The 57,671-nt window shown below is 70.1% G+C and carries 46 protein-coding genes and 1 pseudogene (2 of these 47 only partly in view); 16 read left to right on the forward strand and 31 right to left on the reverse strand.

The window, feature by feature from the left end; translation table 11 throughout:
• Positions 1-151, reverse strand: the 5' end (the start) of a protein-coding gene (locus H9I49_RS07275) for a hypothetical protein (protein ID WP_188029713.1). 299 nt of this gene lie to the left of the window's left edge; only the first 151 of its 450 coding nucleotides appear in the window; it begins with the start codon at positions 149-151; the stop codon falls past the left edge of the window.
• Positions 152-292: 141 nt separating this feature from the next.
• Between H9I49_RS07275 and H9I49_RS07280 the strand changes: the two genes are divergently transcribed.
• Complete coding sequence (locus tag H9I49_RS07280) at positions 293-1,516, forward strand: sensor histidine kinase (protein ID WP_188029714.1); 1,224 nt, start codon at positions 293-295, stop codon at positions 1,514-1,516.
• A 56-nt stretch (positions 1,517-1,572) separates the two neighbouring features.
• A pseudogene (locus tag H9I49_RS07285) lies at positions 1,573-2,228 on the forward strand (response regulator).
• Between the two features lie 63 nt (positions 2,229-2,291).
• On the opposite strand, the gene H9I49_RS07290 reads toward H9I49_RS07285, so the two are convergent.
• The 4 genes from H9I49_RS07290 to H9I49_RS07305 all read right to left on the reverse strand — a co-directional run bounded on the left by H9I49_RS07290 (position 2,292) and on the right by H9I49_RS07305 (position 6,511).
• Positions 2,292-3,308, reverse strand: a complete 1,017-nt coding sequence (locus H9I49_RS07290; RefSeq protein WP_188029715.1) for an aldo/keto reductase — start codon at positions 3,306-3,308, stop codon at positions 2,292-2,294.
• 54 nt (positions 3,309-3,362) lie between these two features.
• Entirely contained in the window at positions 3,363-3,758 is a 396-nt protein-coding gene (locus tag H9I49_RS07295; protein WP_188029716.1) for a MerR family transcriptional regulator, read from the reverse strand.
• Between the two features lie 466 nt (positions 3,759-4,224).
• Positions 4,225-5,478 carry an FUSC family protein gene (locus tag H9I49_RS07300; protein WP_188029717.1) on the reverse strand — a complete coding sequence of 418 codons (1,254 nt, stop codon included), beginning with the start codon at positions 5,476-5,478 and terminating at the stop codon, positions 4,225-4,227.
• A 22-nt stretch (positions 5,479-5,500) separates the two neighbouring features.
• Positions 5,501-6,511, reverse strand: coding sequence for a YihY/virulence factor BrkB family protein (locus tag H9I49_RS07305; RefSeq protein WP_188029718.1), 1,011 nt, complete (start codon positions 6,509-6,511; stop codon positions 5,501-5,503).
• Between the two features lie 152 nt (positions 6,512-6,663).
• On the opposite strand from H9I49_RS07305, the gene H9I49_RS23415 reads away from it, so the two are divergent.
• On the forward strand, positions 6,664-8,376 hold the full coding sequence (locus H9I49_RS23415; RefSeq protein ID WP_223128451.1) for a serine/threonine-protein kinase: 1,713 nt from the start codon (positions 6,664-6,666) through the stop codon (positions 8,374-8,376).
• 139 nt (positions 8,377-8,515) lie between these two features.
• On the opposite strand, the gene H9I49_RS07315 is transcribed toward H9I49_RS23415, so the two are convergent.
• The 5 genes from H9I49_RS07315 to H9I49_RS07335 all read right to left on the reverse strand — a co-directional run bounded on the left by H9I49_RS07315 (position 8,516) and on the right by H9I49_RS07335 (position 15,202).
• On the reverse strand, positions 8,516-8,698 hold the full coding sequence (locus H9I49_RS07315; protein ID WP_188029719.1) for a hypothetical protein: 183 nt from the start codon (positions 8,696-8,698) through the stop codon (positions 8,516-8,518).
• 170 nt (positions 8,699-8,868) lie between these two features.
• Positions 8,869-9,351, reverse strand: a complete 483-nt coding sequence (locus H9I49_RS07320) for a (2Fe-2S)-binding protein (protein ID WP_188029720.1) — start codon at positions 9,349-9,351, stop codon at positions 8,869-8,871.
• A gap of 9 nt (positions 9,352-9,360) precedes the next feature.
• Entirely contained in the window at positions 9,361-11,709 is a 2,349-nt protein-coding gene (locus tag H9I49_RS07325; protein WP_188029721.1) for a molybdopterin cofactor-binding domain-containing protein, read from the reverse strand.
• 187 nt (positions 11,710-11,896) lie between these two features.
• Positions 11,897-14,302, reverse strand: coding sequence for a phosphoenolpyruvate synthase (gene ppsA / locus H9I49_RS07330; RefSeq protein WP_370587467.1), 2,406 nt, complete (start codon positions 14,300-14,302; stop codon positions 11,897-11,899).
• A 54-nt stretch (positions 14,303-14,356) separates the two neighbouring features.
• Complete coding sequence (locus H9I49_RS07335) at positions 14,357-15,202, reverse strand: pyruvate, water dikinase regulatory protein (protein ID WP_188029723.1); 846 nt, start codon at positions 15,200-15,202, stop codon at positions 14,357-14,359.
• A gap of 435 nt (positions 15,203-15,637) precedes the next feature.
• Here H9I49_RS07335 and H9I49_RS07340 point away from each other — a divergent pair, with 435 nt between their 5' ends.
• Positions 15,638-16,006: a hypothetical protein gene (locus H9I49_RS07340; RefSeq protein WP_188029724.1), complete on the forward strand. Its 369-nt coding sequence runs from the start codon at positions 15,638-15,640 to the stop codon at positions 16,004-16,006.
• On the opposite strand, the gene H9I49_RS07345 is transcribed toward H9I49_RS07340, so the two are convergent.
• Positions 15,976-17,136: an acyl-CoA desaturase gene (locus tag H9I49_RS07345; RefSeq protein WP_188029725.1), complete on the reverse strand. Its 1,161-nt coding sequence runs from the start codon at positions 17,134-17,136 to the stop codon at positions 15,976-15,978. The two genes, H9I49_RS07340 and H9I49_RS07345, sit on opposite strands and share 31 nt — an antisense overlap.
• Before the next feature lie 51 nt (positions 17,137-17,187).
• Positions 17,188-18,318: a ferredoxin reductase gene (locus H9I49_RS07350; protein WP_188029726.1), complete on the reverse strand. Its 1,131-nt coding sequence runs from the start codon at positions 18,316-18,318 to the stop codon at positions 17,188-17,190.
• Between the two features lie 86 nt (positions 18,319-18,404).
• Between H9I49_RS07350 and H9I49_RS07355 the strand changes: the two genes are divergently transcribed.
• Positions 18,405-19,625: a CdaR family transcriptional regulator gene (locus H9I49_RS07355; RefSeq protein WP_188029727.1), complete on the forward strand. Its 1,221-nt coding sequence runs from the start codon at positions 18,405-18,407 to the stop codon at positions 19,623-19,625.
• A 33-nt stretch (positions 19,626-19,658) separates the two neighbouring features.
• Here the strand turns inward: H9I49_RS07355 and fdhD are convergent, their stop codons facing one another.
• The 8 genes from fdhD to betA all read right to left on the reverse strand — a co-directional run bounded on the left by fdhD (position 19,659) and on the right by betA (position 30,411).
• Complete coding sequence (fdhD, locus tag H9I49_RS07360; RefSeq protein ID WP_188029728.1) at positions 19,659-20,543, reverse strand: formate dehydrogenase accessory sulfurtransferase FdhD; 885 nt, start codon at positions 20,541-20,543, stop codon at positions 19,659-19,661.
• Positions 20,540-22,873 carry an FdhF/YdeP family oxidoreductase gene (locus tag H9I49_RS07365; RefSeq protein WP_370587468.1) on the reverse strand — a complete coding sequence of 778 codons (2,334 nt, stop codon included), beginning with the start codon at positions 22,871-22,873 and terminating at the stop codon, positions 20,540-20,542. The genes fdhD and H9I49_RS07365 overlap by 4 nt, the downstream gene beginning before the upstream one ends.
• Before the next feature lie 153 nt (positions 22,874-23,026).
• Positions 23,027-24,667, reverse strand: a complete 1,641-nt coding sequence (locus H9I49_RS07370) for a BCCT family transporter (RefSeq protein ID WP_188029729.1) — start codon at positions 24,665-24,667, stop codon at positions 23,027-23,029.
• Positions 24,668-24,870: 203 nt separating this feature from the next.
• Positions 24,871-25,728 (reverse strand): bifunctional methylenetetrahydrofolate dehydrogenase/methenyltetrahydrofolate cyclohydrolase, encoded by an 858-nt coding sequence (locus H9I49_RS07375; RefSeq protein ID WP_188029730.1) that lies wholly within the window; start codon positions 25,726-25,728, stop codon positions 24,871-24,873.
• Positions 25,729-25,799: 71 nt separating this feature from the next.
• Entirely contained in the window at positions 25,800-26,942 is a 1,143-nt protein-coding gene (locus H9I49_RS07380; protein WP_188029731.1) for an aromatic ring-hydroxylating dioxygenase subunit alpha, read from the reverse strand.
• A gap of 118 nt (positions 26,943-27,060) precedes the next feature.
• Positions 27,061-28,233 carry an NAD(P)/FAD-dependent oxidoreductase gene (locus tag H9I49_RS07385; protein WP_188029732.1) on the reverse strand — a complete coding sequence of 391 codons (1,173 nt, stop codon included), beginning with the start codon at positions 28,231-28,233 and terminating at the stop codon, positions 27,061-27,063.
• A complete protein-coding gene (locus H9I49_RS07390; RefSeq protein ID WP_188029733.1) occupies positions 28,230-28,595 on the reverse strand; it encodes a bifunctional 3-phenylpropionate/cinnamic acid dioxygenase ferredoxin subunit in 366 nt (121 codons plus the stop codon). The genes H9I49_RS07385 and H9I49_RS07390 overlap by 4 nt, the downstream gene beginning before the upstream one ends.
• Positions 28,596-28,746: 151 nt before the next feature.
• The gene (betA, locus tag H9I49_RS07395; RefSeq protein WP_188029734.1) at positions 28,747-30,411 is read right to left on the reverse strand and encodes a choline dehydrogenase; all 1,665 of its coding nucleotides are present in this window, start codon (positions 30,409-30,411) and stop codon (positions 28,747-28,749) included.
• 176 nt (positions 30,412-30,587) lie between these two features.
• Here betA and H9I49_RS07400 point away from each other — a divergent pair, with 176 nt between their 5' ends.
• A complete protein-coding gene (locus tag H9I49_RS07400; RefSeq protein WP_255523774.1) occupies positions 30,588-31,415 on the forward strand; it encodes an IclR family transcriptional regulator in 828 nt (275 codons plus the stop codon).
• Between the two features lie 69 nt (positions 31,416-31,484).
• On the opposite strand, the gene H9I49_RS07405 is transcribed toward H9I49_RS07400, so the two are convergent.
• The 6 genes from H9I49_RS07405 to H9I49_RS07430 form a co-directional block, all read right to left on the reverse strand.
• Positions 31,485-32,855: an L-serine ammonia-lyase gene (locus H9I49_RS07405; RefSeq protein WP_188029735.1), complete on the reverse strand. Its 1,371-nt coding sequence runs from the start codon at positions 32,853-32,855 to the stop codon at positions 31,485-31,487.
• Positions 32,856-32,860: 5 nt separating this feature from the next.
• A complete protein-coding gene (locus H9I49_RS07410; RefSeq protein ID WP_188029736.1) occupies positions 32,861-35,299 on the reverse strand; it encodes an FAD-dependent oxidoreductase in 2,439 nt (812 codons plus the stop codon).
• 249 nt (positions 35,300-35,548) lie between these two features.
• Complete coding sequence (locus H9I49_RS07415; RefSeq protein WP_188029737.1) at positions 35,549-36,550, reverse strand: ABC transporter substrate-binding protein; 1,002 nt, start codon at positions 36,548-36,550, stop codon at positions 35,549-35,551.
• 83 nt (positions 36,551-36,633) lie between these two features.
• A complete protein-coding gene (locus H9I49_RS07420) occupies positions 36,634-38,619 on the reverse strand; it encodes a proline/glycine betaine ABC transporter permease (protein WP_188029738.1) in 1,986 nt (661 codons plus the stop codon).
• Positions 38,616-39,704, reverse strand: a complete 1,089-nt coding sequence (locus H9I49_RS07425; protein ID WP_188029739.1) for a glycine betaine/L-proline ABC transporter ATP-binding protein — start codon at positions 39,702-39,704, stop codon at positions 38,616-38,618. The genes H9I49_RS07420 and H9I49_RS07425 overlap by 4 nt, the downstream gene beginning before the upstream one ends.
• 59 nt (positions 39,705-39,763) lie before the next feature.
• Positions 39,764-41,233: an aldehyde dehydrogenase family protein gene (locus tag H9I49_RS07430; protein ID WP_188029740.1), complete on the reverse strand. Its 1,470-nt coding sequence runs from the start codon at positions 41,231-41,233 to the stop codon at positions 39,764-39,766.
• A gap of 300 nt (positions 41,234-41,533) precedes the next feature.
• Between H9I49_RS07430 and purU the strand changes: the two genes are divergently transcribed.
• Genes purU through H9I49_RS07450 form a run of 4 tightly spaced genes read left to right on the forward strand, consistent with a single transcriptional unit; the run spans position 41,534 to position 45,405 of the window.
• Positions 41,534-42,400 carry a formyltetrahydrofolate deformylase gene (gene purU / locus H9I49_RS07435; RefSeq protein ID WP_188029741.1) on the forward strand — a complete coding sequence of 289 codons (867 nt, stop codon included), beginning with the start codon at positions 41,534-41,536 and terminating at the stop codon, positions 42,398-42,400.
• A gap of 58 nt (positions 42,401-42,458) precedes the next feature.
• Positions 42,459-43,544, forward strand: coding sequence for an S-(hydroxymethyl)mycothiol dehydrogenase (locus H9I49_RS07440; RefSeq protein ID WP_188029742.1), 1,086 nt, complete (start codon positions 42,459-42,461; stop codon positions 43,542-43,544).
• Entirely contained in the window at positions 43,541-44,173 is a 633-nt protein-coding gene (locus H9I49_RS07445; protein ID WP_188029743.1) for an MBL fold metallo-hydrolase, read from the forward strand. Before H9I49_RS07440 ends, H9I49_RS07445 begins: the two co-directional genes overlap by 4 nt.
• Positions 44,152-45,405, forward strand: a complete 1,254-nt coding sequence (locus H9I49_RS07450; protein WP_188029744.1) for a cysteine desulfurase family protein — start codon at positions 44,152-44,154, stop codon at positions 45,403-45,405. Before H9I49_RS07445 ends, H9I49_RS07450 begins: the two co-directional genes overlap by 22 nt.
• A 3-nt stretch (positions 45,406-45,408) precedes the next feature.
• On the opposite strand, the gene H9I49_RS07455 is transcribed toward H9I49_RS07450, so the two are convergent.
• The gene (locus H9I49_RS07455) at positions 45,409-46,083 is read right to left on the reverse strand and encodes a GntR family transcriptional regulator (RefSeq protein WP_188029745.1); all 675 of its coding nucleotides are present in this window, start codon (positions 46,081-46,083) and stop codon (positions 45,409-45,411) included.
• A 157-nt stretch (positions 46,084-46,240) separates the two neighbouring features.
• On the opposite strand from H9I49_RS07455, the gene glyA reads away from it, so the two are divergent.
• From glyA to H9I49_RS07485, 6 genes are read left to right on the forward strand one after another with little or no spacing between them, the layout of a single operon-like run.
• Positions 46,241-47,602 (forward strand): serine hydroxymethyltransferase, encoded by a 1,362-nt coding sequence (gene glyA, locus H9I49_RS07460; protein ID WP_188029746.1) that lies wholly within the window; start codon positions 46,241-46,243, stop codon positions 47,600-47,602.
• Positions 47,599-48,819, forward strand: coding sequence for a sarcosine oxidase subunit beta family protein (locus H9I49_RS07465; RefSeq protein WP_188029747.1), 1,221 nt, complete (start codon positions 47,599-47,601; stop codon positions 48,817-48,819). The genes glyA and H9I49_RS07465 overlap by 4 nt, the downstream gene beginning before the upstream one ends.
• A 19-nt stretch (positions 48,820-48,838) precedes the next feature.
• A complete protein-coding gene (locus H9I49_RS07470; RefSeq protein ID WP_188029748.1) occupies positions 48,839-49,150 on the forward strand; it encodes a sarcosine oxidase subunit delta in 312 nt (103 codons plus the stop codon).
• 2 nt (positions 49,151-49,152) lie between these two features.
• A complete protein-coding gene (locus H9I49_RS07475) occupies positions 49,153-52,194 on the forward strand; it encodes an FAD-dependent oxidoreductase (protein WP_188030410.1) in 3,042 nt (1,013 codons plus the stop codon).
• Complete coding sequence (locus H9I49_RS07480) at positions 52,187-52,894, forward strand: sarcosine oxidase subunit gamma (protein ID WP_188029749.1); 708 nt, start codon at positions 52,187-52,189, stop codon at positions 52,892-52,894. The genes H9I49_RS07475 and H9I49_RS07480 overlap by 8 nt, the downstream gene beginning before the upstream one ends.
• On the forward strand, positions 52,894-54,291 hold the full coding sequence (locus H9I49_RS07485) for an L-serine ammonia-lyase (protein WP_188029750.1): 1,398 nt from the start codon (positions 52,894-52,896) through the stop codon (positions 54,289-54,291). The genes H9I49_RS07480 and H9I49_RS07485 overlap by 1 nt, the downstream gene beginning before the upstream one ends.
• A gap of 292 nt (positions 54,292-54,583) precedes the next feature.
• Here the strand turns inward: H9I49_RS07485 and H9I49_RS07490 are convergent, their stop codons facing one another.
• The 4 genes from H9I49_RS07490 to H9I49_RS23775 all read right to left on the reverse strand — a co-directional run.
• Positions 54,584-54,868 (reverse strand): hypothetical protein, encoded by a 285-nt coding sequence (locus H9I49_RS07490; protein WP_223128452.1) that lies wholly within the window; start codon positions 54,866-54,868, stop codon positions 54,584-54,586.
• Positions 54,869-55,045: 177 nt separating this feature from the next.
• On the reverse strand, positions 55,046-57,064 hold the full coding sequence (locus H9I49_RS07495) for a phosphocholine-specific phospholipase C (protein ID WP_188029751.1): 2,019 nt from the start codon (positions 57,062-57,064) through the stop codon (positions 55,046-55,048).
• A gap of 55 nt (positions 57,065-57,119) precedes the next feature.
• On the reverse strand, positions 57,120-57,629 hold the full coding sequence (locus tag H9I49_RS23770) for a glycerophosphodiester phosphodiesterase (RefSeq protein ID WP_370587469.1): 510 nt from the start codon (positions 57,627-57,629) through the stop codon (positions 57,120-57,122).
• A protein-coding gene (locus H9I49_RS23775; RefSeq protein ID WP_255523776.1) for a glycerophosphodiester phosphodiesterase family protein crosses the window boundary here: on the reverse strand, positions 57,578-57,671 show its 3' end. It continues 545 nt past the right edge of the window; the window shows 94 of its 639 coding nt (coding positions 546-639); the start codon falls outside the window, past its right edge; it ends in the stop codon at positions 57,578-57,580. The genes H9I49_RS23770 and H9I49_RS23775 overlap by 52 nt, the downstream gene beginning before the upstream one ends.

Genomic DNA, 57,671 nt, shown 5'->3' on the forward strand with positions numbered 1-57,671 from the left:
AGCCCTCGAGGAACCGTCCGGCGAGCACCGGTTGCGCGACGAGCAGAGCGGCGTAGGGCACGAGGACGATACGCAACGGCCACAGCAGGACGCGTCGAGGCTGGGAGGGAGCGGCGCCGGGCGCCGGGCGGAGCTGCGTGGGAGCGGACACGGTTCGACCGTACGAACGGAGACGCAGCCGCCGCGTCCGTCAGGGCGCTACGGCGACTACGTCGCTGGTCGTATGCCGCTCGGCTCGCTCTGCGTCACGGCGCTGACTCCGCCCGCGGCCGCGTCGTCATACGCTCGGTCCGTGACGACGAGGGCGCGGTGGGCGAGCGGCGCGGACCGGGACCCCATGGCCACCGGGGGCTGGGGCCCGAGCGCGCAGGTGACGGACGGCGTACTGGCGGCATTCACCTTCGTCGCGGTGGCCATCCCCATGGCGACGAACCACCCCGGCAGGGAGGACCGGCCGGTCGACGCGATCTCCTGGCTCCTCCCCGTCATCCTGTCCGCCGCCATGGTCCTGCGACGGCGGTGGCCTGTGCGGGTCCTCATCGCCTCGAGCGCGGTCATCCTCGGCTACTACGCCCTGCACTACCCGCCGGTGGGCCTCGAGCTGCCGCTGGCCCCGGCGTTCTACACCGTGGCCGAGGCGGGTCGCCTCTGGTGGGGGGTCGGCATCGGCGTCGTGCTCCAGGCCGTCGCGTTCAGCGCGCGGATCATGCAGGGCCAGGACGAGCGGGTCCTCTTCGGCTTCGAGCTGTCGCCGGCGATCGCGATCACCGCGGCGGCGCTCGCCCTCGGTGACTCGGCGCGCAACCGACGACGCCAACGGGCCGAGCGCGCCCGGGGCGAGGCGGCGGCGGCCACGGAGCACGAGCTCGAGGCGAAGCGACGGGTCGAGCAGGAGCGCGTCCACCTGGCTCGCGAGCTGCACGACGTGCTCGCGCACACCGTCTCCGTCATCGGCCTGCAGGCCGGGGTCGCCGCGGAGGCCATCGAGGACGACGACCGGGTCGCCGCAGCGCGGGCCGTCGAGTCGATCCGCGGCACGAGCCATGAGGCGATGCGGGACCTGCGTGCGGCCCTGGGCCTCCTTCGTGGCGAGGCCCGCGCCGGCGAGGACGACGGCCGGGCCCCGGTCGGCTCGGTGGGGCACCTCGAGCCGCTCGCCGACACCGCGCGCGCCACGGGTCTGGACGTACGCCTCGACCTCTCGACCGACCTTCCGCCGCTCACGGCCGCGGTGGACGCGACCGTCTACCGGGTCGTGCAGGAGTCACTGACCAACGTGCTGCGCCACTCGGGCGCCGAGCACGTGGTCGTGCGCCTCGCCCGCGGCGACGGCTACCTCGACATCACGGTCACGGACGACGGTGGTGGGGTGGCCGACGGGTCCGAGGACGGTGCAGTGAACGGCGGCCACGGCATCCGGGGGATGCGCGAGCGGGTCGCGCTGGTCGGGGGCCGGCTCGAGGCGGGCCCTGTGCCGAGCGGTGGCTTCGCCGTCCGTGTCAGGCTGCCACTGTGAGCGAGATCGACCGAGCGGGCCGCCACGGTGACGAGGCTGCGGAGACGACCGCGCCGATCCGCGTCGCCGTCGTCGATGACCAGCCCCTCGTGCGCGAGGGGCCGCGGGCACTGCTCGAACGCGCCGGAGACATCCAGGTCGTCGGGGAGGCCGGCGACGGCCGCGAGGGGATCGCGCTCGTCCGTCGGACGCGTCCGCGCGTGGTGCTCATGGACGTGCGCATGCCCGGGATCGACGGCATCACCGCCACCTCGACGATCCTGGACGACCCGGACCTCGTCCGGACGGCCGTCGTCGTCCTGACGACGTTCGACACCGATCGCCATGTGTTCGACGCCATCCGGGCCGGTGCTGCCGGGTTCCTGCTCAAGGACACGAGCCCCGATGCCCTGCGCGATGCCGTGCGGGTCGTGGCGCGGGGAGAGGCGCTCCTCTCCCCGCCGTGACCGCACGGGTCATGGCCGCTGCCCGCACCGGGGTCGCCTCGCCCGAGGCCCTCGCGCAGATCGAGGGCCTCACCGAACGGGAGCGCGAGGTCCTCGCCACCGTCGGGCGTGGCCTGAGCAACGACGAGATCGCGGCGCTGCTGTTCATCAGCCCGGCCACGGCGCGGACCCACGTGGGCCGGCTCCTGACGAAGACGTCGGCGCGTGACCGCGCGGGTCTCGTCGCGCTCGCCTACGAGGCAGGACTCGTCCGGCCGGGTGGGTGACGGAGGCTGCCACCCGATCGCGACGGATCGAGCAGCAGCCACCGCACCGCATCAGCGCGAGGTTCAGGCGTCGATGCTCGACATGTCGCCGTACCGCTCCCCCGCGACCGCCCCGCGCGGCACGGCCACCTCGATGGCGGCGAGGTCGTCGGCCGTCAGCTCGACCGAGACGGCGGCGACGTTCTCCTCGAGATAGGGCACGCGCTTGGTGCCCGGGATGGGCGCGATGTCGTCGCCCTGGGCGAGCACCCAGGCGAGCGCGAGCTGACCGGCTGTCGCGCCCTTGGTCTTGGCGATCTCGCGCAGCCGTGCGACGAGGGCGAGGTTGGACTCGAGGGCGTCGCCCTGGAAGCGCGGGAAGTACGCCGTTCGGCGCGAGTCCGCCGACTCCAGGTCGTCGGACCTGGTGATGGCGCCCGTGAGGATGCCACGCCCCAGTGGCGAGTACGGCACGAGCCCGATGCCCAGTTCGCGCAGGGTCGGCAGGATCTCGTCCTCGACGTCGCGCGTGAAGAGCGAGTACTCGGTCTGGAGGGCGGTGATCGGGTGGACGGCGTGGGCCCTGCGGATCGTCTCGGGCGAGGCCTCGGAGAGGCCCAGGTGGCGCACCTTGCCCGCCTCGACGAGCTCGGCCATGGCGCCGACGGTCTCCTCGATCGGGACCGTCTTGTCGACGCGGTGCTGGTAGTAGAGGTCGATGTGGTCGACGCCCAGCCGCCGGAGCGACGCCTCGGCGGCAGACCGCACGTACTCGGGCCGGCCGTTGATGCCCAGACGAGTGCCGTCGGCCGCGCGTTCGTTGCCGAACTTCGTGGCCAGCACGACGCCGTCGCGTCGATCGGCGACGGCCCGGCCCACGAGCTTCTCGTTGGTGAAGGGCCCGTACATGTCGGCCGTGTCGAGGAAGGTGACGCCGAGGTCGAGGGCTCGGTGGATGGTGGCGATACCTTGGGCCTCGTCGCCGGTGCCGTAGAACTCCGACATCCCCATGCAGCCGAGCCCGATGCTCGACACGGTCAGCGGGGAGGCGACACCGAGCGTGCGGCGCCCGAGGCTGGTGGTCGTTTCGTTCGTGGTCATGACTCGAGTCAAGACCTTTGAGCGCGCTCGAAGTCAAGCGGTGCGCCGGCGGTCTCAGGGACTGGCGACCTCGAGCCTGGACTGGTAGATGCCGATCTTGTTGTCGATCGCACCGAGGTGCTCGGTGACCTCGGCGAGCTGGGCGAGTACTCGAGCCCGGTGCGTCTGCAGCAGCTCCAGGCGTGCGAGCTCGTTGCCGTCACCGCGACGGCACAGGGCGGCGTACGCCTTGACCTCACGGATCGGCATACCGGTGGCGCGCAGCCGGGTCAGCATCGCGACCCACGTGAGGTCACGCTCGGTGTAGACCCGGTGGCCCGAGCTCGTGCGACCGACGTCGCGGAGCATCAGGCCGTCGCGCTCGTAGTAGCGCAGGGTGTGGGTGCTCAGGCCGGTGCGCTCGGCGGCCTCGGCGATGGACAGGCCTGTGGTGGGTGCGATGACGGTCACCGACCCATGCTCGCCCCTCGAGTGCGCTCGAAGTCAAGCGAACTCAAAGCGAGGTCGAGCGAGGCCCAGCCAGGCCCGGCTGGGTCAGACCGGTGGAAGGCTGCCGTGCTGTCGGCCGTCGCCGACGCTCCGGCAGACGGACACCCGCAGGTACCTCTGGCGGCGTCGACCCAGGGCGCACCGGTCGCCCGGGTGGAGCCGCCGGTGCTGTGCCGCGGGCCAGGTCCAGCAGGCCCACTGCCCTGCGGTCTGCAGGCGTGTGCAGGAGTCGGGGGTCACCCGCGACGCCCGTCACGAGAGGCCGGGAGCGGGCGGTGCCAGTGTGCTGCGGTGGGCACGGTGACTTCTCCTCTCGCCGGGGTGATCGGCTGCCGTGAGACCTTGACGTACTCACGCACCCGGACACCCGCGCTGAACGCGGACCTTGCGGCCGCGTACCCGGACAACGACGGCTCGCGCCCTGAGGTCACGGTAGCGCGCCTCCCGAGCCCTTTGTGGGGGTTTGGCCACGACGGTCACCACCCAGGTGACGCAGGCCCTTCCACATCCGTGGTGACGGCGGCGGTGGTCGGAGGGGTCCGCTGTCGGTCGGGACGACGGCGGACTGCCGTGACGCCCGCAGGTCGTTGACCGCGCGCATCGACTCACTGATGAGCGCGCCGTAGACCGGCCAGCTGTCGGGATCCTCCAGCGGCGTGCTCCGTACCTCCTCACGCAGCTCGGTGAGGACAGCCAGCGCGCGATCCGTGGCCTGAGTGAACGCAGCGCTCTCCGCCTCCTCGTGACGACCGAACTGCTCGACCGCCACCGCCATCGAGCTCAGCGCCTCGGCGTACCGCGCGAGGAAGGTCGTCGAGGGGGCCGGCTGCTGCTGCTCCGCGTCCCCGGCGTCGACGAGGGTCCGTGCGATACCGGTGACCTGCCAGAGGACGCGGCGCAGCGCGGTCACCGTGTGCTCGTACCCCTCCCAGTCGATGTCGGCCGGGCGGAGGTTCTCGCGCGGGTTGAAGCGCGTGCTCTCGCGACCCGTCTTGATGTCGTCGATGACGAACGGCGCCTTGTCGGCCACCTCGGTCCCCCGGCGGTACCACCCCCGCGCCACGTCGTGGTCCCACTCGTCCGGCAGGCCGCGCGCCATCTCCTCCAGCAGGTCGTGGACCTGACGCGCCAGAGCCGTGACCCGCTGCCGTGGCCGGGTGAGGTGCAGTGGCGCCAGGACGACGGCGTTCGTCGCAACCCCGATGACGCCGCCGGCGACGGTCTCCACGATCGTCAGGTAGGTGAACTCCTCGTTCGTGCCCTTCGCGGTGATGAGCGAGAGGAGCACCATCGCAGGCACCTGGATCCCGTGGTCACCGAGCCTGGACCAGCGCCCGATGACGAGTGCCACGAGCACGACGCCGAACATCGTCCACCACGTGATCCCGACGACGGTCGCCACGGCCCACGCGACGCTCAGGCCGAGCACGACGGCGGCGATGCGCTGCGCGCTCGCCGACAGCGACCGCACCATCGTCCGGTCGACGACGAGCAGGGCCGCCATCGGGGCGTAGAACGGGACCGGACTGTCGAGGACCTGGACGGCGAACTGCCAGGCGATCACGGTCGCTGCGGCGGCCTTGAGCAGGAGCAGGAGAGCGTCCCGCTCCGGCCCCGGCTCGCGCAGCGCCGTGCGCAGGGCGCGCAGCCGCGTCATCGCGTCCTCGCGCCACCTGCTCACGGTCGGCTGCTCGCGCCGACCATCAGCTCGAGCGCCGCTTCGCAGCCTCGGCGACGGCGTGCCGGTCCGCCTCGTCCATGGCGCGCGTGTCACGCGGCTCCGCGAACGGCTCGAGGTCCTCTGGCACACCCTCGGCGATGGCCCGACTGCGGTCCAGCTCGGCGTTGACCTCGGCACCGAGCAGGATCGCGATGTTCGTCAGCCAGAGCCACACGAGGAAGATGACGACACCGGCGAGCGATCCGTACGTCTTGTCGTACGACGAGAACTTGGCGACGTAGAGGGCGAAGAGTCCGGAGACGACGAGCCACAGGAGGACGGCGATGATCCCACCCGGGCTGACCCACTTGATGCCTCCCTGACGCGCGTTCGGGCTCGCCCAGAAGAACACCGCGAAGAGCACCGAGACGATGACGAGGAGCACGGGCCACTTGGCGATCCCCCAGGCGAGCACGGCGGCGTCGCCAGCGCCCACGAGGTCACCGATCTGTTCGGCGACGGGTCCGCTCACGATGACGATGACCGCGCTCAGGACCATGACGAGAACCGCCAGGACGGTGACGCCGAGGCGGATCGGCACCGTCTTCCACAACGGCCGGCCCTCCGGGATGTCGTAGATGACGTTGGAGGCGCGCATGAAGGCCGAGACGTACCCTGACGCCGACCAGATTGCCACGAGCAGACCGAGCACGGCGCCGAGTCCGGCGGTCGTCCGGTTGGCCTGCGCCTGAGCGATGAGGGTGCGCACGAACTCCGCACTCGAGCCCGGCGCGATGGCCCGCACCTGGTCCACCACCTGGGCCGTCAGGTCCGGCCCGAGCAGCCCGAGCAGAGCCACGAGCACGACGAGAGCCGGGGCCAGGGACAGCAGGCCGTAGTAGGTCAGCGAGGCAGCGAGGTCGGTGAGGTTGTCGCGCTTGAACTCGGTGCGGGCTCTCTTCACGGCAGCGAGCAGTGACGAGCGGGGCAGGTCGGTCGGGCTGTCGGGACCGGCGTCGTCGTCCCGTGAGGGGTCGGGAGATTTCTGTGCCATACCTGTCGCATACCCCGTACCGCCCGGTCGCAGCGCTCGCTCCGGCGTTGCTGCCCACGGGACGTCGCCTCCGGCTGCGATGGCACGATGGTCAGCGCCCGACGGGCCGCTCTGGGTATGTGGCCGGGTGATGTGACAGGAGGATGCTGACGATGGCCGTCGACCAGCCGGATCTCGTGGGCGGACGCTATCGCCTCATGAACCGCATCGGGTCCGGAGGAATGGGCCAGGTCTGGCTGGCGTGGGACGAGCGGCTGAGCCGTGCCGTGGCGCTCAAACAGCTGCACGCCCCCGTCGGCCTGCCCGAAGACGAGGCCCGTTCGGCGCACGCCCGCGCAATGCGGGAGGCACGCATCACGGCACGGTTGCACCACGCGAACGCCGTGCCCGTCTTCGACGTGGTGGACGACGACGGCCGTCCGTGCCTCGTCATGCAGTACCTGCCGTCGCGCAGCCTGCATGACGTGATCTCCGACCGAGGCAGGCTCCCGGCCCGCGAGGTCGCCCGCCTGGGCAGCGAGGTGGCGTCGGCCCTCGCCGCCGCCCACGAAGCCGGCATCGTCCACCGCGACGTCAAGCCGGGCAACATCCTGCTCACCGAGGACGGGTCCGCGCGGATCACCGACTTCGGCATCTCGCACGCCCTCGGCGACGCCTCCCTGACCTCCACCGGCATGGTGACCGGCACCCCGGCGTACCTCGCGCCCGAGGTCGCACGGGGCGAGGCATCGAGCCCGGCTTCCGACGTGTTCTCGCTCGGCGCCACCCTGTACACCGCGACCGAGGGGGCACCTCCCTTCGGCACGGCTGACAACGCCATGGCGCTGCTCCACCGCGTCGCCTCCGGCGTGATCACGCCGCCGGCCGACAGCCCCTTGGCCGCGCTCCTCGCGAGGATGCTGGCGCCCACGCCCGAGGAGCGGCCCGCCATGGCCCAGGTCTCTCGTGACCTGGCCATCGTCGCGGCGGGGCCGGTCGTCCAGGAAGGGATGGGCCGCGCCGAGGGCCCACCGGACCCGGTGCGTACGCGCGTGCTGCCGGTCGTGGGCTCCGCCTCGGCCGCGCCCGCTGGGTCGGCGGCGGCCGCGCCCGCTGAGTCGGCGGCGGCCGAACAGCCGGGCGAGGCTGTGGACAGGGCGGTTCCGCCCACCGAGCGAGACGGCCCTGACAAGGCGGAAGGGACGGCATACGGTACCGCGCCTACTGCCCTGCCTGCCGCCGGGCCGGTGGACCACGACGCGACCAAGGTCGTCCGTCGGCGGTCCCGGACACTGCTCGTGGCTCTGGTGATCCTGCTGCTCGTGGGGCTCGGTGCCATCGTGTGGGCCCTGCAGGGCGACCGCGACGGCCCGGGCGTTGCCACGAAGGCCGGCCGCTCGGCGAATCCGTCTGCCAGCCCCCCTGCCGGCCCCTCGTCGACCCAGCCGCGTGAGACGCCGAGCCGGAGCAGCGCCACGCCCAAGACCTCGACCACCGGTGCGCCGTCACCGAGCACGTCCAGGGCTGAAGCGTCTGGGACGAGCACCGCTCCCAGCGGTACCCGCCCCGCCGAGCTCGCCCGGGCGGTACGCGACTACTACGCGTTGCTGCCCGGCGACACCGACGCGGGCTGGAGACGGCTCACCGCCCGCTACCGGTCGACGACCGCCGGCAACCGCGAGACGTACGAGGCGTTCTGGGGATCCGTCGACTCGGTGGAGGTCCGTGGCGCCGAGGGCAGCGCGCCCGACGACGTCATGGCGACGATCAGGTACGCGTTCCAGGACGGACGCCGCTTCGAGGAACGGACCTCGTTCCAGCTCGTTGACGACGGCGGCGTGCTCAAGATCGATCGGTCATCGGTGCTGAGCAGCCGGCAGCTCTGACGCCCGCTGCCTGCCCGCCCGCACGCCCCCACGGAGCCCCCGCCCGACCACGTTCGGGTGGCCGTGCCCAGAGTTCGTGGGCGGGGCGCCGTGACGGGCGGGTGCTCCGGATGGGTTCAGTCGGTGACGGGGAGACCCGTCACTGGCAGCGCCACATGAGAGATGAACGTCCGGCATGGCGCTCTCGGTTCCGCGGGGCGCCGACCGGCGCGGTGACACTCGTCGTGCAGACCTCGGCCAGCCGCTCGAGCATCGCGGCCCGCTCGCTGCCGGTCATGACCGTCATGGTGGTGTCGTCGTCGCCCAGAACCGCTGTGCTCATGGTCGTTCTCCCTGTTCGGTCCGGCTGGCGCTCGGATGGCGCCGTGCCCCACAGGTGTAGGTGTACCAGTCCCCTTCGCGAAATACATCCCTAATGCCCGCTTTTGTACAAGGAAGTTTCAAGAACTGTGCAAGTAATCGTCTGGAGGTCTTGCAGAAGGGGCCCCTCGGCTACGGTGACATGCGCTCGGCCCCGTCCCGCACCGCCTCCCGGATGCGGTTGTACGTGCCACAGCGGCACACGTTGCGGATGCGGTCGAGGTCGTCGTCGGTGACCTGTCGGCCCTCGGCCCGCACCCGCCTGACCAGCGCCACGGCGGCCATGATCTGGCCGGGCTGGCAGTAGCCGCACTGGGCCACGTCACGATCGAGCCAGGCCTGCTGCATCGGGTGCAGGTCCTCGTCGACGGTGTCGGAGAGGCCCTCGATCGTCGTGATCTCGTCGTCGGGCCGGATGTCGCCGACCCGGACGGCACAGGGGTTGAACGCCTTGCCGTTGAGGTGGGAGGTGCAGGCCTTGCAGACGTTGATGCCGCACCCGTACTTCGGGCCGGTGATGCCGAGGACGTCACGAAGGACCCAGAGCAGCCGGACGTCGTCGGCGACGTCGACGGTGACGGGCCGGCCGTTCACGCGGAAGGTGTGCTGTGCCATGGGTGCTCCTCAGGTGGTGTGCGACAGGCCGTCGGTGGGCGGGGCCGGCACCGGGGGGACGAAGGCCTTGGGGGTGAACGAGACCGTGCCGTGGTTGATCGGGAAGCGGGTCGGCACACTGCCTGTCGCGCGCGCGTAGGCACAGGCCGTCGCGGCGACCGATGCGGCGACACCCGCCTCCCCTGCGCCGCCCGGCAGCTCGGCGTCGGACGGCATGACGATGCACTGGAAGGCCTGCGGCACGTTCCACTGGCGCGTGTAGAAGTAGTTGTCCCAGCTGGCCTCGAGAAAGTGGCCGTCCTGCAGGTGGTTGCTGCTCGTCAGGGCGAGCGCGATGCCGTCGGCGACGCCCCCCATCATCTGCGCCTCCAGGCCCCGGGGGTTGACGACCAGGCCGGCGTCCACGGCGATGACTGCCTTGGTGACCCGTGGACCGGTGACAGCGTCCCGCACCGTCCGGTTCACGGTCTCGGGCCGGCAGTCGATCTCGACGAGGACGGCCGTCGCGCCCTTGTACTCGGAGTGGACCGCGACGCCCTGTGCCGTGCCTGGCACCATCGGCCGGCCCCAGGCGCCGGCTTCGGCGACCGCACGCAGGCAGGCCCTGACCCTGTCGTTGCGCAGGAACGCCAGCCGGAAGGCGTACGGGTCCCTGCGAAGGCGCCTCGCGAGCTCGTCGATGAACAGCTCGTTGGCGCAGGCGACGTCCGGCGAGTAGATGTTGCGCATGCTGCCGGTGTTGAAGCCCATGTCGACCTCGGTGAGCAACTGGGTCACGACGCCGAAGTCGTAGGGCAGCTCCTGGGTCAGCGTGAAGATCGACTCTGCGAGCCCGAGGTTGCCCAGGCCCGCGGGCAGCTCGGAGGCCATCGCGCTGAGCCGCTCGCCGAGACCGTGGGAGAAGTCGGTGCGAATGCTCGTGTGCCGCTGCTCGAAGGTCAGCACCTCGCCGCCGAGCACCGTCGCGCGGATGCGCGAGGTCGCCATCGGGTGGGTGCGACCCTGCCGGGGCTCGTCGGCGCGGTGCCACATGAGCTTGACCGGCTTGCCCATGGCTCTGGAGACCTTCGCGGCCTCGATGGCGGCGTCGCCGAAGAGCTTGTGCCCGAACGACCCTCCGCCGGTCACCACGTTGACCGTCACCGCGTCGACGGGCAAACCAACCGCCTTGGCGATGTTGCGCTGCGCGACGATCGGTGCCTTGAGACCGGCCCACACCGTCGCCCGGTCGTCGCGCACGTCGGCGATGGCGCAGTTGGGCTCGAGGGCCGCACTGCTGCGGAACATGAACTCGAAACGCAGGTCGATGGTCTGCGCCAGGAGCGGGAACCGAGGCACGGTCATCGGCAGCTCGGCGGCCTCGAGCCGGCGCAACACGGAGTCGTCCGACTCTCCCTCGACCGTCCCGGCGTTCCAGGTGACCCGCAGCGCGCGGATGGCATCGATGCACTGGCCGAACGTCTCGGCCCGCACCGCCACACCGGTGTCGACGAGAGCGACGTCGGTGACGCCGGGCAGGGCCTGCACCGCGGAGAGGTTGTCGACCGCCCGCGGCGACCCGTTGAGCGTCGGCGGTCGGCACACCATGGTCGGCAACGCGTCGGGGACCTCGAGGTCCATCGTGAACCTCTTACGTCCCGTGACGGCTTCCAGCGCGTCGACACGGCTGCGGGGCGTTCCGATCACGCCGTAGGAGTCGCGGGGCGTGAGGTCGACGTCGACGGCCGAGGTCGTGGATCGCGCGGCAAGGGTCGCGAGCTGGCCGTAGGTTCGAGCCGCGCCGTCAGGGGCCCTCACGACGCCGCCGTCGGCGACGAGGGACGAGACCGAGGCGCCGAGCAGCGTCGCCGCCGCCTCGAGCAGGGCCCGTTTCGCAACGGCGGCAGCGACCCTGATCGGGGTGAACATCGACTGCATCGTGTTGGATCCGCCGGTGAGCTGGTTGAAGACGAGCTCCGGGCGAGCGGGCGCCAGCGTCACGCGCACCTTCTCGAGCGGGGTCGACAGCTCCTCGGCGATGATCATGGCCGCGGCCGTCGTGATGCCCTGACCGACTTCCATGCGCGGCATCTCGAAGTGGGCGACACCGTCGTCGTCGACGGTGATCGTGATGAGCTGCGAGGTAGGCAGCGCCGCATGCGTCTGTAGGTCGCCGAGGTCGTAGAGCTCGGGCACCTGATGAGGGCTCGGAACCGCTGCCGAGGCCGGCGTCGCGGCACAGATCTCGGCGGCGACCGTGAGTGTGGCTCCCCCGACGACGAAGCCGATGAACCTCCTGCGCGACACCCCCACCGGCGGTGAGCCGTCCTCTGCTGCCGTGCCTTGCTCGGTGGGCTGATGACCGGGGGTCGTCGTCATCGACAGGTGTCCCTTCGCCGAAGGATCACGTGCGACGGAAGTCCCGAAGCCGGGACGGGTCACACGTGTCGGCTCGTCTCGGGCAGGAGCCGGAGACGAGACCGGGTTGCCCGGCCCAACGACCGATGCACCTGCGGGGTCACGGGGACCGCCTCAGCTGCGCCGATCCCCGCGCCCTTCTGCCGGGTCAGGCGGTCCCGACGGACTGCGGGGCATGCTTGGCGAGGCGCAGCCAGGTCTCGACGACGGTGTCGGGGTTGAGCGACATCGACTCGATGCCCTGCTCGAGGAGCCATTCGGCCAGGTCGGGGTGGTCGCTGGGTCCCTGGCCGCAGATGCCGACGTACTTGCCCCGCTCGCGGCAGGCCTTGATGGCCATGGCGAGCATCTTCTTGACCGCCGGGTCGCGCTCGTCGAAGGACCCGGCCACGAGCGAGGAGTCGCGGTCGAGCCCGAGCGTCAGCTGCGTCATGTCGTTGGAGCCGATGGAGAAGCCGTCGAAGTGGTCGAGGAACTCGTCGGCGTTGACCGCGTTGGACGGCACCTCGCACATCATGACGACCTGCAGGTCGTTCTCGCCGCGGCGCAGCCCGTGCTGCGCGAGCAGGTCGATGACGCCCTCCGCCTCGGCGACGGTCCGCACGAACGGGATCATGATCTTGACGTTGGTCAGGCCCATCTCGTCGCGCACGTACTTCAGGGCCTCGCACTCCATCGCGAAGCACTCGGCGAAGTCGGCCGACAGGTACCGCGCCGCGCCGCGGTAGCCGATCATCGGGTTCTCCTCGTGCGGCTCGTACCGCTCGCCGCCGAGCAGGCCGGCGTACTCGTTGGACTTGAAGTCGGACATGCGCACGATGACCGGCTCGGGCGCGAACGCCGCCGCGATGGTGGCCACGCCCTCGGCGACGCGCTGCACGAAGAACTCTCGCGGGCCGGCATACGCCTCGATCTGCGCCGTGATCTCGGCCTTGATGCCGGGCTCCTGGTCGTCGAGCTCGAGCAGCGCCCTCGGGTGGATCCCGATCTGGCGGTTGATGATGAACTCGAGCCTGGCGAGCCCGACGCCCTTGTTGGGCAGGCGCGAGAACTCGAACGCCTGCTCGGGCGTCCCGACGTTCATCATGACCTTGACCGGGAGGTCGGGCATCTCGTCGAGCGCGGTCTCGGTGACGGTGAACTCGCGCAGCCCCTCGTAGACGAACCCGGTGTCGCCCTCGGCGCACGAGACCGTCACCTCCCGCCCGTCCGACAGGACCCGGGTGGCCGAACCGGTCCCGACGACGGCGGGGATGCCCAGCTCGCGCGCGATGATCGCGGCGTGGCACGTGCGGCCGCCACGGTTCGTCACGATCGCGCTCGCCCGCTTCATGATCGGCTCCCAGTCAGGGTCGGTCATGTCGGCGACGAGCACCTCGCCGGCCACGAAGTCGTGCATCGCGTCGATCGAGTCGAGCACCCGCACGGCGCCGGCACCGATCTTCTGGCCGATCGCACGGCCCTCGACGACGACCGGGCCGCGCTCGTCCATGCGGAAGCGACGGAGCATCGAGCCGGTCTGACGCGACTGCACCGTCTCGGGGCGAGCCTGCAGGATGTAGATCCGGCCGTCGACACCGTCCTTGCCCCACTCGATGTCCATCGGGCGGCCGTAGTGCTCCTCGATCCGCAGGGCCTGCTGCGCCAGCTCCGTGACGTCCTCGTCGGTGATCGACAGGCGCGGACGGTCGGCCTCGGGCACCGGCACGAACTCCGTCGTGCGCCCGACGCTCGCGTCGGCCGTGTAGACCATCTTCGTCGCCTTGCCGCCGACCCCGCGCTTGAGGATCGCCGGGCGGCCGGCCCGCAGCGACGGCTTGTAGACGTAGAACTCGTCGGGGTTGACGGCGCCCTGGACGACGGCCTCGCCGAGCCCGTAGCTGCTCGTGATGAAGACGGCATCGCGGAAGCCGGACTCGGTGTCCATGGTGAACATGACCCCGGACGAGCCGATGTCGGAGCGGACCATGCGCTGCACGCCGGCCGAGAGTGCGACGACCGAATGGTCGAAGTCGCTGTGCACGCGGTAGGCGATGGCTCGGTCGTTGTAGAGGGAGGCGAAGACCAGCTTGATCGCGTGCAGCACGTGGTCGATGCCGCGCACGTTGAGGAACGTCTCCTGCTGACCGGCGAACGACGCGTCGGGCAGGTCCTCGGCGGTGGCGCTCGAGCGCACCGCGAAGCTGACCTGCTCGGCGCCCTCCCCCCCGGCCTGCTCGCTCACGAGCCGGTCGTACGCGTCACGGATGTCGCGCTCGAGGTCCTCGGGGAACGACTGCTGCTCGACCTCCTCGCGGATGCTCGCGCCGACGTCGGCCAGGCGGCGCGTGTCGTCGACGTCGAGGTCCGCGAGGAGCGCGTTGATGCGGTCGGCGAGTCCGTCCTCGGCGAGGAAGCGGCGGTACGCCTCCGCCGTCGTCGCGAACCCGTCGGGCACCGAGACGCCGGCCGCGGACAAGTGCTGGACCATCTCGCCGAGCGAGGCGTTCTTGCCCCCGACCGTCTCGACGTCGGACAGTCCAAGCTCGGCGAACCTCGCCACGTTCTCGCTCACTACAGGTCCTTTCATCATGGTTCGAATCCTGCTCCGGGGGCCGGGCGGGCGGGGTCAGCCGACGTCGTTGAGGGGCCGGCTCTGCATGATCACCGCGGCGATCTCCTCCACCGACATCGCGGAGGAGTTGACCACCGGTACGCCATGCGCGCGGTACATCGCCTCGGCCCGTCGCAGCTCGTAGGAGCACTGGGCCAGGCTGGCGTACCGTGACCCGGGCCGCCGCTCGCCGCGCACCTGGCTGAGCCGCGGCGCCGTCGACAGCAGCCCGAAGCACTTGGCGGCATACGGCCGGACGGGGCGCGGCAGGTCGCTCGTGTCGAAGTCCTCCTCGACGAGCGGGTAGTTGGCGACCTTGATCCCGTGCTGGAGGGCGAGATAGATCGACGTCGGCGTCTTGCCGCACCGCGACGGGGCGATGAGGATCAGCTGCGCCTGCTCGAGGTTGCGCATGCTCTGGCCGTCGTCGTGCTCCATCGCGTACTCGACCGCACGCATGCGCGCTTCGTAGCGGCCGACGTCACCGACGCCGTGCAGCGCACCGACGTGGTGGGAGGCGTTGACGTGCAGGACGTGCTCCACGGTCGAGAGGTGCGAGCCGAAGAGGTCGATGAAGGCACATCTCGTGCGCTGCAGCTCGGCCCGCACCTCCTCGTCCGCGACGGTGGAGAAGACGAGCGGCGTGACGGTCTCGGTCATCGCTGCGTCGAGCGCGATGACCACCTCACGGGCCCGCTCCACGGTGGTGATGAACGGGATCTTGCGGCGCGTGAACGTCACCGTCGGGAACTGCTGCAGCATCATGTTGCCCAGGGTCTCGGCGGAGATGCCGGTGCCACCCGCGAGAAAGAAGGTCGGGGTCGGCGAGGGCGCGCTGGCAGGCGTCGTCGTTGAGGCCACGAAAGGCACTCTCGCACACCCGCGTCGGTTACTCGATCCCGTCGCGCCCCGCGTGTGACTCAGGACTCACTGGGCTCTCACCACGCGAGACCCGGACCCGCGCCGGACCGGGCCGCGGAGGCGTACGTCCGTGGTCGATTCGGGTCTAACGTTGCGGTGAGGAGCAGTCGAGCGTCCCGGCCGGCGCGTCCGGCCCCTTCGGCGCGAGACGGCCACCAGAGCGCTTGCGAGGTGGCGATGACGCAGCAAGCAGAGAGGCCTGGCCCGCGGGCCGGTCGACACCTGACGTCCGAGGACGGCGCATGCCTCATGGAGCTGGTGTCCGTGGCCGCAGGAGAGCCGTGGAGCGACCACCCGGCGTGCACCCACCCACTGCTGTCGCACGTGGCTCGCCGCGTCAACGATGCGACCTCCGATCGTGGCCGAGCAGCCTTGGTGCGCTTCGTTCCGGCCCTGACCGTCGCGAACTGCGAGGACCCACTCGCGTTCGCCCGCGTTGCGGCCTCGTGCACCCGGGTGGCCATGGAGGACGACCGCTCGGTCCTGCTTCGGGCGCTGCACGCCGCCGCCGTCCGGAGGTCCCGGTCGGACGGCACGAGACGACACGGGCTGTACCTGCACGGCACGGCATTCCGAAGCGTGGATCTCGCGGTGCTCGCCGTCCTGGACCGTCCGCAGGACGGCGCCGACCTGGCACTGAGACGAATGCTGAGCATGTCGCTTCGGGCCGTGCCGACGCCGCCTTCTGCGCTGGCAGCGCTCGCGCGAGCGGGTCAGGCGGCGATGCGTTCGCCGGCCGGCTGAGCGGCGCCCAGAGCCGAGACGACAGCCTTGCGGCGACGGGGGAAGTCGTTGGGCAGCGAGAGGCGGAAGACCTTCTTCCACGCCGAGGCGACCTGGCGCGGCAGCGAGCCGGTCGTGTACTTGAGGCCGTACTTCTCGAAGAGGGCCTGCACCTGCGGGGCGATCTGCTGGTAGCGGTTGCTGGGCAGGTCGGGGAAGAGATGGTGCTCGATCTGGAAGCTCAGGTTGCCGGTCATGAAGTGCATGGCCTTGCTGCCGCTGATGTTGGCCGAGCCGAGCATCTGGCGCAGGTACCACTCGCCACGGGTCTCCCCCACGATCGACTTGCGCTCGAAGGTCTCGACGCCCTCGGGAAAGTGGCCGCACATGATGACCGAGTGGGTCCAGAGGTTGCGGATGAGGTTGGCGGTGGCGTTGGCGCCGAGCGTGCTGAGGAACGACGGGCCCGACAGCAGGGGGTGGATGACGTAGTCCTTCGTCATCTGGTTGCGGATCTTCTTCAGCGTGACCTTGGCGCGCGCCCGGAAGTCGGGGTCCTGGCGGCGCTCCTTGGTCGCGAGGTTCTTGCCGAGCTCGAGGTCGTAGGCCGCGATGCCGTACTCGAAGATGCAGGCGTTGACGAAGTTCCACAGTGGCTGGGCGGCGTAGAGCGGCACCCAGCGCTGGTCCTCGTCGACCCGCATGATGCCGTAGCCGAGATCGTTGTCCTTGCCGATGACGTTCGTGTAGGTGTGGTGCAGCTCGTTGTGCGAGTGCTTCCACTGCTCGGAGGGGCTGGCGTTGTCCCACTCCCAGGTCGTCGAGTGGATCTTCGGGTCACGCATCCAGTCCCACTGGCCGTGCATGACGTTGTGACCGATCTCCATGTTCTCGATGATCTTGGCCACCGCGAGGCCGGCGGTACCGACGATCCAGGCAGGCGGGAACATCGACACGAGCAGGACGGCGCGGCTGGCCAGCTCGAGCTTGCGCTGCGCCGAGATGACCTTGCGGATGTATGCCGCGTCGTCGCCGCCGCGCGTGTCGAGCACCGACTGTCGGATGGCGTCGAGCTCGACGCCGATCTGCTCGATGTCCTCGGCCGTGAGGTGGCTGATGGGGTTGTGGGTCTTCTTCTGCAGGACGGTCATGGTGACTCCTCTGGTTCGGAGGTCGGTGGGACTGTGGGTCTGGGCGGTCGGTCAGTGGTCGATGACGCAGGCGCCGGCGGCCGCGGAGATGCACGTCTGGATGGGCACGCCGCGTCCTTCCGTCTCGCCGGGGGTGGCCGTCGTGACCGCTCCGGTGCGCAGGTCGCGTACGGCCCCTTCGCGCAGCGGCAGGACGCAGCCGAAGCAGATGCCCATTCGGCATCCCGACGGCATGAGGACCCCCGCGGCCTCGGCGGCGTCGAGGATGGGCGTGCCGCCGTCGGCGGCGACGGTGGCGCCGGAGCCGGAGAAGGCGACCTTGCCCCCCTCGCCCACCACGAGGGTGGTGGCGCGGAACTGCTCGGTCAGCAGCTGAAGTCCGCGTGCCTGGTGGTGTCGCTCGAGCGCATCGAGCAGGCCGCCCGGTCCGCACGCGAGCGTCTGGCGCTCGTGCAGGTCGGGGACGAGCTCGTCGAGGTGTTCGACGTCGAGGACGCCGTGCTCGTCGTCGTAGCGGGCGACGAGCCGGATGAGGCCGGCCGCGTCCAGCGCGCGGAGGTTGTCGATGAAGATCGAGTCGGGCGCACTCGGGGCCACGTGCACGACGACGATGTCGTACGCCGCCGAGCGGGGTAGGCGCACGACGCCGGCGTCGGCGACCGGGAAGAGGTTGCGCAGCATGCCGATCACCGGGGTGACCCCGGATCCGGCCGTGACGAAGAGGAACCTGCCGCCGTCGCCCGGCAGCACGAACTCGCCCTGGGCCTGCTCGAGGTGCACGAGGGTGCCCGGCCTGGACTCGCGGACGAGATGGGTGCTGACCAGGCCGTCAGGGACCGCCTTGACCGTGATCGAGATGTGTCCGTCCGGACGCGGGCCGTGGGTCAGGGAGTAGGCCCGCCACTGCCGGACGCCGTCGACGTCGACGCCGATGCGCACGTACTGCCCGGGTACGTGGCCGGCCCAGTCGGCGCCGGGGCGGATCACGATCGTGGCGGCGTCGGCGGTCTCGGGGTGGACCTCGACGATGCGGCCGCGCAGGTCGGCGCCAGGACGCAGCGGGTCGAAGAGGTCGAGGTAGTCGGCCGGCAGCAGCGGCGAGGTCGCACGCTCGGCCAGCTGGACCAGGCGTCTACGCAGCGACGGGCGGGCGGCTCGGGTAGAGGGCGCGGTCAGGCTCATGTCTCCAGCATGACTGGCAGGAGGGAGTAATATCCTGACCGCTCGGCGTGAAACGTCCGGGCACTCTTGTTCGGAGGAGACAGTCAATGGCCGGTGAAGCCAGCAGTCCCGCGTTTCGGGCCGCCGCTCTGCAGCTGGACCACGCGGTGCTGCGCGTGCTGCGCGAGCGGCTCCCCGCCATCGCGACGACGACGGTCGCGGCCGTGGTCGGAGAGGTCCCCGACTATCGGGGCGCCCTGGGGGGCTCGGCGGGCGGCACGATCGAGAGGGCCGTGCAGATGGCCATCGCCGGCTTCCTCAAGCTCGCGGGCGGGGGCAGCGACGTCGACCCGAGCACCCCGCTGGGCCCCACCCGCGAGGGGGCGTATGCGCTGGGACGCGGCGAGGCACGTGGCGGGCGCTCCATGGACAGCCTGCTCGCGGCCTACCGGGTGGGGGCTCGCGTGGCGTGGCGCGAGCTGGCCCGGGCGGCTGCCGAGGCGGGACTGCCCGCGACGACGATGGCGAAGTTCGCCGAGCTGTTGTTCGCCTACATCGACGAGCTGTCGGCGGCCAGCGTGGCCGGCCACACCGACGAGCTGACGACGAGCGGCCGAGTGCGCGACCGGTACCGCGAACGTCTCGGGCAGCACCTGCTCGCCAGGGCCGGGGCCGACATGCTGACCGCGGCTGCGGCCCGAGCAGAGTGGACTCCACCGACGTCGCTGACCGCCGTGCTGCTACCAGCAGCCGAGGCGCGCCGCGCGCTCTCAGTGCTCGCCGCCGACACGCTGCAGGTCGGCGAGGACCTGCAGGGAATCGCGGACGTCGACCCCGACCATCCGCTGACCCTCCTGCTCGTTCCCGACGCCGACGGACCCGGGCGTCGTCACCTGCTGCGCGGGCTGGGCGGCCGCCACGCCGTCGTCGGTCCGCCGCGTCCGTGGCTCGAGGCCCGGTCGTCCTACGACCGGGCGGTGCGCACGCTGGCGCTGGGTGCGGCGTCCCGCAGTGGCAACCCCATCGACAGCGAGCAGTACCTTGCCGACCTCGTGCGCACGGCCGACCCGGAGGCGCTGGCCGACCTTCGGGCCCAGGTCCTGGAGCCCCTCGCTGAACTGTCGGCGGCCACCCAGGAACGACTAGCCGCGACCCTCCTGTCGTGGCTCCTGCACCAGGGACGCCGTGACGAGGTCGCCGCCGAGCTGCATGTTCACCCCCAGACCGTGCGCTACCGGATGGGGCAGCTGCGTGAGCTCTTCGGCGACAGCCTCAGCGACCCAGCCCTGGTGCGAGGGCTCGTGCTCGCCCTGCCCGCCACCCCCTGAGGACGGGAGCCGAGAGGACTGCCTGACGCGCGCTCAGAACTGTCCGGTCCTCTCGAGCTGCCCGGCCGGGTGGGCAGCGGTCGAGGTTCCCGCCGTGACACGGTCGGCGCGGCTGTAGACGACCATCGAGTCTCCCCGCAGGAATCCGACCAGCGTGATGCCGAGCTCGTCGGCGAGGTCTGCTGCCAGCGATGACGGAGCCGAGACTGCAGCGAGCACGGGGACTCCCGCCATCGACGCCTTCTGCGTGAGCTCGAAGCTGGCCCGTCCCGACACCATGAGCACCGTGCCTGACAGTGGCAGCAGGTCGTGCTCCAGGGCCCAGCCCACGACCTTGTCGACGGCGTTGTGCCGGCCCACATCTTCCCTGGCCACGAGAAGGTCACCGCTGCGTCCGTCGAAGAGGCCCGCGGCATGCAGGCCCCCGGTCTGGTCGAAGACCTGCTGGGCCTCACGGAGCCGGTCGGGCAGGGAGACGAGCATCTCCGGGGTGACCTGAAGCAGGTCGTCCGCCACCGGAAAGGCTGACACGGTGCTGACGGCGTCGATGGACGCCTTCCCGCACACGCCGCAGGAGGACGTCGTGTAGGTGTTGCGCTCCATCCCGAACGTCGGCAGCTCGACTCCCGGGGCGAGCTGCACGTCGAGCACGTTGTAGGTGTTGAGCCCTTCCTCGGTGGCCCCCGCGCAGTAGCGGACGGTGGCCACGTCCTGTCGGTGCCTGACCACGCCCTCGGAGACGAGGAAGCCGAGGGCAAGCTCGACGTCGGCGCCGGGGGTCCTCATGGTGACGGCGAGCGAACGGCCTCCGACCCGCACCTCCAGGGGTTCCTCGGCGGCCAGCCGGTCCTCCCGAATGCGTGCCGGATCACCCACCCGAATCCGGGTGACCCGCCGCCGTACGGCTCGCTTCCTCATGGCTGCCCTCTGGTCTTGCTGGGCTCCAGACGGACCAGCACGGACTTCGACGTGGGGGTGTTGCTGTGCTCGGCGACGGAGCCGAGCGGCACGAGCGGGTTGGTCTCCGGGTAGTACGCCGCCGCGGTGCCGCGCGGTGTGTCGTACTCGACGACCCTGAAGTTGCGGACTCGGCGCTCGACGTCGTCGTCGGGCCAGTGCGCCACGAGGTCGACGTGGTCGCCGGCGCGCAGACCGTGGGCTTCGATGTCGCGGCGGTTGAGAAGCACCACCTGCCGGCCGCCCTCGATGCCGCGGTAGCGGTCGCTGAGGCCGTAGATCGTCGTGTTGAACTGGTCGTGGCTGCGCATCGTCTGCAGCACGACGTGCCCGTCCGGGACCTCGAGCAGGTCGAGGACCGAGGCGGTGAACTGGGCCCGACCTGACGCAGTGTCGAACGCGCGCCGGTCCCGCGGCGGGTGCGGCAGCACGAACCCGGTCTTGGTCAGCACCCGGGCCTCGTAGTCCTCGAACCCGGGGACGACGCGCTCGATGTGGGCGCGGATCCGGCCGTAGTCACCGGCCAGCCCCGCCCAGTCGATCGCCGTGCCGTCACGCAGGGTGGTCTCCGGTGTGGTCCCCAGGGTCGCCCCGAAGGTGGCCTGCGCGATCCCGCACACGATGGCCACCTCGGAGCGCAGGTGCTCACTGGCGGGTGTCAGGCGCCCGCGGGAGGCGTGGACCACCGACATCGAGTCCTCGACGGTGACGAACTGCGGCCCGCCCTCCTGCAGGTCGGCCTCGGTGCGCCCGAGCGTGGGCAGGATCAGCGCGGTCTCCCCCGTCACGAGATGGGACCGGTTGAGCTTCGTCGACACCTGAACGGTCAGAGCGGTCCGCCGCAGCGCCTCCGCGGTGACGGCCGTGTCCGGTGCGGCGTGCAGGAAGTTGCCGCCGAGGCCCACGAACACCCCGACCCGGCCGGCGAGCATCGCCTCGATCGCCTCGACCGTGTCATAGCCATGGCGGCGCGGCGGCTCGAACCCGAACTCGGCCGCCAGCGCGTCGAGGAAGGCCGCCGGGGGCTTCTCCCAGATGCCCATGGTCCGGTCGCCCTGCACGTTGGAGTGGCCCCGGACCGGGCACAGGCCCGCACCGGGCTTGCCGATGTCGCCGCGGGCCAACGCGAGGTTGACGACCTCCTTGATCGTTGCCACCGAGTTGCGGTGCTGGGTCAGTCCCATCGCCCAGCACCAGATCGTGGCCCCGGACGCGGCGACCATCCGGGCCGCCTCGACGATCTGGTCTCGCTCGAGGCCGGTGGCGCGGTCGACGAGGTCCCAGTCCACCTGCGCGACCTGGGCCCGCCACCCGGCATACCCGTCCGTGTGGGCCTCGACGAAGCCGTGGTCGACGGCGTCCCACTCGAGCAGCAGCGACCCGATCGCCTGGAACAGCGCCTGGTCCCCGCCGAGGCGGATCGGCAGGTGCAGGTCGGTCAGGTCGGTGCCGCGGCCCACCACGCCGCGGGTGTGCTGCGGGTTGCGGAAGTTGACCAGCCCCGCTTCGCGCAGCGGGTTGATGCTGATGATCTTCGCGCCGCGCCGCTTCGCGGTCTCCAGCGCCGAGAGCATCCGCGGATGGTTGGTGCCCGGGTTCTGCCCGGCCACCACGATCAGCTCGGCCCGGTACAGGTCCGCCAGGCTGACGCTGCCCTTGCCGATACCGATCGTGTCGATCAGCGCCACCCCGCTCGACTCGTGACACATGTTCGAGCAGTCCGGCAGGTTGTTCGTGCCGAACGCCCGGACGAACAGCTGGTACACGAACGCCGCCTCGTTCGACGCGCGCCCGGAGGTGTAGAACGCCGCCTCATCCGGCGACCCCAGGGCGTTCAGGTGCGTCGCCGTCAGGACGAACGCCTCGTCCCACCCGATCGGCTCGTAGTGCGTGCCACCCGGACGGCGCACCATCGGATGGGTCAGCCGGCCCTGCTTGCCCAGCCAGTGATCCGGCCGGGCGGCCAGCTCGGAGATGCTGTGCCGGGCGAAGAACTCCGGGCCCACCCGGGCCTTGGTCGCCTCCTCGGCCACGGCCTTGGCGCCGTTCTCGCAGAACTCCGCGGTGTGCCGATGCTCCGGATCCGGGTCCGGCCACGCACAGCTCATGCAGTCGAACCCGTCGACCTGGTTGAGCCGCAACAGCGCCCGGGTCGCCCGCGCGGGCCCCATCTCCCCCAGCGCCCGGCCCATCGCCACGGCCACGGCCTCGACACCCGCGGCATGGTCGCGTGGGGCACGGACCCTCAGGCGGGACTCGTCAGGCGTCCCCAGCAGCTCGTCCTCGGGCACGGCACGATCACTCCTTCTTCATCCGGACAACGGGTGAACGTTCTGCGTCTGCCGGCAACCGGCGTGGCGATGTCCTGGGTGGGGACGTGCCCCGCCCAGGACATCGGAGTGGCCGACGGTACCGCCGACCGGCCGGTTCCCCGGCGTGGACCCTCAGGCCCGCTCGGGTAGTGCGGGAATGGCGTCCTTGACCCCGTTCGCGTCCCGGGTCGGACTGGCGGGCAACGAGTCGCTGACCAGCACGCGGGGCACTTCGCTGCCCGGCCCGGGCTCCTTGCGAAGCTCCTTCACGAGCGAGACCGCAACCCCGACCATGATGAACAGGAACGGGAACGCCGCGAGGATGCACAGGGTCTGGAGGGCGTCCAGCCCACCGGCCACCAGCAGGATGGCGGCGACAGCACCGGTCATGACTCCCCAGAAGACCGTGACCATCATGCGCGGCTCCTTGCATCCGCGGCTGGACAGGATCCCCATCACCAGGGCGGCGGCATCTGCCCCGGAGATGAAGAAGAGTGCGACGAGGATGATGACGACCAGGGCGGTGACGGTGAAGAGGGGATACTGCCGCAGCAGCTCGAACAACGCCGTCTCCTGACCCTGTTTCAGAGCGGCCCCCAGGTCGAAACCACCGAGCTGCAGGTCGATCGAGATCCCGCCGAGGATGGAGAACCAGACGAAGCTGACCAGGCTGGGCGCGAGGACGACACCCAGGACGAACTGCCGAATCGTCCGGCCTCGGGAGATCCGGGCGATGAACGTGCCGACGAACGGGGTCCAGGAGACCCACCACGCCCAGTAGAAGATGGTCCATCCCGAGAGCCACTCCTGACCCCCGAACGCACCGGCACGGAAGCTCATCGGCAGCAGCTCGTAGAGGTAGTCACCGACGGACTCGGTGAACATGCTGAGGATGAACACCGATGGACCGACCACGAACAGGAAGAACAGGAGCGCCACGGCCAGCACCATGTTGGTGTTGGACAGGAACTGGATGCCGCGGTGCACGCCACTGGCTGCCGAGACGATGAACGCGATGGTCAGCAGCGCGATGATGCCGATGGCCATGGGCGTCGACTTCGGCAGGTCGTAGAGCTGGTTCAGCCCCGAGTTGATCTGCAGGGCCCCGAGCCCGAGCGACGTCGCCGACCCGAACAGCGTGGCAAAGATCGCGAAGGAGTCGATGGCTCGCCCTGTGCCACCTTCGGATCGCTTGCCCAGCAACGGGAAGAAGGCAGAGCTGATCAGGTTCGCGCGGCCCTTCCTGAAGCCGAAGTAGGCGAGCGCGAGCCCGACGATGGCGTACATCGCCCAGGGGTGGAACGCCCAGTGGAAGTACGAGTACTCCATCGCGAGCCGGGCGGCCTCCTGGGTGTTGGGCTGGGCCAGGCCCATCGGAGGCGAGCTCAGGTGCGACAGCGGCTCGGCCACCCCGTAGAACATGAGGCCGATGCCCATGCCGGCACTGAACATCATGGCGACCCAGCTCACGGTCCGGAACTCGGGGCGCTCGTCGTCACGGCCGAGCCGGATCCGACCGAACCGGCTGACGGCGAGGAACCCTGTCAGGGCTACGAATCCGGTGCTGGTGAGAATGAAGATCCAGCCGAAGCTGCCGATCACCCAGTCGAGTGCAGCGCCGCTGATGTCAGCAAGGCTCTCGTGGTCGACGATCCCCCAGACGACGAAGGCGAGCGCGACAGCCGCGGAGCCCACCAGGACCGTCCGGTCCGCTGGTAGCTGGTCGGCGAGAGTCCCCCGCCGCTGTGTTTCCGAGTCAGACTGCACTGTCATCGGAGATGTCCTTCCAATCCTTCGGTGAGGAGTGCCGGTTACGGCGATGGCGACGGGCTCGAACGCGCTGGCGTCCCCCTGAACAGCCGTTGCTCACCTCGCACTACTTTGTGCAATACGCAACATGATCCTGCGAACCTGACGCCCAGTCAAGGCTTCGGCGTTGCTTATTGTGCATGGGGTTGTGTCATTTGCAACGCGCGTCAGCGTGGACCGAGGCTCTCGGCCATCTCCACGACGTTGGTGAGCAGCATCGCCCGGGTCATGGGGCCGACTCCCCCGGTGGCCCCGCTGACCTTGCCGGCCACGCTGTCCACGCCGGGGTGCACGTCACCGAGGATGCCTTCGATGGTGCGGGTGATGCCTACGGACAGCACCGTCGCGCCGGGCCTGACCCAGTCCGGCTGCACCAGGTGCGCCACACCCGCCGCCGCAACGACGACATCGGCGACCCTGGTGTGCGCCGCGACGTCGACGGTCGCCTCGTGGCACAGCGTCACGGTCGCGTGCTCACTGCGCCGCGTCAGCATCAGTCCCAGCGGACGGCCGACCGTCAGGCCGCAGCCGATGACGCAGAAGCGCGCCCCGGTGATGGGGACGTCGTGATGTCGCAGCAGCTCGATGATGCCCCTCGGCGTGCACGGCAGTGGCGCCGGCATGCCGAGGACCAACCGCCCGAGGTTGACCGGATGGAGACCGTCGGCGTCCTTCTCCGGGTCGATGAGCTCGAGCACCCGGTGGGTGTCGATGTGCGCAGGCAGCGGCAGCTGGACGATGAACCCGGTACACGCCGGGTCGGCGTTCAGCCGGAGGACGGCCGCCTCGATCTCCTCCTGGGAAGCGGTCTCCGGCAGCTCCAGCCGGATCGAGTGCAGGCCCACCTCACGGCAGTCCCGATGCTTGCCGTTGACGTACGAACGGCTCCCCGGGTCGTCGCCGACGAGGATCGTCCCCAGGCCCGGCCGGATCCCCTGGAGCTGCAGCATGGCGACGCGGTCGGCCAGGTCGAGCTTGACCTTCTCGGCGACCCGTTTGCCGTCGATGAGTGTTGCGGTGGCCATGCCGGCTCCTTCTGCGGACACCGAGCCCGCCCGCGTGTCCGGGCGAGCATCGTGAGGCGGGACCACGACCGTCAGCCGACGGACCGGCCGACGGCACCGGCGATCTTGTCCTGGACCCACTCGTGGAACTCGCCGATGTGGTGCTCGCTGGGGACCAGCACGCCACCGTCGGCGTAGACGCGGGAGCTCATCGCCGGCTGGCAGCGCTCGCAGGCGTCGAAGTCCTGCTGGTTGACCCGGTGGAAGAGCTCCACCGAGGCGCTGACGTCCTTGCCGCTCTCGACCACACCGGGCAGGTAGAGCCAGTCGCACTCGACGATGGTGTGGTCTGCCGCCAGCGGGTACATCCGGTGGAAGATGACGTGGTCGGGAACGAGATTGATGAACACCTGCGGCTTGACCGTGATCGCGTAGTAGCGCCGGTCCTGGTCCTCGGAGACGCCGGGGATCCGGTCGAGTCCCTCGGAGCCGTCGACGGTGAAGCCCTTGATCTCCTCGCCGAACACGGCGCCGTGACCCACGAAGTACTGGGCGGCGAACCCGTCGGCGAACTCGGGCAGGACCTCGGTGAGCTCGGGGTGGATCGTCGCGCAGTGGTAGCACTCCATGAAGTTCTCGATGATGAGCTTCCAGTTGGCCTTGACGTCGTAGACGATCCGACGGCCGACGGCGAGGCTGGCGACGTCATAGTGGTCGATCGACTCCAGGTCACCGAGGCGCTCGATGACGGCGTGGCGGACCGTCTCGTCGAACGAGGGCGGCTCCGGTGCCAGGCACACCCAGATGTAGCCGAGCCACTCCTGCACCGAGATGGTGCGCAGGCCGTACTCGACGCGGTCGATGTCAGGCATCTTCGTCAGGTTCGGCGCGGCGACGAGCTTGCCGTCGAAGTCGTACGTCCAGGCGTGGTACGGGCACTGGAAGGAGCGCTGGGCCTGGCCGGACTCCTCGGTGCACAGCTGGGCGCCGCGGTGGCGGCAGATGTTGAAGAAGGCGCGCGCCTCACCCTTGCGGTTACGGGTGATCAGCACGCTCTCGCGGCCGACCTGCACCGTCTTGAACGAGCCGGGCCCCGTGAGGTCGGTCGAGCGGGCGGCGCAGAACCACATGGCTTCGAAGATCCGCTCCTGCTCGGCGGCGAACACGGCCTCATCGGTGTAGGTGTGGCCGGGCAGGGTGGCGATGAGGCTGGGCGAGGTCTCGATGAGGGACATGGATGCTCCTGGGCGACTACTGAACGATGGGCAAAGAGTTGTTAATAACGCAACGTATCGTGTGATACGCAACAGCCTGAGCGTAGGGGCCACCGGCTGTCAAGGGTCGTCCCGGCCCTCAGGAGGGGGCTACGACGGACGCGGTGCCGAGCATGCGGCGCCACCGGGTGAAGGCCCGGACCTGGTTCATGCCGAGCACCCCGACCGGCTCCTGGTCGCGCCGGTAGACCGCCAGGAAGCAGCGGTCGGCCGGGTCGCCGTCCTCGATGGTCACGGTGTCCGCGGACCGGGCGTCGCCGGCGAACTGGAGGCGCACGCCGTACTGGTCCGACCAGAAGTACGGCGGGGCGGCGTCCGGTCCCGAGCTGTCCCCCGACAGCAGCGTGGCCACCGCGCGCTTGGGCCTGTCGAGCGCGCCGGTCCAGTGCTCGACACGGTGGTGACGACCCAAACGTCGGTCGTACCAGGCCGCGCAGTCACCGACCGCCACCACGCCCGGAGAGCTGGTCAGGCCACCGACGTCGCAGCGGACGCCGTTGTCGAGCTCCAGCCCGGAGCCCTGCAGCCACTCGACGTTGGGCTGGGCACCGACGCCGACCAGCACCAGGTCGGCCGGCAGCACCCGGCCGTCGTCGAGGGCGACGCCGTCCACCCTCTCCACACCGGTGAAACCTCGCACTCCCGTGCCGCAGATGAGCCGGACACCGTGGTCGGCGTGCAACGCGCTCACGATGACACCCATGTCGGTGCCGAGCGGCCCGGCGAGTGGCGTCGCCAACGCCTCGACCACCGTGACGTCGAGCCCGAGGGCCCGCGCGGTGGACGCGACCTCGGCACCGATGAAGCCGGCGCCGATGACGACCAGCCGCCGCCCCGGCTCGACCTCAGCCCGCAGCGCCACGGCGTCGTCGAGCGTGCGCAGCGTGTGGACGCCGGCAAGCCTCTCCGTGCCGGCGAGGGTCCGGGCTCGGGCGCCCGTCGCGACGACGACGCCATCTGCTCGGACCCGTTTGCCGTCGGCGAGCACCACGGTGCGCTCGGTCAGGTCGAGGCTCTCGGCGCGGACGCCCAGCAGCCACTCGACACCCAGGTCCTCGTCCGCGTCCTCGAGGGCGAGGTCATCGCGCGTGAACGTGCCGGCCAGGAACTCCTTGGACAGCGGTGGCCGGTCGTAGGGCCGGTGCAGCTCGTCGCCGATGACGACCAGGCGCCCGTCGAAGCCCTGGCTGCGCAGCGCCCTGGCCGAGGAGAGCCCCGCCAGCGAGGCACCGACGACCGCGACCGTCCTCATGCCCCGCCACCCGCTCCCTGGCTGCCCACGCTGACACCGGGCGGCAGGTTGGGCTCCTCGGCAGACAGCTCGACGAAGATGTGTCCGTCCTCGACGACGACGCGATGGGTGCGCACGGGCTTCTTCGCCGGGGGTGCGTCGACCTGGCCGGTACGCAGGTCGAAGCGTGAGGCGTGCAACGGGCATTCGATCTCGCAGCCCTCCAGCCAGCCGTCGGCGAGCGACGCGTCCTGGTGGGTGCACGTGTCGTCGAGCGCGAACACCTCGCCGTCCTCGGTGTGGAACACCGCGATCGGGGGCTCGGCCTCGACCCGCACCGCCTCCCCCCGCGCCAAGGACGACAGCGGACAGACTGACAACATAGCAACCACCTCGATGCGAATAGCACAACACAAAGCACGATGCGCAACAGTCTGAGACCGCGACAAGGCCCTGTCAAGAGCCTCGCCCGCGAAGCCTGACGGCTTCGCGGGCGAGGGCTCGGGGTTGACGAGGTCGCGCTCGGTGAGGGGCTCAGTGCAGCGCGCTCTGGTGGCGGTAGAACTGGACCTCAGAGGGCGCCAGCGGCGTGTTGCCAAGGATCAGGTCGGCGGCCTTCTCGGCAACCATCATCACCGGCGCATAGATGTTGCCGTTGGTGACGTAGGGCATCACCGAGGCGTCGACGACCTTGATGCCCTCCAACCCGTGCACGCCCATGGTGAGCGGGTCGACGACCGACCTGTCGTCGACCCCCATCCGCAGCGAGCACGAGGGGTGCAGTGCGGTCTCGGCATCCTCGGCGACCCACCTGAGGATCTCCTCGTCGGTCTCGACCGAAGGTCCGGGCGAGATCTCGCCGGCGTTGAACGGGTCCATGGCCGGCTGGGTCAGGATGTCTCGCGCCACCCGCACCGCCTCGACCCACTCTCGGCGGTCCTGGTCCGTGGACAGGTAGTTGAACCGTAGTGCCGGGTGCTCTCGTGGGTCCCTGCTCCTGATCTTGACCGAGCCGACGGCATCGGAGTACATCGGCCCGACGTGCACCTGGTACCCCTCACCGCCCTCGGGCGCCGACCCGTCATATCGCACCGCGATGGGGAGGAAGTGGAACATCAGGTTCGGGTAGGCCACCTCGTCGTTGCTCCGCACGAAGCCGCCACCCTCGAAGTGGTTCGTCGCGCCCGGGCCCTGGCGTCGGAACAGCCAGTTGGCGCCGATCCACGGCTTGTACCGGTGCTTGAGGTATCGCTGCATCGTGACCGGCTGCTTGCATGCGTACTGGATGTAGACCTCGAGATGGTCCTGCAGGTTCTCCCCCACGCCCGGCAGGTCGTGCACGACGTCGATGCCCAGCTGCGACAGCTCCTGCGCGTTGCCCACGCCGGACAGCTGAAGCAGCTGCGGCGAGTTGATGGCGCCTCCGCTGAGGACCACGGTCTTGGCCCGCACCTGGGTGGCGGCACCCCGACCGCGCTGGTACTCCACGCCCACAGCGGTCTTGCCCTCGAACAGCACGCGCGTGGCCAACGCCCTCGTGACGACCTCGAGGTTGGGACGGCCCATGACCGGGTGCAGGTAGGCGCGCGCGGCCGACAGCCGCCGGCCGTTGCGGATGTTGCGGTCGAAGCGCGCGAAGCCCTCCTGGCGGTAGCCGTTGACGTCGCTGGTCCGGCTGTAGCCGGCCTGCTCGGCGGCCTGGAAGAAGGCCTCGAAGAGCGGGCTGGCGGCTGGGCCGCGCTCGAGGCCCAGCGGGCCGTCGTGGCCGCGGAACGGGTCGTCCGGGTCGGCGGCCAGGCAGTTCTCCATCCGGTTGAAGTAGGGCAGGCAGTGGGCGTAGTCCCACGTCGCCATGCCCTGGTCAGCCGCCCAGCGCTCGTAGTCCATCGGGTTGCCGCGCTGGAAGATCATCCCGTTGATGCTGCTGGAGCCGCCGAGCACCTTGCCGCGCGCGTGGTAGATCCGACGGCCGTCCATGTGTGGCTCGGGCTCGGACTCGTACTTCCAGTCGTAGAACCGGCTGCCGATGGGGAACGGCAGCGCGGCGGGCATGTGGATGAACACGTCCCAGAGCGAGTCGTTGCGACCCGCCTCGAGGACGAGGACCTTCGTGGCCGGGTCGGCCGAGAGGCGGTTGGCCAGCGCACAGCCGGCCGAGCCGCCTCCCACGATGACGAAGTCGTACTGAGCAGACGCCATGTTTCCTCCGAACTGTGGACCGCAGGGCACCTGCGGCCGTGCAAGGGTCGGCAACGGATGGCCGGCCACGACGTGGCACAGCTCGCCGATCAGCTGGGCCGACCATACCGGAGGTAGCACATTGCGCACTAGACTGCGCGATGCGCAACTTACCCGCCGTACGTTAAGGTTGCGTCATGAGCAACGCAATGCAGGGGGACAACGGCCTGGCCACGCGAGCGATCAGCCGCGCCAACGGCGACAGCAGCGGCGGGGTGCAGTCCGTCGACCGGGCAGTCCGTGTTCTCGAGATCCTGGCCGCCAGCGGCGGCTCCGGGGTCAGCGAGGTGGCCGCCGACCTCCAGGTACACAAGTCCACCGCGTTCCGGCTCCTCGCCGCACTGGAGGACCGTGGCCTCGTCGAACAGAACTCGGACCGCGGCAAGTACCAGCTCGGCTTCGGGATCCTGCGCCTTGCCAGCGCGATTCCGGTGCGGCTCGGTGTGGTCCGGCAGGCCAGGCCGATGCTCGACGAGCTGGCCACCCAGCTCGGGGAGACGATCAACCTGGCCGTGATCCGAGAGCACTATGCCGTCAACGTGGCCGAGGCGCTGGGACCGTCGGCGATCTCGGCCCAGACCTGGATGGGCCAGCTCACCCCGCTGCACGCCACGTCCAGCGGCAAGATCCTGCTGGCCCACCTCGACCGCGCGCAGCGCGACGAGGTCCTCGACGCGGCGGGCCAGCCCCGGCTCACCGAGGCCACCATCACCTCCCGCAGCGCGCTCGAGAAGCAGCTGGAGCAGGCACTCAGCGACGGCTACGCCAGCACGTTCGAGGAGTATGAGGTCGGCTTGAATGCCGTCGCGGTGCCGGTGCGGGACCACACCGGTGGCGTCGTCGCCGCGGTGAGTGTCTCCGGCCCCGCCTTCCGGCTCGTCCCGGACCGGATGCGCGAGGTGACCGCCGTGCTGCAGGTCGCCGGAAGCCAGATCAGCCGCCGGTTGGGCCATCTCGGCAGCTGAGTCGGCGTACGGCTGCCCCGGGCGAGCGGCCGGACGGGAGTCCGCCGCCCAGCGCCCGTCGGGTGCGTCTCAGCACTCCACGACATTGACCGCGAGACCGCCCCGCGAGGTCTCCTTGTACTTGACCGACATGTCGGCGCCGGTCTCACGCATCGTCCTGATGGCCTTGTCCAGGGAGACGTGGTGCGTGCCATCGCCGTGCAGGGCCATCCGCGCCGCCGTGATCGCCTTGATCGACGCGATGGCGTTGCGCTCGATGCACGGGATCTGGACGAGCCCGCCGACCGGGTCGCACGTGAGGCCGAGGTTGTGTTCGATGCCGATCTCGGCGGCGTTCTCGACCTGTTCAGGGGTGCCACCGATGACCTCGGCCAGTCCGGCTGCGGCCATGGCACAGGCCGAGCCGACCTCGCCCTGGCACCCGACCTCGGCACCCGAGATGGACGCGTTCTCCTTGAACAGGGCGCCGATGGCGGCCGCGGTGAGCAGGAACCGGACGATCCCGTCGTCGTCGGCGCCCGGCACGAAGCGGTCGTAGTAGTGCAGCACGGCCGGGATGATGCCCGCAGCGCCGTTGGTCGGAGCGGTCACGACCCGGCCGCCTGCGGCATTCTCCTCGTTCACGGCGAGGGCGAACAGGCTGACCCACTCGAGCGTCTGCAGTGGATCGACACCGTCGCCGGCAGCCTCGAGCGTGGCCCTCAGCGACGCGGCGCGGCGGCGGACCTCGAGACCCCCGGGGAGCACCCCTTCGGTGCTGGAGCCCGAGCTCACGCACTCCTGCATCACCTCCCAGATGTGCAGCAGGCCCGCGCGAACCTCCTGCTCGCTGCGCCACGACAGCTCGTTGGCGAGCGCGATCTCGCTGATGGGCAGGCGCTCGCGGGCGCAGTGCTCGAGCAGCTGTTCGCTGGTGCTGAACGGGTACCGCACCGGCGTCACCTCCGGGACGAGCCGGTGGTCACCCGCCTCGGACTCGGTGACGACGAACCCGCCGCCGACCGAGTAGAAGGTGCGCTCCGACAGAGCCACGCCCCCTGAGTCGGTGGCCCGGAACGTCATGCCGTTGGAGTGGAACGGCAACGTCCTGCGGCGGTGCAGCACGACGTCGTCGGGGCTGAAGTCGATCTCGCGGCGGCCGGCCAGGCGCAACCGGTGCTCGCCGGTCACGCGGTCGGCCCGGGGCTGGGCCGCCCTCGGGTCGACGTGCTCCGGCCGTTCGCCCTCGAGGCCCAGGATGACGGCCTTGACGCTGCCATGACCGTGACCGGTGGCCCCGAGCGAGCCGAACAGCTCCACGCGGACCCCGGCGACGCGCTCCAGCAGTCCGTCGGCCGCGAGATCCTCGGCAAAGGTGCACGCGGCACGCATGGGCCCGACCGTGTGCGAGCTCGACGGACCGATGCCGATGGAGAACAGGTCGAAGACGCTGATGGTCATGGGCGCTAGCTGCGCAGGCGCGTCATCGCGGGGTCGAACAACGGCTCGGCTGTCACGACCGCCCTCACACGCTCGTCGAAGTACCCGATCTCCACCTCGGTGCCGACCTCCGTGAGCTCGGCCGGCAACCAGGCATAGGCGATTCCCCTGCCGATGGTGTAGCCGTACGCGGCGCTGGTGACGTAGCCGACACAGCTGCTCCCGGCATACACCGGCTCCTTGCCGAGCACGACGCTGCCGGGCTCCGGCAGGGTCAGGCACGTGAGCCGGCGGGGGCTGGTGTCCTTCCGGGCGATCAGTGCCTCGCGGCCGACGAAGTCGCCCTTGTCGAGCTTGACCGCGAAGCCGAGGCCGGCCTCGTAAGGATCGTGCTCCGCCGTCATGTCCGCACCGTAGGAGCGGTAGCCCTTCTCCAGGCGCAGGCTCGAGAAGGCACCGCGACCGGCCGCGATCACGCCGTACTGCTGCCCGGCCTCCCACAGCAGGTCCCACAGCCGCTGGCCGTGGTCCGCGGTGGTGTAGAGCTCCCAGCCGAGCTCGCCGACGTAGGACAGCCGCATCGCGGTCACGGGCACCGTCCCGATGAAGGCCGAGGTCGCCCGGAAGTACTTGAGCGCCTCGTGGCTGAAGTCGGTGTCGGTCAGCGGCTGGATGAGGTCGCGGGCCCTGGGGCCCCACAGCCCGATGCAGCAGGTGCCCGCCGTGATGTCGCGGACCTGCGCACTGCCGTCGGAGGGCAGGTGGCGGGTCAGCCAGTCGAGGTCGGCGTTTCCGTTCGCACCGATCTGGAACCGGTCCGCCGCAAGTCTCGCCACCGTGATGTCGCTACGGATGCCGCCGTCGACGTCCAACAGCAGGCAGTACGTCACCGACCCGACCGACTTGTCCACGTTGGCCGTGACCAGACCGTTGAGGAACCGCGCCGCACCGGGACCGGTGACCTCCAGGCGCTTGAGCGCCGTCATGTCGTACAGCGCGACCGACTCGCGGGTTGCCTGCGCCTCCGCCGCGACGACGGGCGACCAGTACTTCGCGGCCCAGTCGTTCGGCGTGGGGATGTCGCGACCCTCCACGAGCGCGGCGTTGGCGGCATACCACTGGGGTCGCTCCCAGCCGGAGGCCTCGAGGAACTCGCCTCCGAGCGCGCGCTGGCGCTCGTAGAACGGGCTGGTGCGGATCGGCCGGGGTGCGCCGGTCGGCTGCAGCGGGTGCAGGATGTCGTAGACCTCGACGAAGTTCTGGCAGTCCCGGGCGAGCACGTACTCCGGGGAGAGCTGGTGCTCCTCGAACCGGTTCAGGTCGCACTCGTGCAGGTCGAAGCTCGAGCAGTGGCCGTCGACCAGCAGCTCAGCGACGGCACGGCCGACTCCCGCGGAGTGGGTCACCCAGACCGCCTCGGCCACCCAGAAACCGCTCACGTCCGCCGACTCGCCGATCAGCGGCATGTTGTCCGTGGTGAACGAGAAGAGCCCGTTGATGCCCTCCTCGACCTTCGCGTCGCGCGTGGACGGCAGCAGCATCTGCGTCTGCTTCCACGCCTGCTCGAAGTCCTCCTCGGTGAACTCCAGCACGGAGGGCATGACCGCAGAGTCATCGAGGCGGGCGATGTCCTGCGCCCTGATGGGCATCGGGCGGTGGCCGTAGTAGCCGATGCCGAGGGTGTCGAAGCGCTCGCGGTAGTACAGGTCCTGGTCCTGGTGGCGCAGGATCGGCAGCGTCGCCTCCTGCGTTGCGCCGGCCAGGGCAGGAACCTGTGAGGTCCAGGCGAGCTGGTGCGCCAACGGCGTCAGCGGCAGCTGCAGGCCGACCTTCGCGGCGATGACCGGACCCCAGATCCCCGCGCAGCACACGACGATGTCGGCGGGGATCTCACCGTGGTCGGTCACGACGCCGGTCACTCGGCCGTCCTCGACGGTGACGTCGAGGACCTCATGGCGGGGCAGCAGCCTCGCCCCGCGAGAGGCTGCCCGCCGAGTCTGGGCATCGACCGCATTCACCGCCTTGGCAAGTCCGTCGGTCGGGATGTGCAAGCCGGCGAGCACGACCTCGGGATCGAGCAGCGGGTACATCTCCGCGGTCTCCGCAGCGTCGAGGAGCCGGGACTCGACGCCCCATGCCGTGAGCCAACCGTGCCGGCGGTGCAGCTCGACGACCCGCTCCGGCGTCGTGGCCACCTCCAGCCCCCCGACCTGCAGGAAGCACGGGCCCGCTTCCGACTCCATCGAGCAGAACTTCTCGACGGTGTAACGAGCCAGCTCGGTCATCGTCTTCGAGGAGCTCGCCTGGAACACGAGACCGGGCGCGTGCGACGTCGAACCCCCGGGAGCCGGAAGGTCCCCCTGGTCGACGACGGTGACGTCGTCCCAGCCGCGAGCGGTGAGCTCGTCGACCAGAGCGGCACCGACAACGCCGGCACCGATGATGACCACCTTGCGACCCGTCATTCCAAAACCTCCAGAGTGCGTCTGACGCAACACTATGCGCTGTTCGCAACAATCGTCGCGGACGGTCGGCGGGGTGTCAAGAGCTCCTCGACCACTGTTCTCGGCTTCGGGCCCAGGACGTGGCAGCGGAAGCCGCCGCTGGGCCGCAGCCGTCGTCTGCGACGCCACGGGATGGGGCGGTCTCGCAGACGGCTGTGCCCGGTCCCGGACGAAGTCCGGGACCGGGCACAGTGGGCCAGTCGACCGTCGTCAGCCGGCGGCCAGCCAGGCGTTCACCTTGTCGGGGTTGGCGTCCACCCACTTCTTGGCGGCGGCGTCGTCCGACAGCTTGTCCTGAGCGATGTACTTGGCGACGAGGTTCTGGTCGTCGTTGGTCCACTTGAAGTTCTTCACGAGGTTGTAGGCCGGGCTGCCGGACTGCGCGAACTTCGTGCTCACGATCTTGTTGAGGTTGTACTCCGGGTAGTCGCAGGCGACCTTGGCCGGCGCCGCGTCGCAGCCCTTGGTGTACTTCGGCAGGTCGACCTTGACGAGGGGCACCTCGGCCAGGAACCACTGCGGCGAGTAGAAGTAGCCGATCATCGGCTTCTGGGTCTGCTCGGCCTGCCGGAAGCTCGTGATCAGCGCGGCCTCCGAGCCGGCGTAGACCACCTTGTAGTTCAGGTTCAGGTTCTTGACGAGCGCGGCGTCGTTGGTGACGAAGCCCGGGTCGCCGTCGAGGAGCTGGCCCTCGCCGCCGGACTCGGAGGTCTTGAACAGGTCGGCGTACTTGTTGAGGTTCTTCCAGTCGGTGATGTCGGGGTGCTGCTTCGCAAGGAACGGCGGCACGTACCAGCCGATGATGCCGACGTTGCCCGTCGGTCCGGCGTCCTGGGCGACCTTCTGCTGGGTGATGTACTTCTTGGCGAGGTCGTCGTGGCCCCAGTTCTCGAGCACCGCGTCCACCTCGCCGGTGCTGAAGCCCTGCCACGAGACCTGCTCGTCGAGGTTCTTCTTGACGACCTTGCAGCCGAGCTTCTTCTCGGCGACGTACGCGACGACGGCAGCGTTGGCCTCGTACCCGACCCAGGCGTTCACCGCCAGGTTGACGGTGCCGCACTTGCCCTCGCTGCCGTCCTGGGCACCTGCGGCGGTGTCGGCACCCACCTTGGCGCCGCCGCACGCGCCCAGCGAGAGCGCCAGGGCCGCGGCCGTGAAGCCGGCGAGGGCTCGGGGTCGGGGGGTCGTCAGGATGGTTCTGGATCGAGACATGGAGGATTGCCTTTCGTTCGGCGCACGGCCGAGGTTGCGGTATGCGGGGTGGTTTGGGATGCGGAGGGGTGGGTGCGGGGCGGTTAGTGGCGGACGTGGTCGGTGGTGGCCTGGGCCCGCCGGGCGACCGACTGGGTGAGCCGGTCGAGCATGATGCCGAGCAGCACGATGGCGAGCCCGGCGGCCAGGCCCTTGCCGAACAGGGCGTTCTGGCGGAACCCGGCCACGACGTCGTACCCGAGCGCACCGCCGCCGACGAGGCCGCCGACCACGACCATGGAGAGCACGTAGATCAGGCCCTGGTTCATGGCCAGTGCGATCGTCCGGAGCGACATCGGGAGCTGGACCTTGGTGATGAGCTGCCACGTGCTGGACCCGGCCGAGGTCGCCGCCTCCATCGTCGTGGGCGACACGGCGGCGATCCCGTCCGCGATGATCTTGATGGCCACGGGCGCGGCGTAGACGACACCGGCGGCGATACCGGTGAAGCGACTCGCGGCGAACAGCGCCACGAACGGCACCAGGTAGACGAAGGACGGCATGGTCTGTGCCGCATCGAGCACCGGCCGGATCACCCTGTCGACCTTCGGGCTGCGACCCATCCAGACCCCGAAGACCAGACCCAGGACCATCACTGCGACCGTCGCGAGCAACGTCGCGGCGAGCGTGGACATGGCGTCGAACCACAGCCCGGTGCCGACGATGAGCGCCAGGCAGAGTGCGGTGACGAGGGCGGTTCGCATGCTGCCGGCGACCGCGGCCAGCGCCACGAGCACGGCGAACAGCAGCCACCACGGCGAGTCGGTGAGCAGGGTCTGGAACGGGTTGAGCACGTGGTTGGTGACGAGCTCCTTGAAGTCGCTGGTCACGGCACTGAGGTGCACCTGCGTCCAGTCGGTGACGCCCGTGACGAACCGGTTGATCGGGGCGCCCAGGTCGAGGTCCGTGGGGAACTCGGCGGCCCAGACGAAGGTGTAGGACAGGTAGAGACAGACCACTGCGCCCGCTCCCCCGACGAGCAGGGCCACCTTGCGCACCGAGGCCGGGAACCGACTGGTGCTGCGACGGGACCTCTCGACACGGACGCTGGCCGCCGTGGTGACCCGGTCGAAGACGATGGCCATGACGACGATGGAAAGGCCGGCGTTGAATGCGGCGCCGACATCCAGGGACTGCAGCGACCGCAGCACGACCCGCCCCAGACCGGGCGCGTCGATCAGGGCCGCGATGGTCACCATCGACAGGGCCGCCATGATCGTCTGGTTGATCCCGATGACGATCGTGCGCTTGGCCATCGGCAACATCACCTGCCGCAGGAGCTGGAACCTGGTGGTGCCCAGCGACTGGGCGGCCTCCAGAGTCTCCTTGGGGGTCTGTCTGATGCCGTGTGCTGCGATGCGGATGACCGGTGGGGCCGCGTAGATGAGAGTGGCGATGACCGCCGAGGCCGGCCCGATGAGGAAGACCAGGGTGAGCGGCGCGAGGTAGACGAAGGTCGGCATCGTCTGCATGAAGTCGAGCACGGGGGTGACGACCCGGTTCACCCGGTCGGAGACCCCCGCCCAGATGCCCAGTGGGATCCCGACCAGGAGCGACACGAGGACCGCGGACAGGGTGAGCGCGAACGTGTCCATGCTCTCCTGCCACAGGCCCTGCAGGCCCATGAAGGTGAAGCCGGCGACGGCGAGCAGGCCGACCTTGAGGTTGCCCAGCGCCCAGGAGCCGTAACCCAGCAGCGCGACGACCCCCAGCCAGCCGATCAGTGGGACCGGACGTCCGAACGCCGGCTGTGAGACCAGGGCAGAGACGAAGTTGGTGAGCTGCTCGATCACCAAGCGGATCTCGTTGAAGAAGTAGAGGAACAGCGGGTTGCTGTTGCGGTTGGCGCCGACCGCGTCATTGAGCTCGTTGAGCTGCGTGTGCAGCGAGGTCACGTCCGCGGCACCGAGCGAGAGGGTGTCGCGCCCGCGCAGGACCGTGAACCCGACCAGCCACAGGAGCAGGATGCCGGTGATGATCGCACCCCGGTGCGGGCGGACCCCGGTGCGGACCGCAGCGATCGTCGTCATGATCCGGCGACCACCGAGAGGATCTCGGCGTCCCCCACGACGCCGAGAAGCTGGCCGCCCTCGACAACCTTGATCGGGCGCTCCGCTTCGAGCACTACCCGCACGGCGTCGCGGACCACGACCTCCGGACCGAGCTCGGGGCCGTCGAGCACGTCGTCAGGCTGCACCGGGCGCATGATCCAGCGCAGGGTGAGGACGTGCGAGCGCGGGACCTCCCGGACGAAGTCGCGCACGTAGTCGTCGGCCGGGGCGCCGACCAGGTCTGCGCCGGTGCCGACCTGGACGAGCCGGCCGTCGCGCATGATGAGGATGCGGTCGCCGAGCTTGAGCGCCTCGGACAGGTCGTGGGTGATGAAGACCATCGTCTTGCCGACCTCGTGGTGCAGTCGGATGACCTCGTTCTGCATGTCCCGGCGGATCAACGGGTCGAGGGCGGAGAACGGCTCGTCGAACAGCAGCACCTCCGGGTCGCCGGCCAGCGCCCGGGCGAGACCGACGCGTTGCTGCATACCGCCTGACAGCTGGTCGGGGAAGGAGTTCTCGTAGCCGGAGAGCCCGACCAGGTCGATGACGTCGGCAGCCCGCTGGGCACGCTCCTTCTTGCCGGCGCCGCGGATCTCCAGGCCGTAGGAGACGTTGTCGGCGACCCGGCGGTGCGGCAGGAGGCCAAAGTGCTGGAAGACCATGGCGATGCTGTGCCGGCGCACCTCGCGCAGCGACCGCTCGTTGGCCTGGAGGATGTCGTCGCCCTTGAACAGGACCTGGCCGGCGGTGGGCTCGATCAGTCGCGTGAGGCAGCGGACGAGAGTGGACTTGCCCGACCCGGAGAGGCCCATGACGACGAAGACCTCACCGGGCGCCACGTCGAAGCTCAGGTCACAGACGGCCGCGACGCAGCCGGTGCGCTCCTTCAGGTCCCTGCGAGACAGTGCGCGCAGCTCCGGGGAGCTCGGCACGTCGGCAGCCTTGGCGCCGAAGACCTTCCATAGGTTCTGGACCGAGATCACCGGGTCCGTCGAGCGGCCCGACTCCCGGGTCGGGGCGGTAGGGGTCTCGAGGAGCTCATTGCGCGTGGTCGTTGTCATGGTGGTCTCTCCTGCGCTCTCTTGGCCGAGCTGCTGCTGGGTGAACTGCGACGGGATGCTCATCCGCTGAACCACCCTTGGACTGAAGGGCGGATGTTCTGCCAGACGTGCTTGGTCTCGTAGTACTCGGCGAGCCCGGCCTGACCCAGCTCGCGTCCGAGTCCGGACCGCTTGAATCCGCCCCACTCCGCCTGCGGGACGTAGGGGTGGTAGTCGTTGATCCATACGGTGCCGTGCCGCAGCCGCCGGGCCACGCGCTGCGCCTTGCCGCCGTCCTGCGTCCACACCGCGCCGGCGAGGCCGTATGCGGTGTCGTTGGCGATGCGGACCGCCTCAGCCTCGTCGGCGAACCGCTCCACGGTGAGCACCGGACCGAACGACTCCTCTTGCACGACCTGCATGTCGGCATGGCACTCGTCGAGCACGGTGGGGCGGTAGAAGTAGCCGTTCTCGAGGCCACCGGTCTCGGCCCGGAAACCCCCGCACCGCAGCACTGCTCCCTCGGCGATCCCGGCCTTGACGTAGCTGGCGACCTTCTCGAGGTGCGCCGCCGAGATCAGCGCACCCGTCTCGGCATGCTCGTCGAACGGGCCGCCCAGCCGAATGGCCTCGGCCCGCCGGACCACCTCGTCGACGACGCGGTCGTGCACGTCGTCCTGGACGATGAGCCGGGAGCCGGCCGAGCACACCTGTCCGGAGTGCAGGAACACTGCGGTGAGGGCGAAGTCCACGGCCGTCTCGAGGTCGGCGTCGGCGAAGATGATGTTGGGGTTCTTGCCACCGAGCTCCAGCGCGACCTTCTTCACGGTCTGTGCGGCGGCGGCCATGATCCATCGGCCGGTGTCGAGGCCTCCGGTGAACGACACGAGGTCGACGTCCGGGTGCTCGGCCAGGGGCGCGCCGACCTTGTCCCCGGCGCCGAGCACCAGGTTGCCGGCCCCGGCGGGCAGGCCCGCCTCCTCGAGGCTGCGCATGAGCAGGATCGCCGTCGAGGGTGTCAGCTCGCTCGGCTTGAGCACGAAGGTGTTTCCGGCGAGCAGCGCCGGGGCGACTTTCCATGAAGTCTGCAGCAGGGGGTAGTTCCACGGGGTGATCAGGCCGCAGACGCCCACGGGTTCGCGCACCACCCTGCTGATCGCGTCGTCGCGGCCGGTGTCGATCACCCGCCCGGCGTCGGTGCCCGCGATACCCCCGTAGTAGCGGAAGCAGCTGATGACGTCGTCGATGTCGTACTCTGCCTCGACGAGCCGCTTCCCGGTGTCGAGACTCTCCGCCCGAGCGAACTGCGCCTTGTCGCGCTGCAGCAGGTCGGCGGTCCGCAGGAGCAGCGCTCCACGCTCGACTTCGGGTGTTCGCGGCCACGGCCCGTCGTCGAAGGCCCGGCGGGCTGCCGCGATCGCCCTGACGGTGTCGGCGCTGCCCCCTTCCGAGACGCTGGTGACGAGTCGTCCGTCAGCTGGGCATCGAATCTCCCGACGACCGGCGGAGACTGGGTCGACCCACTCGCCGTCCACGTAGAGCTCTGGCATGCCGCACCCTTCTCAATGGGGACAGGCGAGCCAATAGTGTCTCTCATTGCGCACCTGTTTGCTGATGGTGCAACAGAGTGGCCCCGGCCTGAGTGACTGTCAAGACTTTGACCACGCCCGCATCCCCGAGACTCACGGCCGCGGCCGAGCCATGCATCTGCACACCGCCACCCAAGGCGGGGCCAGGTGCCGGCGGCCGGCCCACAGCCTGCCACCCCTTGACCCGTAGCCCGATCTAAGGTCAAACTGTTGCGCATTGCTCTTCGTGTTGTGTAATACGCACCGTTTGGAGATTTCCCCATGGCACCACGCCCCGCGGCCGGCCGCGAATACGTCCTGACCATCTCGTGCCCGGAGGCCCCCGGGATCGTCTACGCCGTCAGCAGCTTCCTCGTTCAGCAACACGGCAACATCAGCCAGAGCCAACAGTTCGACGACCGGCTGAGTGACACGTTCTTCATGCGCGTGCAGTTCAGTGTGGTGAACGGTGACCTACCGGAGCTGCGGGAGCGGTTCGAGAGGGTGGCCCAGGCCTTCCAGATGTCCTGGCAGATCCATGACGCAGGCACCCCGACCCGCACCCTGGTGCTGGTCTCGCGCTTCGGTCACTGCCTCAACGACCTTCTGTACCGGGCCAGAATCGGCGCCTTGAACGTCGAGATCGCCGGAGTGGTGTCCAACCACCGAGACTTCGAGGACCTCGTGACGACGTACGGGGTGCCCTTCCATCACCTGCCCGTCACGGCAGACACCAAGCTGGAGGCCGAGGCGCGCCTCCTGAGCCTCGTCGACGAGCTCGACATCGACCTGGTGGTGCTCGCGCGCTACATGCAGGTGCTGTCCGATGACCTGTGCACCAAGCTGGAGGGAAAGGTCATCAACATCCACCACTCCTTCCTGCCGAGCTTCAAGGGCGCCAAGCCCTACCACCAGGCGCACGCACGCGGGGTCAAGCTGATCGGCGCGACCGCGCACTACGTCACGGCGGACCTCGACGAGGGACCCATCATCGAACAGGACGCTGCCCGGGTGGAGCACTCCCTCGAGCCTGACGAGCTCGTGGCCGCCGGCCGCGACGTCGAGGTGCAGGTGCTCGCCCGTGCGGTGACCTGGCACACCGAGCATCGCGTTCTGCTGGGCCAGAACCGCACCGTCGTGTTCCGCTGAGCAACGCCGTATCCGTAGACCTGCCATCCACCCACTCACGTTCCGAGGAGTTCAACTCATGCCCCACACCGTCAAGGGAGTCATCGCCCGCGCCAAGGGCGCGCCCGTCGAGGTCGTCGACATCGTCGTGCCGGACCCAGGCCCGGGCGAGGCCGTGGTCGCCGTCCAGGCCTGCGGGGTCTGCCACACCGACCTGCACTACCGCGAGGGCGGCATCAACGACGAGTTCCCGTTCCTGCTCGGACACGAAGCGGCCGGGGTCGTGGAGTCGGTCGGTGAGGGAGTCACCGACGTGGCCCCGGGCGACTTCGTCATCCTCAACTGGCGCGCCGTCTGCGGCCAGTGCCGGGCCTGCCAGAAGGGCAGGCCGCAGTACTGCTTCAACACCCACAACGCCACCCAGAAGATGACCCTCACCGACGGCACCGAGCTCTCCCCCGCCCTGGGCATCGGCGCGTTCGCCGAGAAGACGCTCGTCGCGGCCGGCCAATGCACCAAGGTCGACCCAGAGGCCGACCCCACGGCGGTCGGCCTGCTCGGCTGCGGCGTCATGGCCGGATTCGGCGCCGCCGTCAACACCGGCGGCATCGGCCGCGGTGACTCGATCGCCGTCATCGGCTGCGGCGGCGTCGGCAACGCCGCCATCGCCGGCGCAAAGCTGGCCGGCGCGACCACGATCATCGCCGTCGACATCGACGACCGGAAGCTCGACTGGGCCACCGGCTTCGGCGCCACCCACACCGTCAACAGCAGCGCCGAGGACCCGGTCGAGGCCATCCGCAAGCTCACCGACGGCCACGGCGCCGACGTCGTCGTCGACGCCGTCGGACGCCCGGAGACCTACGAGCAGGCCTTCTACGCCCGCGACCTGGCCGGCACCGTCGTCCTGGTCGGCGTCCCCTCCCCCGAGCTGTCGCTCACCCTGCCGCTCATCGAGGTGTTCGGCCGCGGCGGCGCCCTCAGGTCCTCCTGGTACGGAGACTGCCTCCCGAGCCGCGACTTCCCGATGCTGGTCGACCTCTACAAGCAGGGCCGGTTCGACCTGGGCGCCTTCGTCTCGGAGACCATCGGCCTCGGCGACGTCGAGGCCGCCTTCACCAAGATGCACCACGGTGAGGTGCTGCGCTCGGTGGTCCAGCTGTGAGCGGCTCCCTGCACGTCGACCGCGTCGTCACCTCGGGCACCTTCAGCCTCGACGGCGGAACGTGGGAGGTGGGCAACAACGTCTGGGTCGTCGGCAACGACGACGAGTGCGTCATCATCGACGCGGCGCACGACGCCCGCCCGATCCTCGACGCGGTCGCCGGGCGCACCGTCGTGGCCATCCTGCTGACCCACGGGCACGACGACCACATCGGCGTCGCCGGGCAGCTGCGCGAGGCCACCGGCGCACCGACCTACCTCCACCTCGAGGACCGGATGCTCTGGGACCGCGTCCACACGAGCGAGCCCGACCACAAGCTCGACGACGGCGACCGGATCACGCTGGGCGGGGCCCAGGTGAACGTGCTGCACACCCCCGGCCACGCGCCCGGCGCCTGCAGCTTCTACGTTCCCGAGCTGGGCGAGGTATTCACCGGAGACACCCTGTTCCAGGGCGGGCCGGGAGCCACCGGACGCTCGTTCAGCGACTTCCCGACCATCATCGAGTCGATCACCGAGAAGCTGCTCACCCTGCCAGCGGACACCGTCGTCCACCCCGGCCACGGCGCCGACACCACCATCGGCGCCGAGGCCCCGGACCTGCCGACATGGCTGGACCGGGGTCACTGACCGTCACCATCCCCACCAGCCAGGTGACTGCCTACCTCGACCACGCCGCGACCACGCCCATGCTGCCGTCGGCCGTCGCGGCCATGACCGAGCAGCTGGGGACCGTGGGCAACGCGTCGTCGCTGCACACCGCCGGGAGAGGCGCCGGGCGAGCGGTCGAGGAAGCGCGCGAGCGGCTGGCCCGGACCATCGGTGCCCGGCCGTCGGAGGTCATCTTCACCTCCGGCGGCACCGAGTCGGACAATCTCGCGGTGTCGGGGACCTTCGCGGCCCGGCGCGAGGCGGATCCCCGCCGCGACCACATCGTTGCCAGCGCCATCGAGCACCATGCGGTGCGTGACTGCGTGGAGCACCTCGTGGCGCGGCACGGGGCGCGGGTGACCTGGGTGGAACCGGATGCCGAGGGTGTCGTGTCCGCGGCGGCCGTCCGCGAGGCGGTCGCCGCCGACCCGGCTTCGGTGGCGCTGGTCACGGTCATGTGGGCCAGCAACGAGGTCGGGACGGTCCAGCCGGTGCGCGAGATCGCGGCCGTGGCCCACGAGTTCGACATCCCCTTCCACGTCGACGCGGTCCAGGCCCTCGGGCACGTCCCCGTCGACTTCAGTGGAAGCGGCGCCGACCTGATGACCATCACGGCCCACAAGACCGGCGGCCCCCTCGGTGTCGGAGCGCTGGTCGCCCGACGCGACGCCCGGCTGGTTCCGCTGACGTTCGGCGGCAACCAGGAGCGGCACCTCCGGGGCGGCACCCTCAACGTGCCGGCGATCCGGGGCTTCGCTGTCGCTGCTCAGGAGTCCGTGGCCGTGCTGGACGCCGAGTCCGAGCGGCTCGTCGTCCTGCGCGACCGTCTCATCACCGCGGCGCTGGCTCTCGGCCACGGCATCACGGTGACGGGCCACTGGGAGGCCGGCGACGGCATACGGCGCCTCCCCGGCAACGCGCACCTGCTCGTGCCCGGCTGTGACGGCGACTCCCTCCTCCACCTCCTCGACGCTGCCGGGGTCGAGTGCTCGACGGGATCGGCCTGCCAGGCCGGGCTGCCGCAGCCGTCCCACGTGTTGCTCGCGATGGGCCTGGCCGAGGAGCGGGCGCGGGGGGCGCTGCGGCTCACCCTCGGCCACACGTCCACCGACGCCGACGTCGACGCCTTCCTGAGGGCCCTTCCCGCCGCCGTCGAGCGGGCCCGCCGGCCGCGCAACGGCACGACCTGGCGCCCGCGCGTCAGGAGCTGACCTCTAGAGCACGCGGCGGACGGACCTCTCGAAGTGCACGGCGTGCTGCAGCGCCAGCTCCGCCGCCCGGTCGCCGTCGCCGTCGGCGATGGCGCGGAGCAGGTCGATGTGCTCGCGAATGTGCTCCGCGATCGACGGAAGCCGATCCAGGACCACGCACCAGATACGAGTCGCCAGGTTGTCGAGGCGGACGAGCGTCTCCTCGAGATGCTCGTTGCCGGCGGCGCTGTAGATGAGCCTGTGCACGTCGATGTCGTACTGCATGAGCGCCCGGTTGCTCTGACGCCCACCGTCCATCTGCGCGATCTGGTCGGCCTTGGCGAGCAGGGCCTGACGGCTCTGGGGGCGCGCGGTCGTCGCGGCTCGCCGCGCGGCCAACGGTTCGAGCACGGTGCGCATCTCGGACACTGCAGCGAGGTCCGTGATGTCCACCTGGGTCGCGAACGTCCCCCGCCGCGGGTAGGCCACGACGAGGTGGTCGAGCTCGAGCTTCTTGAGACTCTCGCGGACCGGCGTGCGGCCGACGCCGAGCTCGAGCGCGAGCGCCTGGTCGTTGATCGGCGCACCGGGGGCGATGTCGAGCATGATGAGCCGGTCGCGGATCTCGTGGTACGCCCGCTCGGCCATCGAGGCGTAGTTCTCCTGGCTGGACCCGCGGACCGCCACGTCGACACTCATTGCTGCTCTCCCCTTGTCCGACTGCCTGGGTCACCGCAACGCCGAGGCCCGCTGAGACGGGGCCTCCCAACCCATTGACCGTGGGCCGCGTTAGACATATCGTAGCACCGAGATTGATATATCAGTCGCCGACCAGACAGATATCAGGAGTGGTGAGATGACGATCGACGGACCAACCCAGACGACGGTGCTCCCCGACCGCCCCCTCGACGGTGTGACCGACGGTGCCCCCGAGGGCGTCCTCGACGGTGCGCTCGCGGAGCTGGATGCCGAGGTGGCGGCCGCGATCGGTCATGAGCTGGAACGCCAGCAGAACACCCTCGAGATGATCGCGTCGGAGAACTTCGCCCCCGTCGCCGTGATGCAGGCGCAGGGCTCGGTGCTGACGAACAAGTACGCCGAGGGCTACCCGGGTCGGCGCTACTACGGCGGCTGCGAGCACGTCGACGTCGTCGAGTCGCTGGCCCTCTCGCGAGTCAAGGCGCTCTTCGACGCCGACTTCGCGAACGTCCAGCCCCACTCCGGCGCGCAGGCCAACGCCGCCGTGATGCACGCGCTCCTGCGCCCGGGCGACACCATCCTCGGGCTGGAGCTCGCTCACGGCGGCCACCTGACGCACGGGATGCGCCTCAACTTCTCGGGCCGCCTCTACAACATCGTCGGCTACGGCGTCCGCGAGGACAGCCACCTGATCGACATGGCCGAGGTCGAGCGGCTGGCCCAGGAGCACCGGCCGGCGATGATCATCGCCGGGTGGTCGGCCTACCCGCGCCAGCTCGACTTCGCCGAGTTCCGTCGCATCGCCGACGCGGTGGGCGCCGTTCTCTTCGTCGACATGGCTCACTTTGCCGGGCTCGTCGCCGCCGGGCTGCACCCGTCGCCGGTGCCGCACGCCCACGTCGTCAGCTCGACCACGCACAAGACACTCGGCGGCCCGCGCGGCGGCATCATCCTGACCAACGACGCCGACATCGCCAAGAAGATCAACTCTGCAGTGTTCCCCGGCCAGCAGGGCGGCCCGCTCGAGCACGTCATCGCCGGCAAGGCCGTCGCCTTCAAGCTCGCCGCCTCCGAGCAGTTCGCGCAGCGACAGGCGCGCACGCTGCAGGGGGCCGCGATCCTCGCCGACCGCCTCCAGGCCCCCGACGTCGCCGCACGCGGCATCAGCGTGCTGACCGGCGGCACGGACGTGCACCTCGTGCTCGTGGACCTGCGCCACTCCGAGCTCGACGGCCAGCAGGGCGAGGACCTGCTGCACTCGATCGGCATCACGGTCAACCGCAACGCCGTCCCCTTCGACCCGCGACCGCCGATGGTGTCCTCGGGGCTGCGCATCGGCACGCCGGCCCTGGCCACCCGCGGCTTCGACAGCGACGCCTTCGCGGAGGTCGCCGACATCATCGCCGCCGTCCTGGCCGCCGCGCCCGGCACGGCCGACCTGCCGGCCCTGCGTGCCCGGGTCGACGCGCTGACCGCCCGTTTCCCGCTCTACCCCGGCATCCGAGGAGGCGTGGCGTGAACCAGCGCGAGCTCCCGCAGCACCCCGACTTCCTCTGGTCCAACCCCGAGCCGAAGAAGAGCTACGACGTCGTGATCGTCGGCGGGGGCGGTCACGGCCTCGCCACCGCCTACTACCTCGCCAAGAACCACGGCATCACGAACGTCGCTGTGCTCGAACGCGGTTGGCTCGCCGGCGGCAACATGGCCCGCAACACGACGATCATCCGGTCGAACTACCTGTGGGACGAGTCGGCAGCCATCTACGAACACTCCCTCAAGCTGTGGGAGGGCCTCGAGGAAGAGCTCGGCTACGACATCTTCTTCTCCCAGCGCGGCGTGCTGAACCTCGCCCACACCCTGCAGGACCAGCGGGACTCTGTCCGCCGGGTCGAGGCGAACCGCCTCAACGGCGTCGACGCCGAGTGGGTGGACGCGCAGCAGGTGAAGGAGCTGTGCCCCATCATCAACATCAACGACGACATCCGCTATCCCGTCATGGGCGGCACGTTCCAGCCGCGCGCCGGCATCGCCAAGCACGACTGGGTGGCCTGGGGCTACGCGCGCCGTGCGGACGAGCTCGGCGTCGACCTGATCCAGAACTGCGAGGTCACCGGCTTCGTCATGGACGGCGACCGTGTCGTCGGGGTCGAGACGTCGCGCGGACGGATCAACGCCGGGAAGGTCGCCCTGTGCGCCGCCGGACACACCTCCGTGCTCGCCGACATGGCCGGGTTCCGCGTGCCCATCCAGTCGCACCCCCTTCAGGCGCTGGTCTCCGAGCTCCACGAGATGGTCCACCCCACGGTCGTCATGTCGAACCACGTGCACGTGTACGTCTCCCAGGCCCACAAGGGCGAGCTCGTCATGGGCGCCGGTGTGGACACGTACAACGGCTACGGCCAGCGGGGCTCCTTCCACGTCATCGAGCACCAGATGTCGGCCGCCGTCGAGCTCTTCCCCATCTTCGCTCGGGCCCACCTGCTGCGCACGTGGGGCGGCATCGTCGACGTGACGCTCGACGCCTCGCCGGTCATGGGCCGCTCCCCCGTGGACCAGATGTACGTCAACTGCGGCTGGGGCACGGGCGGCTTCAAGGCGGTGCCGGGCGCCGGCTGGGCTTACGCGCACACCATCGCCCACGACGAACCGCACCAGCTGAACCGGGCCTTCGGTCTCGAGCGCTTTGTGAGCGGCGACCTCATCGACGAGCACGGCGCCGCCGCCGTGGCCCACTGACGCGAAAGGGACTTCCACCATGATGCTCATCGAGTGCCCGTACTGCGGCCCGCGCAACGAGCCGGAGTTCGCCTACGGCGGGCAGGCCCACGTCGCCTACCCCGAAGACCCGAACGCGTTGTCGGACGAGGAATGGGCCCAGTACCTCTTCTACCGCGACAACCCCCAGGGCGCCTACGCCGAACGGTGGGTGCACTCGGCCGGCTGCCGCAAGTGGTTCAACGCCATCCGCAACACCCGGACGTACGAGATCCAGCACGTCTACCGCCTCGACCAGGCCCGTCCCGACGGAGCCGCACCAGCACCCACCACGAGCAGGCAGGAGGCATGAGCATGGACCTCACCTCACCCGACCAGCCCAACCGACGTCCCAAGGGTGGCGCCATCGACCGGGGCCGACCGCTGACCTTCACCGTCGACGGCACGACCCTCACCGGGTTCGCCGGTGACACCCTCGCGTCAGCGCTCGTCGCAAACGCTCGCCTGCGCGTCGGCGACTCCATCTACCTGCGCCGCCCGCGCGGCATCATGACCGCGGGCGTCGAGGAACCCAACGCGTTCGTGCGCGTCAACGGCGCGCACAACGAGTCGATGCTGCCCGCGACCACCCTCGAGCTGACCGAGGGCCTGGACGTCACGCTCCTCGAGGGCATCGGCGTGCTCGACGGGCGTCCCGACCCAGCCGAGTACGACAAGGTCCACGTGCATACCGACGTCGCCGTCGTCGGAGCGGGCCCGGCCGGGCTCGCCGCGGCCCGTGCGGCCTCCGCGAGCGGGGCCCGCGTGATGCTCTTCGAGCAGGACTTCGCGCTCGGCGGGTCGCTGCTGTCGGACCGCACCGCGATGGTCGAGGGGCAGCCCGGGGTCGAGTGGGTCGCGGGCGTGAGCGACGAGCTCGAGGCCGCGCCGGAGACCACCGTCCTGACGCGCACCTGTGTGTTCGGCAGCTACGACAACAACTACCTCATCGCCGTCGAACAGCGCCCGGAGGGACAGCGGTCACGCGGCGCGAGCGGCGAGCCGGTGAGGGACGGGGTGTCACGCCAGCGCGTGTGGCACGTCTCCGCGCGCCAGGTGGTGTTGGCGGTGGGAGCCTTCGAACGGCCGATCGTCTTCGCCGACAACGACGTTCCCGGCATCATGCTCGCCTCGGCCGCCCGCGCGTACGCCGACCGCTGGGGTGCGCTGCCCGGGCACAAGGTCGTCGTGTTCACGACCAACGACTCCGCCTACGAAGCGGCCCACGCTCTGGCCCACGCAGGTGCGGAGGTGACCGTCGTCGACGCCCGTGAGCAGATGACCGCCCCCAGCAGCGCCCAGCAGGGTGCTCTGCGCGCCGGCATGGCCGTGCACACCTCGTCCGCGGTCACGGCCGTCGAAGGCGTCGACGCCGTCACCGCGGCCACCATCGCGCCCATCGACGCCGACGGCCAGCCGGTGGGCGCCGGGCAGACGCTCGAGTGTGACCTCGTGGCCGTGTCCGGCGGCTGGACGCCCAATGTCAACCTGCACAGCCAGCGACAGGGGCCGTTGCGGTGGGATGACGAGCTGGCGGGCTTCGTGCCATCGGGCGAGGTCCGCAACCAGCTCGTTGCCGGCGCCGGAAACGGCAGCTACTCCACCGTCGACTGCGTCGCCGAGGGCGAACGCGCCGGGCGTGCGGCGGCACAGGCCGCCGGGTTCTCCGTGCCGGGCGAGCCCACCGAGTCGCCGGCCGAGAGCCCGGAGGTGCGCCTGGAGCGCCAGCACCGTGCGGCCGGGCGGGTCCGTCAGCTGTGGGCCGTGCCTGCTGCCGACGGGTCCTTCGACCGGCACTTCGTCGACCTCAGCCGGGACAACACCGCCGCGGACGTGCTGCGCGCCACCGTCGCCGGGATGCATTCGGTCGAGCACGTCAAGCGGTACACCTCCATCAGCACCGGCATCGACCAGGGCCGCATCGGCGGCGTGAACACGATCGGGCTGCTGACCCAGGTGCTCTCCGGCAACGACACCGCCTCGATCCCGCCAGGACAGCCCGGACAGGACCCTGCCGTGAAGACACACGGGGCGGCCTCGGCAGCTGCCAAGCGCCCCACACCCGGCGCGATCGGCACCACGACCTTCCGAGCCCCCTTCACGCCCGTTGCCTTCGTCGCCCTCGCCGGCCGGGGTCGGGGCGAGCTGTTCGACGCCGCGCGCACCAGCCCCGCGCACGCGTGGCACGTCGAGCACGGCGCCCTGTTCGAGGACGTCGGACAGTGGAAGCGCCCGTGGTACTACCCGCGCAGCGGGGAAGACATGGACGCTGCTGTCGCCCGTGAGTGCCGCGCCGCCCGCGAGGGTGTCGCGTTCATGGACGCCACCACGCTCGGCAAGATCGAGATCCGGGGCGCCGACGCTCCCGAGTTCCTCAACCGCGTCTACACCAACCCCTTCCTGAAGCTGGCCGTGGGCAAGGCCCGCTATGGCGTCATGTGCACCGCAGCAGGCATGGTCTTCGACGACGGCGTCACCCTGCGCCTCGCAGACGACCGCTTCTTCATGACCACGACCACGGGCGGGGCGGCCAAGGTGCTCGACTGGCTCGAGGAGTGGAGCCAGACGGAGTGGCCCGAGCTCGACGTCACCTTCACCTCGGTCACCGAGCAGTGGTCGACCGTGGCGGTCGTCGGCCCGCGGTCGCGCGACGTCATCGCGAAGCTCGCCCCTGACCTCGACGTCTCGAAGGAGGGCTTCGGGTTCATGGAGTTCCGAGAGACGACCCTCGTCTCCGGTATCGAGGCGCGCATCTGCCGCATCACCTTCTCCGGGGAGCTCGCCTACGAGATCAACGTGCCCCGCTGGTACGGGCTCAAGATCTGGAACGACGTCGCCGCCGCCGGCGAGGAGTTCGACATCACGCCCTACGGCACCGAGACCATGCACGTGCTGCGCGCCGAGAAGGCCTACCCCATCGTCGGGCAGGACACCGACGGCACCATCACCCCCCACGACCTGGGGATGGACTGGGTGGTGAGCAAGACCAAGGAGTTCATCGGCAAGCGGTCGTTCTCCCGCAGCTCGCACACCGCCCCGGGTCGCAAGCAGCTCGTCAGCGTGCTGCCCGTCGACCGTGCCCTGCGTTTGCCCGAGGGAGCCCAGCTGGTCGAGCCCGACGCGCTGGGCAGCTACACCGGCGCGGGCCTGCCCGCCGCCCCCATCGCCATGGTCGGCTTCGTCACGTCGAGCTACCACAGCCAGGCCCTGGGACGCAGCTTCGCCCTGGCCCTCGTCAAGGACGGGCCTGATCGCATCGGCCAGACCCTGCTCGCCTCGTTCGAAGGAAAGTTCGCCGAGGTGGAGGTCCACGAACCGGTGCTCTACGACAAGGAAGGTGCACGACGAGATGGCTGAGCCGACGATCACCGCGCCCGCGACCACAGATCGCACGACCGATCCGAGCACGTCGAACGACGCCATGTCGGACGACAGGGCGTCGACGGAGACCGTCAGCCCCCTGAGGCACCGACGCAGTCCCGGCGCCGATCTCACCGGGCTCATGGCGGCCGGCTCGCGCACGACCGTCAGCCTGCGAGAGCTGCCGTTCGCGACCCACCTCGCGCTGCGAGCCGGGTCGGCGCCCGCGATGGAGGCCCTCGGACGCGCCCTCGGTGCGCCGCTGCCCGAACGCGTCGGGACCGTCAGCTCCGGCGAGCGTGGGCCCGGGCGTCCCGTCGACGTCATCTGGCTGGGACCCGACGAGTGGCTGGCAGTGCTCGGCGACGAGGCGGTCACCGGCGAGAACGGCCGTCAGGTCGTGGATGCCGTGAGCGCAGCCCTCGACGGACAGCGCGGTCAGGTGGTCGACGTCTCGGCCAACCGCGCGACCCTCGAGCTGTCCGGGCCCCGCGCGCGAGCGGTGCTCGACAAGGTCATCCAGCTCGACCTGCACCCGCGCGAGTTTCCTGTCGGCCGTGCCGTGTCCACGCTGCTCGAGTCCGTCCAGGTCATCCTGTGGCGCTCCGGAGAGGACACCTGGCTCGTCATGCCCCGGGCCTCCTTCACCGAGTTCGTCACCCGCTGGCTGCTCGACGGCATGCGCGAGTTCGACTGATGGCGCTCAGCGCCCTCGACCTGTTCTCCGTGGGCATCGGGCCCTCCTCGTCACACACGGTCGGACCGATGCGCGCGGCGCGGCGGTTCGCGCTGTCGCTGAAGGAGATCGGGCTGCTCGAGGAGACGCGTCGGGTGCACGCCCAGCTGTTCGGGTCGCTCGGGGCGACCGGGCACGGGCACGGGTCTGACCGGGCAGTCCTGCTCGGTCTCGAGGCCGAGGACCCCGAGACCGTGGACACCGATCGCGCGATGGAACGCGTCTCGCAGGTCCGCGCCGCCGGGACCCTGGCGCTCTGCGGCAGCCACGAGATCGCGTTCGACACGGACAGCGACCTGGTGCTGCACCGGCGGGAGACCCTGCCCACCCATCCCAACGGCATGACCTTCGAGGCGTACGACGGCTCGGGCCAGTCACTCCTGAGACGCACCTACTACTCCGTGGGTGGCGGGTTCGTCGTCGACGAGGATGCATCCGGGAGCGACCGGGTCGTGGAGGACTCGACCGAGGTCCGCTACCCGTTCAGCACCGGGCGCGAGCTGCTGGACCGGTGTCACGAGAGTGGGCTCGGCATCGCCGAGGTTATGATGGCCAACGAGCTCTCCTGGCGGACGCGCGAGCAGGTGCGCACGCAGCTGCTGCACCTGTGGGACGTCATGCAGGAGTGCGTCGAGAGTGGGTGTACGCGCACCGAGACCACGTTGCCGGGGGGCCTGAAGGTGCGTCGTCGCGCACCCGAGCTGCGTGCACGCCTGCAGGAGCAGGAGGCGGCCGCCCGTGAGGGTGGCCGACCCGTGCTCGACCCGCTCTGGGCGATGGAATGGGTGAACCTCTACGCCCTCGCAGTGAACGAGGAGAACGCCTCGGGTGGCCGCATCGTCACCGCCCCCACCAACGGTGCCGCAGGCATCATCCCTGCGGTGCTGCACTTCTTCACCCGCTTCGTCGACGACGACGAGGACAAGGTCGTCGAGTTCCTGCTCACGGCGGCCGCCATCGGGATCCTCTTCAAGCTCGGCGCCTCCATCTCGGGCGCCGAGGTGGGCTGCCAGGGCGAGGTCGGCTCTGCATGCTCCATGGCCGCGGCGGGCCTGTGCGCCGTCCTCGGCGGCAGCCCGGAGCAGGTCGAGAATGCGGCCGAGATCGGCATCGAGCACAACCTCGGCCTGACCTGTGACCCCGTCGGCGGTCTCGTGCAGATCCCGTGCATCGAACGCAACGCCATCGCCTCGGTGAAGGCGATCAACGCCGCGAGGCTCTCCCGGCACGGCACCGGAGAGCACAAGGTCAGCCTCGACCAGGCCATCAAGACGATGCGCGAGACCGGGCGCGACATGAAGGTCAAGTACAAGGAGACCTCGCGCGGCGGCCTCGCCGTGAACGTCATCGAGTGCTGAACCCAACGGCTCGGTCCCGACCATCGCGGAACCGGACGCGGACGTCACGGGTCTCGACGCTCTGCTCGAACGGCTGAGGGCAGCGTTCGCGGGAGTCGCGGCGCCAAGGACGGCACGCCCCGCAACGCCTGAACCGACCAGCGCAGCCAGAATGGGCTGTGAGGAGCCGGGGAGGACGAAGGCGTGTATGCCGTGGCATCCCGCTCAGCCACCAATGTGCCTGAGCGCGACCACCTCACCCGTGAGGCAGCCCGGGTGCGGCAGTTGCTGCGCGCCTGAGCACCACTGGGCGCTACCGCGGGTCGTCCTCGCTCACGCCGATCCGCACCTTGCCCTTGCTGGGACAGTCGTCCTGGTGCGCGACTGCGTCCTTGCGGGCCTTGTCCCGGGCCCGCCTGGCTGGACCCGTCCAGTCGCAGCTCTTGCAGTAGCCGAAGGCGAACGCCCCGTCGTCCTGAGTCCCATGCTGGTCGACCGGTTCCAACGTCGCCTGGTGCTTGCGACCACCGCCGTCCTTCACCGTCAGGTCACGACCACGACGTTTGAGGAACCGGGGGCCACGATCGGGCTTCGCCATGGTCACATCCTCTCGTGCGGTGCCGCTGCAGTGACGCTGGGCTGTCGCTGGACTGTCTCTGGACTGTCTCTGGGCCGTCAGTGCGCCCACGGCCACCGGACCGCGGGGCGGGCAGGGCGATTGGAGCACGCCGGCCTGGCACGTGCCTCGTGGCTCGAAGGAGTCCACGAGAACCGGTCACCGCGTGGTGACGCCCCCGAGGGCCGGTTCGCTCATGGACGGACGCCCGGTCTCGAGGTGGCCCGCGAAGGCGCGCAGGAACGACGTGTCCCCGGCAACGACCGTGAGGTCGTACCAGCCGCCGGTCGCGGTCGTGTCGATGGTGACCGGGCGTCGGCCGGCCGTGGTCCGGTCGCCGTACGCGTTCTCGAGGGTGACCTCGATGCCCCGCGGGGCCTCGACGGCCAGGGAGAGCTGCTGGGTGCGCCCGACCCGGGTCAACGCGACCCGGACACGGTCGGTGCCGATGTCGCCGGCATAGCGGCGGAAGAAGCCGTTCGGTCCGTGGAGGTGGATGTCGTACTCACCGGTGACGGGCCATGTGGCTCGCAGCTCGTCGCCCGCACCAACCGTGTAGCTGTGCGGTGCACCTGCGGGCTCGATGAGCCGGGCCTGCAGCTGGACGCCCCGGCGGCCGCGGTTGTCGAGGTCGACCGTGATGGCTCCGCGCGTCTGGAACTCCCGGACGTCGAGGTCGTAGGGGGTCGGACGGGCCGGGCGCGTGCCCGGCTCCTGCGACGGCATCGAGCCGTGAGGCGGAGGCGTCGGCCGGTAGTCGGGGTGGCGCTTGTCGTCGAACGGCTTCCAGCTCGTCGTGCTCGGCAGGGACGGCACCTTCTCGACCGTCCTGGAGAAGTCGAACGCCGACGTCAGGTCGCCGGCGACAGACCGGCGCCAGGGGGTGATGTTGGGTTCGTCGACGCCGAAACGGGCCTCCATGAGTCGGATGATCGAGGTGTGGTCGAACGTCTCGGACGCCACCCAACCGCCGGTGCTCCACGGCGACACGACGAACATCGGCACACGCGGCCCCATGCCGTATGCGCCCGGCCCGTGCTCACCGTCGTAGAACTCGTGGTCCGTCGGAACCGTCGAAGCGCCAGGAACGAGAGGGGAGTTCGCGTGCGGCGGCACGAGGTGGTCGAAGAAGCCGTCGTTCTCGTCGTACGTGATGAGCAGGATCGTCTTGGCCCACACCTCGGGGTTGGACGTGAGGGTGTCGAGGACCTTGGAGATGTACCAGGCGCCGTAGTTGGTCGGCCAGTTCGAGTGCTCGCTGAACGCCTCGGGCGCCGCGATCCAGCTGACCGCGGGCAGCGCGTCCGCCTCGACGTCGCGGCGCAGCAGCTCGAAGTAGTCCTGCCCGTCGACGGCCTTGGTGCCGACGCGAGCCTTCCGGTAGAGCGGTGAGTCGGGCGCCGCGTTGCGGTACGCGTTGAAGTACAGGAGCGAGTTGTCGCCGTAGTTTCCGATGTAGGGGTCGGACGTCCAGCCCCACGAGCCGGCGCCGTCGAGACCGGAGCCCTCGTCCTGGTAGACCTTCCAGGACACCCCGGCCTGCTCGAGCCGCTCCGGGTAGGTGCGCCAGTCGTAGCCGAGCTCGTCGTTGTAGAGGACCGGCCCACCGCCCTTGCCGTCGTTGCCCGTCCAGCCCGTCCACATGTAGTAGCGGTTCGGGTCGGTGTTGCCGATGAACGAGCAGTAGTACGCGTCGCAGACCGTGAACGCGTCGGCGAGGGCATAGTGGAACGCCGCATCCTCACGCTTCAGGTATGCCATCGTCGTCGTGCCCTTGGCCGGCACCCAGCCGTCGTAGTGACCCTTGTTGACCGCGGACTGACCGTCGGTCCAGCTGTGCGGCAGGCCTTCCAGGAAGGCCGCGCCGAGGTCGTCGACGCTCGGGTGGAACGGGAGGATCTCGCGCGTCCCGTCGGACTGGTGCCACACGTTCATCCCGCTCGGGAGCTGGACAGGGTGAGGGTCCCCGAACCCTCTGACGCCGCGGAGGCTGCCGAGGTAGTGCTCGAACGAGCGGTTCTCCTGCATGAGGACGACGATGTGCTCGACGTCCTGGAGGGATCCGGTGGCGCGGTTGGCGGGTATCGCCGCCGCCCTGGCGATGCTGTCGTTCAGCATCGTCGCTGCTGCGGCGCCGCCCGCGATCTGGAGGAAGCGGCGACGGTCGAGGTTGACCATGGGAACTCCTGGGTTGTGGAGGGGGCAGCGGTAGGTGGGTGGTGGAGACCGGGGCTCAGCTGGGCGCGTACGCCTTGGGCAGGCGCATGCCGCGCTCGGCCATGAGCTGCCGGACCCGGTTGGGGTAGTTGGTGATGATGCCGTCGACGCCCATGTCGATGAGCGCGCTCACCGTGGCGGGGTCGTCGCAGGTCCACGGGATGACCTCGAGGCCGCGAGCGTGTGCCGCCGTGATCATGGCCGCGTCGGGGTAGAAGCGGAAGCCCAGGTCGCCGACCGTGCCGCTCTGCGGGAACCCGTAGTTCGGGGAGAGCGCCGTCAGGCCGGGGACTGCGGCCGACGCCGTCGCGACGAGGTCGCCGCCGTAGTCGTCGGAGTCGACACCGCCGAGCCACGGTGAGGCGCCGGGCATGCCGACCTGGAGGAAGTCGTGGTTCGTCAGGGCCACGAGCGGCCAGGTCGGTGCGAGCCGGTGCATCTCGTTGAGGGCGCCCCAGTCGAACGACTGGATGGTCACCTGGTCCTCGATGCCGGAGCTGTGGATCTCCTCGAAGACTCGGCGCACGAAGAGCGCACGAAGAGCGCTCGCGGAGCGGTCTGCTCGGGC

This window comes from Terrabacter sp. MAHUQ-38 (assembly GCF_014518425.1).
Classification (GTDB): Bacteria; Actinomycetota; Actinomycetes; order Actinomycetales; family Dermatophilaceae; genus Terrabacter.

Bases quoted from the DNA above. Each gene is read 5' to 3' on its own strand.
- H9I49_RS07290 (WP_188029715.1), bottom strand. From the start codon at position 3,308: ATGACCACGAACGAAACGACCACCAGCCTCGGGCGCCGCACGCTCGGT.
- H9I49_RS07305 (WP_188029718.1), bottom strand. From the start codon at position 6,511: ATGGCACAGAAATCTCCCGACCCCTCACGGGACGACGACGCCGGTCCC.
- H9I49_RS23415 (WP_223128451.1), top strand. From the start codon at position 6,664: ATGGCCGTCGACCAGCCGGATCTCGTGGGCGGACGCTATCGCCTCATG.
- H9I49_RS07315 (WP_188029719.1), bottom strand. From the start codon at position 8,698: ATGAGCACAGCGGTTCTGGGCGACGACGACACCACCATGACGGTCATG.
- H9I49_RS07320 (WP_188029720.1), bottom strand. From the start codon at position 9,351: ATGGCACAGCACACCTTCCGCGTGAACGGCCGGCCCGTCACCGTCGAC.
- H9I49_RS07325 (WP_188029721.1), bottom strand. From the start codon at position 11,709: ATGACGACGACCCCCGGTCATCAGCCCACCGAGCAAGGCACGGCAGCA.
- H9I49_RS07345 (WP_188029725.1), bottom strand. From the start codon at position 17,136: ATGACCGTCCTGCAGAAGAAGACCCACAACCCCATCAGCCACCTCACG.
- H9I49_RS07350 (WP_188029726.1), bottom strand. From the start codon at position 18,318: ATGAGCCTGACCGCGCCCTCTACCCGAGCCGCCCGCCCGTCGCTGCGT.
- H9I49_RS07355 (WP_188029727.1), top strand. From the start codon at position 18,405: ATGGCCGGTGAAGCCAGCAGTCCCGCGTTTCGGGCCGCCGCTCTGCAG.
- fdhD (WP_188029728.1), bottom strand. From the start codon at position 20,543: ATGAGGAAGCGAGCCGTACGGCGGCGGGTCACCCGGATTCGGGTGGGT.
- H9I49_RS07370 (WP_188029729.1), bottom strand. From the start codon at position 24,667: ATGACAGTGCAGTCTGACTCGGAAACACAGCGGCGGGGGACTCTCGCC.
- H9I49_RS07375 (WP_188029730.1), bottom strand. From the start codon at position 25,728: ATGGCCACCGCAACACTCATCGACGGCAAACGGGTCGCCGAGAAGGTC.
- H9I49_RS07380 (WP_188029731.1), bottom strand. From the start codon at position 26,942: ATGTCCCTCATCGAGACCTCGCCCAGCCTCATCGCCACCCTGCCCGGC.
- H9I49_RS07385 (WP_188029732.1), bottom strand. From the start codon at position 28,233: ATGAGGACGGTCGCGGTCGTCGGTGCCTCGCTGGCGGGGCTCTCCTCG.
- H9I49_RS07390 (WP_188029733.1), bottom strand. From the start codon at position 28,595: ATGTTGTCAGTCTGTCCGCTGTCGTCCTTGGCGCGGGGGGAGGCGGTG.
- betA (WP_188029734.1), bottom strand. From the start codon at position 30,411: ATGGCGTCTGCTCAGTACGACTTCGTCATCGTGGGAGGCGGCTCGGCC.
- H9I49_RS07400 (WP_255523774.1), top strand. From the start codon at position 30,588: ATGAGCAACGCAATGCAGGGGGACAACGGCCTGGCCACGCGAGCGATC.
- H9I49_RS07405 (WP_188029735.1), bottom strand. From the start codon at position 32,855: ATGACCATCAGCGTCTTCGACCTGTTCTCCATCGGCATCGGTCCGTCG.
- H9I49_RS07410 (WP_188029736.1), bottom strand. From the start codon at position 35,299: ATGACGGGTCGCAAGGTGGTCATCATCGGTGCCGGCGTTGTCGGTGCC.
- H9I49_RS07415 (WP_188029737.1), bottom strand. From the start codon at position 36,550: ATGTCTCGATCCAGAACCATCCTGACGACCCCCCGACCCCGAGCCCTC.
- H9I49_RS07420 (WP_188029738.1), bottom strand. From the start codon at position 38,619: ATGACGACGATCGCTGCGGTCCGCACCGGGGTCCGCCCGCACCGGGGT.
- H9I49_RS07425 (WP_188029739.1), bottom strand. From the start codon at position 39,704: ATGACAACGACCACGCGCAATGAGCTCCTCGAGACCCCTACCGCCCCG.
- H9I49_RS07430 (WP_188029740.1), bottom strand. From the start codon at position 41,233: ATGCCAGAGCTCTACGTGGACGGCGAGTGGGTCGACCCAGTCTCCGCC.
- purU (WP_188029741.1), top strand. From the start codon at position 41,534: ATGGCACCACGCCCCGCGGCCGGCCGCGAATACGTCCTGACCATCTCG.
- H9I49_RS07440 (WP_188029742.1), top strand. From the start codon at position 42,459: ATGCCCCACACCGTCAAGGGAGTCATCGCCCGCGCCAAGGGCGCGCCC.
- H9I49_RS07450 (WP_188029744.1), top strand. From the start codon at position 44,152: ATGGCTGGACCGGGGTCACTGACCGTCACCATCCCCACCAGCCAGGTG.
- H9I49_RS07455 (WP_188029745.1), bottom strand. From the start codon at position 46,083: ATGAGTGTCGACGTGGCGGTCCGCGGGTCCAGCCAGGAGAACTACGCC.
- glyA (WP_188029746.1), top strand. From the start codon at position 46,241: ATGACGATCGACGGACCAACCCAGACGACGGTGCTCCCCGACCGCCCC.
- H9I49_RS07470 (WP_188029748.1), top strand. From the start codon at position 48,839: ATGATGCTCATCGAGTGCCCGTACTGCGGCCCGCGCAACGAGCCGGAG.
- H9I49_RS07475 (WP_188030410.1), top strand. From the start codon at position 49,153: ATGGACCTCACCTCACCCGACCAGCCCAACCGACGTCCCAAGGGTGGC.
- H9I49_RS07480 (WP_188029749.1), top strand. From the start codon at position 52,187: ATGGCTGAGCCGACGATCACCGCGCCCGCGACCACAGATCGCACGACC.
- H9I49_RS07485 (WP_188029750.1), top strand. From the start codon at position 52,894: ATGGCGCTCAGCGCCCTCGACCTGTTCTCCGTGGGCATCGGGCCCTCC.
- H9I49_RS07490 (WP_223128452.1), bottom strand. From the start codon at position 54,868: ATGGCGAAGCCCGATCGTGGCCCCCGGTTCCTCAAACGTCGTGGTCGT.
- H9I49_RS07495 (WP_188029751.1), bottom strand. From the start codon at position 57,064: ATGGTCAACCTCGACCGTCGCCGCTTCCTCCAGATCGCGGGCGGCGCC.